Genomic DNA, 56,018 nt, shown 5'->3' with positions numbered 1-56,018 from the left:
TCGCGGATCGGCGCAGTAAGGTAACTCTAGTCAATCGGCAGCGCAGCAGGGAGTAACAAGATCGTCGTGAATCCCACCAGCGGCGGCGCCAGCCAGCGACGTGCCCGGGCCCGCCCGATAGCACGCACGCGCCCTTCTGCTTCCAGCTCGGCGAGCGCGCGCTGCACGGTGCGCTGACTGGCACCCAGGGCCAGCGCCAGGGCCGAGGTCGACCAGGCCGCGCCGTCGCAGAGCAGCGCCACCAGCGCGGCCTGGTCGCCGGCGATGGGCGGCGCCAGCACGACCACATCGCGCGCGCCGCAGGGCTTGAGGACGAAGCCGCGCGTGGTGGCCTCGATCTGCGCCAGCGTCTTGACGAGCGCGCGCAGACGGCCGATCTCAACCCGCAGGCGCGCCCGATGCGTCTCGTCAGGGCGGCGGGTGCGGAACGCCAGCGCGATCAGGGCGTCCCGATCAACATCGCCAGGCCAGCCTTGCGCAAGCGCGAGCGCCAACGTGAACAACACCGGCCGGCGCGCCAGCGGCCGCCATGCGGCGCCGGCGCCCAAGCCCCGGCGGCAGGCGTCGACCACCAGCGCGTCCGAGGCGAGCAGCGCTGCGACCTCGTCGAGGCGCAGCGCCTGCTCGCCGTCGGTGTTGAGGCGCCGGGCGGCGGGACGATCGAGCGTGGCCCGCGCCTGCTCCACCTCGGCGAGGAGCGCCGGCACACGTGCTCGATCGGCGGCCTCTTGCGCACGGGCGAGCGCCGCCCGCGCCGGGACTATGCGCAGCGAACGCAGCGCCAGCTCGGCCGCCGTCAGTTCGGCCACCGCCGTCAGCAGGGGGGGCAGACCACGCGCATCAAGCAATGCCAGCGCGGCCTCGGCTTCGCCCAGGCGGCCAAGCAGCAAGAGCCGGCGCGCCGCGATGAGCCGCGCCTGCAGCGCATTGGCGTGATCGGCGTGCGCCTCGAGCGTGGCCGTCGCCGCCGCCAGCGAGCGCGGCGAGCTATCGAGGTCGCGCATGGCCAGCGCCACCTCGGCCTCAGCGACGATGCAGCGGGCGCGCGCCAGTTCTTCGTGGGCGCCAAAGCCACGGGCGGCGCGGCGTAGCAGCTCACGGGCGCGTGGGTGCTCGCCGAGCTGAGCCATGGCGATGCCGCGCAAGGCCAGCGCCGGCGGATCGTCGCGCAAGGCGACCCGCTTGAGAGCGCCTAGCGCGTCGCCGGCGGCGAGCGCACGCGCGGAGGCGGCGATCAAAGAGTCCATGACGACAGGCTACACCAGGCCGATGTCGCGCCGCGCTTGTGAGAGGTCCCGGGCGCTGGCGTGCGCGGCCACAGGTCGGGTCAAAGTTGCATATGCAGCCCCGACTTCGACCGCGACCGCGACCGCGACATTGAACGTCTGCTTTTGGCGGTCAAATCCGATGCGCTCGCTGGCAGCTTCGGGTCGGGCGTCCCCGTTCGCAGCCGGAAGAAGCTGACTCTGGCCGGTAGCCCGCAGCACGGTGGGCAGAAAGAATCATCGGCCCGACGGCGATTCATTGACTGGTTCCGGGATACAGCGGCCGGACGGCTGCACAGATGACGAACGGCAGGATCCTGCGGCAGCTGTCGTTCAACTGCCGGACCTGAGCGACAGCACCCAGTCTGCAGCGGTCGGCACCGCGGGATCAAGCGATGCTGCTCTTAATTTCATAGCTATTTCCCTAGACTGCATAAGGGCTACAGCCACTTTTCATATAAATTTTCGGAAACCTGTAGCCACAGCGGACTCGCACCGGGAACGTGCCGCCGCGCGAATGCGTTTGCTTTCCGCAGTGGCGGGAAAGTCCCCTTCGGGAGGTGAGGGACTGAAGCCGGCCAGCCATGGACCGGCTCCGGTCCATAAAATGACCAGCGCGGGCACATCCCTTGCGCCTGCCTGTTTCCTCTTATTGGTACCTCCATGGATGCATCCCCCACCAATGCCCGCCCTGTGCCGGGCAGCAAGTTCACCAGCCCGCAGGGCACCCGCGCGATCAAGGACGGCATCCGCCCGAGTGCGCTCAGCCGCGTGCCCGACGCCGCCCCCAAGCCGCCCTGGCTGCGCGTGAGAGTGCCGGCCGGCGCGAAGTACGAGGAAATCCGCGACATCGTGCACACCCACAAGTTGTCAACGGTGTGCGCCGAGTCGAAGTGCCCGAATATCGCCGAGTGCTGGGGACGCGGCACCGCGACCTTGATGCTGATGGGATCGGTCTGCACGCGCGCCTGCAAGTTCTGCGCGGTGAGCACCGGCAACCCGCACGGCTGGCTCGATCCGCTGGAGCCCGCGAGCGTCGCCGACGCGGTGGCGCTGATGAATCTGAAATACGTGGTGTTGACCTCGGTCGATCGCGACGACCTGCCCGACGGCGGCGCCGCTCACTACGCCGCCTGCATCCGCGCGATCCACGCGCGCATGCCGCAGACATCGGTCGAGGCGTTGACGCCGGATTTCGCCGGCCACCACGAGCAGGTTGCCACGGTGATCGATGCGGGATTGGCCACTTATGCGCAAAACATCGAAACGGTCGAGCGGCTGACCCATCCGGTGCGCGATGCGCGCGCAGGCTACCGGCAGACCCTGGGCATTCTCAAGTTTGCCAAGCGCCATGCGCCGCACACCATCGTCAAGACCAGCCTGATGCTGGGCCTGGGCGAGACCGACGCCGAGATCGACCGCACGCTGGACGACATCCGCGCGGCCGACGTGGACGTGGTGACGATGGGCCAGTACATGCGGCCCACGCACAACCACCTGCCGGTCGAGCGCTTTGTGACGCCCGGGCAATTTCAGCAGTACCGTGAGATGGCGCTCGCCAAGGGTTTCCTTGAGGTCGTTGCGGGGCCGCTGGTGCGATCGAGCTACCGGGCCGAGCAGGTGTTGCAACACAACAATGTGGGCCTGGCCGAAGGGATCGCCGACGGTATTCGCCAGACGGCCTCGATGCGCTGCTGACCCCGGTCAGCTCCAGGGAACAGCCCCGGCCAGCGTGGCCCTGACGCTGGCCTCGTCCATGGCGGCAAGCAACTGTTCCGCCTCGATAAGGCTGGTCGCATTGAGTTCATTTTTCAGCACCTCGTCGCCGCCAGTGCGGCTGAAAACGACCAGATAGCTGCCGTAGGATGCCTCCAGCAACGCGGCCTGCCACTGGTTGCCCTGTGCATCGTCGAAACTGCGCATGATGTATTTTCCAAAATCGGGATTCACAGGATAGCGTGCGGGCGCACGCCTTGCTGCCTTGGCCGGGGCCTTTACAAGCGAATCCTTATTCGGCTAAAATTTTTCCATGAAGCTCAAGGATGACGAAAAGCAGAGGGCGATCGCCGAGGCGACGTTCCGGCTTGTCGGCGAATCGGGTCTGGCCGCGCTGAAGATGTCGGACATCGCGCGCGCCGCGGGCATTGCCACGGCCACGCTCTACGTCTACCACCCGTCCAAGGACGAACTGCTGACGCAGCTCTACGAGCAGGCCAAGACCGCCACCGCCGCCCGCCTGCTGCGGGCCTACGACCCGAAGCAGCCGCTGCGTGCCAGGGCCAGAGCCGTCTGGCTCGCGATGCTGCACAACCGGCTCGCGCACTTTGCCGAAGCTTCCTTTCAGGAGCAGTTCGCCGCGTCGCCCTGGTTTCGCGAGCGCAGCCAGCGCATGGTCGCCTCCACCATGGGGGTGTTCTCCGAAGCGCTCGACGAGGGGCGCCGCCACGAGGTGCTCAAGAACGTGCCGGTCGCGCTGCTGGCGGCGAATTTCATCGCGTCCGTGCGCGAGGCGGCGCGCCTGATCCGCGCCGGCGAGCTGCCCGACGACGAGGCGAGCCGGGTGTCGGCTTTTTCCATGTGCTGGGATGCTCTCAAGGCCTGATTCCGGCATTTTTTGTCCTTTAACCAAACGGAGATTTGCCAATGAGTGCCACTGTTCTGATCACAGGTTGTTCCTCGGGCATCGGCGCGGCCACCGTGCGCCGGTTTGCCGACCAAGGCTGGAACGTTGCCGCGACGCTGCGAAACCCCTCGGCGGCCCGCTTCGAGCCAGGCGCGGGCCGTGTCGAGGCGTTCGCGCTCGACGTGACCGACCAGCGCTCGGTCGACGCGGCGGTCGCCCGCACGCTCGAGCGCTTCGGGCAGATCGACGTGCTGATCAACAACGCCGGCTACGGCCTGTTCGGCCCGTTCGAGAGCGCCACGCCGCAAGCGATCAGCCGCCAGTTCGAGACCAACGTCTTTGGCGTATTCGCCGTGACGCGCGCCGTGCTGCCGCACATGCGCGAGCGCGCCAGCGGGGTGATCATCAACGTGGCCTCGTTGACCGGGCTGGTGGCGATGCCGCTGTACTCGCTGTATGCGGCCTCGAAGTACGCGGTGGTCGGGTTCTCCGAATCGCTGAGCCACGAACTCGCGCCGCTCGGCATCCGGGTCAAGGTGATCGCGCCCGGCGCGGTGGCGACGGATTTCTCGGGCCGCTCGATGGCGCGCACCTTCGAGGGCGACGGCGGCCCCTACGCAGAGTCGATCCGCAAAGTCGTGGGCACCTTCGAGGCGAATCGCACCGCCGGCGGCGCCACACCCGAACGGCTGGCCCAGGCCCTGTACGACGCAGCGACCGACGGCAGCGCCCAGGTGCGCTACGTGGTGGGCGACGACGCGCTCGCCGTGATGCACTCGCGCAAGGAACTCGGCGAGGAGGCCCTGCTGGGGGCGCTCCGCCAGCGCTTTGGGTTGGCGCCCTGAAGCCGGCGCTGCTTCTGATTTAATAGCTTCCAGTCAAGGTCCCACAAGGGTTACGGCCACTTTTCATACAGATTCCTGGTCGCGACGCAAAGCGTCCACGACCAGCGCCAGGGCTGGTGAGGCACTGCGGCTGGCGTAGTACAGGTGGTACCCGGGGAACGTCGCGGCCCAGTCGTCCAGCACGGACACGAGGCGGCCCGCCACGATGTGGCCGTCGACGGTATCAACGGGAGCCCAGGCCAGGCCATGGCCGGCCAGCGCCGCGGCGATGACCAGGTCGCTGGCGTTGAACGCGAGCCGCCCCGACACATGGGCGTTGAGGCTGCGTCCGCGCCGCGCGAACTCCCATTTCAGCAGGCCGCCGTGGGACGGCAGGCGCAGCCCGATGCAATCGTGTTCGGTGAGGTCCTGCGGTGCATGGGGCCGCGGGTGGCGCGCGAAATAGTCCGGGCTGCCGATCACGGCCATGCGCATGTCCGGCGCCATGCGCATCGCGATCATGTCCTTGGCCACGTCGGCGCCCAGGCGCACGCCAATGTCGAAGCGCTCTGCCACGATGTCGGTGAAGCGGTTGTCGCTGCTGATCTCGACCTTGATATCGGGGTATCGGGGCAGCCACGGCAACAGTCTGGGCCAGACCAGCGTGCGCACGGCATGTTCGGTTGCCGTGATGCGCACGGTGCCGGCCGGCTTGCCGCGCAGCTCGCCCAGCACGGCCAGTTCGGCTTCGATGTCCGCCAGGCGCGGGCCCACCGTCTGGTACAGCCGCTCCCCCGCTTCGGTGGGCGAGACGCTGCGCGTGGTGCGGTTGAGCAGCTTCAGGTCGAGCCGGCGCTCCAGCGCGCGCACCGTCTGGCTGAGCGCGGGCTGCGACACGCCCAGTTGCGCGGCGGCGCGCGTGAAGCTGCCTTCGCGTACGACGCTTGCGAAGGCCGCGAGATCGTCAAATCGCGTCATTGATAAGTACTGCTTATAAGGTCATGTTGATCCAGTAGTCTAGTCATTCAATGGTTGCGTGACTACAGTTACCTCCATCGATTCATTTCAAGGACGTATCACGATGAAAACACGTCAACTGGGCCGCAGCGGCCTCAGCGTTTCTGAACTGGGCCTGGGCTGCATGGGCCTGAGCTACGGCTACGGGCCTGCCACCAGCACGGCTGATGCCGTCAGGCTGATCCGCGCCGCCTTCGAGCACGGAATCACATTCTTCGATACGGCCGAAGCCTATGGGCTCTTTATCAACGAAAGCGTGGTTGGCGAAGCGCTGAAGCCCATGCGCGACCAGGTCGTGATCGCCACCAAGTTCGGCTTTCGCGAGGGCGACACCGGCAAGGGCCTGGACAGTCGGCCCGAACGCATCCGGCAGGTGGCCGACGAGGCGCTTCAGCGCCTGCGCACGGATCGCATCGACCTGCTCTACCAGCACCGCGTCGATCCGCAGGTTCCGATGGAAGACGTGGCGGGCACGGTCAAAGAGTTGATCCGCGAGGGCAAGGTGAAGCATTTCGGCCTGTCCGAGGCCGGCATCGACAGCATCCGCCGTGCGCACGCGGTGCAACCGGTCGCGGCCTTGCAAAGCGAATATTCCCTGTGGTGGCGCGAGCCGGAGAAGGAAATCCTGCCGCTGCTGGAGGAACTGGGCATCGGCTTCGTGCCGTTCAGCCCGCTGGGCAAGGGCTTCCTGACCGGAGCCATCAACGAGCGCACTTCCTTTGGTGCCACCGACTTCCGCAACACAGTGCCTCGCTTCGCGCCCGAAGCCCGGCAGGCGAACCGCGCGCTGGTCGACGTGCTGGCCGGGATTGCGGCGCGCAAGCAGGTGACGTCTGCCCAATTGGCGCTCGCCTGGCTGCTCGCGCAAAAGCCGTGGATCGTGCCGATCCCCGGCACCACCAAGCTGCACCGTCTTGAAGAAAACGCCGGCGCTGCGGCGGTCGTGCTATCGCCCAAAGACCTGAAGGACATCGAGGCGGCCGTCTCGAGTGTTCCAGTGCAGGGTGCGCGCTACTCGGCGGATCGGCAAAAGCTCGTCGGCAGGTAAACGCGCCGCACGAAAAGATCACCGAGATGACAACCTGAAAGGAACCAACATGCAGCACATCACTTTAAACAATGGTCTTCAAATGCCGATCGTCGGCTTCGGCGTCTTCCAGATCCCGGACCCCGCGGAATGTGCGCGCTGTGTCGTCAACGCCATCGGAGCAGGCTACCGGCTGATCGACACAGCAGCCTCCTATATGAACGAGGAGGCCGTCGGCAAGGGGCTGAAGAACAGCGGTGTTTCACGAGACCAGCTTTTCGTTACTTCCAAGCTTTGGGTTGAGGACACAGGCTACGAGCGCACGCTCAAGGCGATCGACAAGTCACTGCGACGCCTGCAGCTTGATTACCTTGATCTCTACCTGATCCATCAGCCGTACAGCGATGTTCATGGCTCGTGGAGAGCGATGGAACAGGCCTATAAAGCAGGAAAGCTGCGCGCCATTGGCCTCAGCAATTTCCAGCCCGACCGCCTGATGGACATCATGGCCTTCAATCAAGTGAAGCCGGCGGTCAACCAGATCGAGATCAATCCCTTCCATCAGCAGGAAGAGAGCGTGACCTTCATGCGCGAGAACGGCGTGCAGGCTGAGGCCTGGGCACCATTCGCCGAGGGGCGCAACAACCTGTTCCAGAACGAAGACCTGGTGGCCGTGGCCGAAAAGCACGGCAAATCGGTCGCTCAGGTCGTCCTGCGCTGGCTTGTACAGCGCGGCGTTGTGTCTCTCGCCAAGTCGGTCCGAAAGGAGCGGATGGAAGAGAACCTGAACGTCTTCGATTTCACCATCGACGAAACCGACATGGCGCGTATCGCCAAGCTGGAGACGGGCACGAGCAGTTTCTTCTCGCACCGCGATCCCGCAATGGTTAAATGGATGAGCGAGCGGCGGCTCGATGTCTGAGAAATCGAGGCGGGATCGCAGCCAGAACGGAGTATCACCATGACCATGGTCTATCGGTATCTGGGCCGCAGCGCCCTCAAGGTTTCACCCCTGTGTCTGGGCGCGATGATGTTCGGCGGCGAGACCGACGAGGCAACGTCCAGGCGCATCATCGGCAAGGCGCACGACCAGGGCGTCAATTTCATCGACACGGCCGACGTCTATCACGCCGGGCGTTCCGAAGAAATCGTGGGGCGCGCCATTGCGGATCGGCGCGACCACTGGGTTGTCGCGACAAAGTTCGGCTTCCCGACTGCTCAGGGACCGAACGAGCAGGGTCAGTCGCGCAAGTGGATCATCCAGTCCGTCGAAGCGAGCCTGAAGCGTCTGGGCACGGACTACATCGACATCCTGTACTTCCATCGGGCGCTCGCCGACGCGCCTTTGGCAGAAGGCGTGCGCGCGATTGGCGACCTGATCCGTCAGGGCAAGGTCCGTTACTTCGGTGTGTCCAACTTCCGTGGCTGGCGCATTGCCGAAATCGCGCGCCTGGCCGATCAGCTGGGCATCGACCGGCCGGTCGCCAGCGAGCCGCTGTACAACCTCGTCGATCGCACCGCCGAGGTCGAGCAACTGCCGGCGGCGGCCCACTACGGCCTGGGCGTCGTCTCGTACAGTCCGCTGGCGCGTGGCGTGCTCAGCGGCAAATATGCGGTCGATGCGCCGCCGCCGGCCGACTCGCATGCCGGCCGCGGCGACAGGCGCATCCAGCAGACCGAGTGGCGAGCGGAGTCGCTCAAGGTGGCGCAAACCATCGCCGCCCACGCCGCGAAGCGCGGCACGACGTCGATTGCTTTTGCGCTTGCGTGGGTGCTCCAGAACCGGTTGGTGAGCGCCACCATCGCGGGCCCGCGCACTGAAGCGCAGTGGGACAGCTACGTCGAGGCCTTGACGCTGCAGCTCGGGCCGGACGACGAGAAGCTCGTGGACAGCCTCGTCGCACCGGGCCACGCTTCAACGCCGGGCTACACCGACCCGGGCTACCCGGTCGAAGGGCGGCGCACCGTCTGAAGACGCGAGCCACCCACGGATGCAAAACTCCCAGAAAAGCGGGCGCACCAAGCTGCGCCCGGCTTCAGCTCGCCAGAGCGGTCGGGATATGCAGCACCATGTGGTCGATCAGCGCGCGCACCGCGGGCAGCATGCCGCGCCGGCTGACGAAGACCAGGTGAATGACCTGTTCCGGGGTGCCCCATTCCTTGGCCACGCGCAGCAACGAGCCGTCCTCGAGTCCGCGCCACGCAATGCGCAGCGGCAGCAGCGCGATGCCGACGCCGCCGGCCACTGCGGCGAGTTGCACCGCGTAGTCGGAGCACAGCAGGCGCGGGCGGTGCACGATGCGCGTGCTGCGGCCCTCTGAGGCGGTCAGCGCCCAGCTCTGCTCGGCGCCTTCGCGCAGGCCGCCGATGGTGTCGAGCCCGGCGATCTGCGCCGGCTCCGCGATCAGCGCCTTGCCGTCGAGGTAGGACGGGCTGGCCAGCAGCACCATGCGCCCGGATGCGATGCGCCGCGTGACCAGGGCTGGATCCTCCAGCCCGCTTTCGCGAACCCGCAGCGCGATGTCGATGCGTTCTTCAATCAGATTGACACTACGGTCGGTCGACTCGATCTCGACGCGCACCTTCGGATATTCGCGCATGAAGCTGGCCACGATGCGCGCCAGGTAGAACTGCGCAATCGCCACCGGGCAGCTCAGGCGCACAGTGCCGGCGGGCGCCGAGCGCAACTGCTCGACCGCCTGCCGGGCCGCTTCGGCCTCGACCATCATGGCCGCGCAGTGCTCGTAGAAAATCCGCCCGGCCTCGGTGAGCGACATGCCCCGGGTACTGCGCTGCACCAGCCGCACGCCCATGCGTTCCTCCAGCAAAGAGACGCGCCGGCTGAGTTTGGACTTGGTGATGTGGGTGACCCGCTCGGCAGCGCTGAAGCCACCGTGCTCGACGATCAGCGAGAAGTAACGCAGGTCGTTCAGATCCATGTTGATCGTCTCAAAAATAGAACACTCTTATGCAATTTTGCCACCTTACCAAGGATTGTCGTCATCTATATCGTAGAGCCCATCCCAACCCGCTCCGGTTTCGGAGCATTACCTCAACGAAGGAATCACCCCATGGAACCCCGTCTGAACTTCTACAAAACCAATCCCGAAGCCATGAAGGCGCTGGGCGCGCTCGAGCAGCGCATCGCCAGGTGCGGTCTTGAAAAGCCGCTGGTCGAACTCGTGCGGCTGCGGGCCTCGCAGATCAACGGCTGCGCCTACTGCATGGACCTGCACAGCAGCGACGCGCTGAAGGCGGGCGAGGATGCGCGCCGCCTGGCCACGCTGTCGACCTGGCATGAGACGCCCTTTTTCAGCGACCGCGAGCGTGCCGCGCTGGCCTGGACCGAGGCGCTCACACGGGTCGCCGAAACCCACGTGCCCGACGCGGTGTGGGAAGGCGTGCGCCCGCACTTCACGCCCGAAGAGGTGGTCGACCTGACGCTGCTGGTGAGCACCATCAACACCTGGAACCGGTTCGCGATCGCATTCCGCAAGCTGCCCGCCTGAAGACGGCGAACACTTCGATCCACCGCATCGCCAGGAACCCTGCCATGAACAAGCCACCGCCGAAGCGTCTGCTCTACGCCGTGATCTTCGTGCTGACGATCACGGAGTTCCTGCAATCGGGCATGACTGCCTTCGCGGCCGCGCCGATCATGGGCGAAGTCGGCATGGGTCCGGAAGAGTTCAGCCTGGTCGCGGCCGTCTATGCCAGCCTGGCGATCCTGGCGATCTCGATGCAGCGCTGGTGGGTGGAGCGCATTGGCGGGCGCGCGTTCATCCAGCTTTCGGCCCTCGTGTCGATCACCGGCTCCTTGCTGTGTGCCACGAGCCACACCTACACCCAATTTCTGCTCGGGCGCGCCGTGATGGCGCTGGGCGGCGGCGCCTTCTTCACGGCCGGGCGCATGCTGATCCAGCACCGGCTCGCGGGGCCGCAGCGCTTCGTTGGCATCCGCAGCCTCGCGACAGGCGTGGCGTTTTCGATCGCTGCGGCGCCCTGGCTCGCCTCGGTGGCTGTGTCCGAAGACACCTGGTCGGCGATGTATGTCCTGGTTGCCGGGCTCGGGGTTTGCATTTTCGTGCTGGCAGGGCTGGTGCTGGACGGCGGGCCGCGCGATATTCCACAGCAACGCTCCCAGGTCTCGCCGTGGCAGCAGTTGCTTCTGCTCGGCGCCAGTTTCGCGCTCTTGTATGCGCTGCAAAGTCTCTACTACGACTTCTACGGCAACATCCCGGCGATCGCGCTCACGTTGACCGCCGCACTGGCCGGTTTGGGCCTGTACCTGCATCAGCAGCAGCACCATCCGCAGCCGCTGCTGCGCGTGCGCGAGATGTGGAGCGCGCGCTACCTGGGCGGGATGGCGGCCTTCGGGTTTGCCTATCTGATGCTCGGCGCCAACAACTACGTCGTCCCGATCATGCTGGAGCGCGCGCTCGGCTTCGCGTGGCAGACCGTGGGCGACGTCGAGGCGGTGGGCCTGGCGGCGGCGCTGCTGACCTGGTTCGTGGTGTCGCGGGTGCTGCCGCGCCACCCGTCGCCGCGCAAGTTCTTTGTGACCGGGTTCCTGGCGCTGGCGCTGTCGGGTGCGCTGCTCGCGCGGGTGGCCCCGGGCACCGATCTGTGGCTGCATGTACTGCCGGCGCTCGCCTTGAACAGTGTGTTTCTGCTCACCGTGTTGCCGGTGTCGGCGATGCAGACCTTCCGCGCGGTCGAGCATGACGAGTCGGTGTTCTCGCACGCGCAGCAACTCAAGAACATGATGGCGCAGGCCGGTATCGCGCTGGGCATTGCGCTGGCCGCCGTCGGCCAGCAATGGCGCGGCGCCATCCACTACGATGGACTCTCGGCCCACGTCAGCGTCCACAATCCGAACTTTGTCGCCACGCTCAAGCACCTGGAACAGATGCTCGGCGCAACGATGGCCCCCCCGCAGGCCGCACAGGTTGCGCTGGCAGAGGTAGCGCAGAGGGTGGCGCAACAGTCGACCCTGCTGGCCAGCATCGACCACTTTGGCATGATCGCGGCGCTCGGCGTGCTGGGCGTGCTCGTGACCCTGGTCCAGCGGGTCTTTCGCTGAGGGACTGCGGCGCCCGGCGACCCCTACCGCAGCAGTTCCGCCAGCTCTCCCATCGCCACGAACACATGCTGCGCTCCCGCGCCCCTGAGCGCCGCCGGCGCATCGTGGCCGGCCTGCGGCGGGCTGTAGCCGAACACGGTCGCGCCGGCCGCCACCCCGGCCGCGACGCCGGTCACCGTGTCCTCCACCACGGCGCAGCGCGCGGGCGCCACGCCCAGCGCGGCGGCGGCGGCCAGGTAGACGTCGGGCGCGGGCTTGGAACGGGGCAGCTCGTGCCCGCTGAAGATACGGCCTTCAAAGTACGGCATCAGGCCGCACTTCTCCAACTGAAGTTCGACCTTGAAGCGGTCGGCGCCGGAGGCGCAGGCGATGCGGCCCTTAAAGCGCTCGTGCAGCAGCGCCACGGCCGCCGCGGAACCCTCGATGGGCTGGAGGCGGCGCATCAGGCCGTCGTTGCGGCGCTCGCGAAAGCGCGCCATCCAGTCCTCGGACAGCGGCTGGCCGGTGCGCGCCTCGATCAGCGCGCGCTCGTCCTTGACCGCCTTGCCGACGAACAGGCGCATGCATTCTTCGGCGCTCAGACTCCAGCCCATCTCGCCCAGCATGTCGCGCAGCACGCCGTTGGTGATGGCTTCGGAGTCGACGAGCACGCCGTCGCAGTCAAACAGGATTGCTTCAAATTTCATAGCTATACGCGAAGAACCTGTATGGGCTACAGGCACTTTTTTCATATAAATTGTTTACAGGGCCACGCCGTCCAGATAGTACCAACGCCAGGCTTCGCGAACGAACCGGCTGCGCTCGTGCAGGCGCACCGCGCGGCCGGCGACGCGATGGCGCGCGACGAATTCGACCTCGGCGTCGTCGGCGTCCAGCAGGCGGCGCGAACGCACCTCCAACCCGAGCCACTGCGCGCCGGGTTCAAAGTCCAGCGTTGGCGGGCGGGTGCGGACGTGCCAGGTGGCGAGCAGGTAATCGGCGCGCTGCAACACAAAGGCGCTGTAGCGCGAGCGCATGAGCGACTCGGCGTCGGGCGCCGCAAGCCCCGCGTCCAGGAACCGGCCGCAGCAGGCCTCATGCGCGAGCGGGCGGCCGCGCGGGTCCAGCCGCCCGCACGGGCAAGCCGCGCCGGGCGCTGCGCGGCTCACGCCTTTTTGGCCTTGCGCTGCTCCAGCGTTTCGGTCGGCGCGCCCTGCTTCACCCACTCGGCGTAGCCGCCGTCGATGTGCGCCACGTTGGTCATGCCCATGTCCTGCAGCGCCTTGGTGGCCAGCGCGCTGCGCCAGCCGGCGCCGCAGAACAGGATGAATTCCTTCGACTCGTCGGCAAACAGCGGCTTGTGGTACGGCGAGGCCGGATCGACCCAGAACTCGAGCATGCCGCGCGGCGCGTGGTAGGCGCCGGCCACGGTGCCCGCGTTCAGTTCGCGCACGTCGCGGATATCGACGATTTGCACATGAGGGTCGCCGAGCCGGGCGCGCACCTCGGCCACCGAGTAGGTTTTGACCTGGGCCATGGCCTCGTCGACGAGTTGTTGGTAGCCTTTGGTGATGGGCATCGATGTTCTCCTGAAAATGATTCGAGGGGTATACCCCGAAACTGAAGAATAGCGGCAACGCAGGGCAAAAGGCCCCCCTGTCATTCCATAAATGGAATCAGATCAGGCCGATGTTGTAGCGATCGCTCATCAGCCGCGCGATGCGGTGCGCCTCGCCGCCGAAGCCCTTGGCCGTCATGGCGTCGCGGCTCGCAGCGTCCATCTGGGCCGTCATCTCGCGTGTCACCTCGCCCTGCACCGAGAAGCCTTCATCGACACGCGACGCCAGCGCCGCTGTGACCACAGGGGCACCGGCCACACCCGGCGTGGTGCAGCCGCCTAACATCCCGCCGGCGGGCAATGCCGCCAGAGTAGTGGCGGGCAGGAGGCGGCGTTTCCTGGCCCCCACGCTTGTCGCGGGGCGCGTACTGCGCGGCGCGGATGGGCCTTCTGCCACGGCGTGTCGGCGGCGAATGCGTTGCTGGTCAGGACGCCGGCGGCCGTGGTCAGGGCGAGCAGGCCAGAGTGGTTCGGACGGAGGGTTTCATGCGGTCTTCCTTGTGGTTTTGGCAGACCCCGCGGGGTGCCCGCGTACTCCAACGGCAGCCCCGATGCCGCGGACGACCGGCTTTACACACCCGATACATCAGGACCATCGCGATGCATCCGTCCTGGGGAACACCCCTGGCTAGGCGGTTGGCTCTGGCCGGATATTCTGGTTCAAGCGGAAGAAGTTGGCCGGGTCATACTTGCCCTTGAGCTCCCTCAGGCGAAGGTAGTTCTCGCCATAGGCCGCCCGGACGCGGTCCTCACCTTCGTCGCCGAGGTTGTTCGCATAGACACCTCCCGTCGCAAAAGGCTTGACGGCATTCCATGCGTCGCGCGCCCATTGGATAGCCGCATGCTCTTCAGATCGATCGTCCCAGATCGAAACGGGAAAGCAGTCATAGCGCGCATCGCGATTTGCATAGGGCGTTGCCAGCGCGGGAACTCGGGCAATGGCGCCTCCGACATGCTGGAACACGAGGAGTGAGCCAGCCGAGGGCGCACGCGCGTAGGCCTGCAAAAGGACATCGATCGCTGCGTCCGTGAGTTTGTCGAGAAATTGCGCCTTCCAGTAGTAGCGGCGTCCTCGCGGAAAGAGGCTGTCGCCACCGGACTGAATCTGAAGGTAGGGAACGAGAGTCAGCTTGCTTTCGACAGGGGCGCCGTATTCCAGCAGGGGCCGGACAACGCGCTCGCCGACCTCGTTCGCGCCGCAGTAGCAGGCCGTGATGTTGAAGAAGCGCTCGCCCGACGGTGCCGTCACGAGGGCGGCGTCCACACTGAGCTCCTCCGGAGACCGGGCGCAAAAATCATCGTAGAACCGCATCGCAGCGCGCGCACCGGTGTAGGGGTGGAGCACCGAGCCCACCAGCAGCGCAGGCCCGACCGGGTGGAGCTGGTATTCGAAGGCCGTGACGATACCGAAGTTGCCCCCGCCTCCGCGCAATCCCCAGAACAGATCCTCGTTCTCGCTGGCGCTCGCCCGCACCCTCCGGCCATCCGCCAGCACCACGTCGGCGGCCAGCAGGTTGTCACAGGCCAGGCCGTGTTTGCGCCCGAGCTTGCCGAAGCCGCCGCCCAGGGTCAGCCCGGCAATGCCGGTGTCGCTGTTGACGCCCATCGTCGTTGCCAGGCCATGGGCCTGCGTGGCGGCATCGAACTCGCCCAGGCTCAGACCGGCTTCGGCACGGACCCTGCGGCGCTGCGGGTCGACCGCAATGCGTTTCATGCGCGACAGATCGATCACGATGCCCCCGTCGCAAACCGACAGGCCGGCCACATTGTGTCCGCCACTGCGGACGGCCACGAGATGGTTGCGCGACCTGGCGAACGTCACGGCTTCGATGACGTCGGCAGTGTTGGCGCAGTACACGACCGCGGCCGGCCGCTTGTCGACCGCGCCATTCCAGACCTTGCGCGCCTCCTCGTAGCCGGGATCCTCCGGGAGGACCACGTCACCGAGCACTTTGCGTCGCAACAGGTCGACCTCTGCTGCCGGCCGATCGGATTTCTCCTTGAGGCTGTTGCCAGAATGACAGATGTCCATTGCCTTACCCTCCATTTTTCCGGGTTGGGCGGGGCCAGTCCCATCCAATGAGAACATCCTGTCACGCGCGCTCCCGCATGGCAAAATCAAAGAACTCAGCTGCAAGATGAGGAAAGCTCATCTACGTCAATGAGAAAACTGCCTCCTTTGCGATCTCTTCAGGCCTTCGAGGCTGCTGCCAGGCTTGGCAGTTTCAAGGCGGCCGCCGCTGAACTCCACGTGACGCCCACGGCCGTCAGCCACCAGATCCGGCTTCTGGAGGAGACCTGCGGCCAGCGCCTGTTTCAGAGGCATCCGCTGCCTCTGGTACTCACGGGCGCGGGGGTGCGGCTGTATCCGGCGCTGCGCAATGGGTTCGATGCACTCGTGGGCGCAGTCGCCTCGGTGGCCGGGTCAGGCGCACCAGCGCCGCTGCGCGTGACGAGCCCGAATGCGTTTGCGAGCCGCTGGCTGGTCCCGCGCTTGCCAGCGTGGCGCGAAAGATACCCCGACATCCCTCTGGAGATCATCGGAACGGATGCGATCCTGGACCTGAGATCCGGCGACGCCGACGTGGCGATCCGCTACGCCCGGACCATGCCGGCCGGGTTTGTCGTGCAGGAGATCTGCCGGGATACCTTTTTTCCGGTCTGCAGCCCGGCGCTGCTTGCCAGGGATGGACGCGCCATCGAGCGCGCCTCGGATTTGCTGCGCTTTCCCCTGATCCACTTCGACTGGACGAGTCGCGATGCGCAGGCACCGACCTGGCGGCAATGGCTGGCGATCGCGGGCATGGTCGATCCGAGCTTGACGGCGATCGACATGGCGTGGGCGCTCAGTTTTCGGGAGGAATTGCATGCCATCGACGCCGTGGTCGCGGGGCAGGGAATCGCGATCTGCAGCGATGTGGTGGTGAGCCACGAACTGAAATGCGGGACGCTCATCAAGGCACTGCCTCTGTCGCTGCCTGGATATGGCTTTTACCTTGTCTCGATGGCCCATCACGTGCGGCAAGCGGACATCGAGGCTTTTGCCGCCTGGATGGGTGCAGCGGACTGAGCAGAATCCGCATTACTCTCGTCAAGGATTGGCGCGAATCACAACGCGCGCTGGATGATGATTTTCTGCACGTCGGACGTGCCTTCGTAAATCTGGCACACGCGCACGTCGCGGTAGATGCGCTCGAGCGGAAAGTCGCTCACGTAGCCGTAGCCGCCCAAGGTCTGGATCGCGGCGCTGCAGACCTGCTCGGCCATTTCGCTGGCGAACAGCTTGGCCATGGAGGCCTCCTTGAGGCACGGGCGGCCCGCATCCCGCAGGCTCGCCGCGTGCCAGATCAACTGCCGTGCCGCTTCTATTTTCATAGCGCACTCCGCAAGCCGGAAGCCGACGGCCTGGTGATTGATGATGGAAGTGCCAAAACTCTCGCGCTCCTTCGCATAGGCCACGGCACAGTCGAAGGCGCTGCGCGCCATGCCCACGCTCTGCGCGGCGATGCCGATGCGCCCGCCCTCGAGCCCACCCAGCGCGATCTTGTAGCCCTCGCCCTCCAGTCCGATCAGGTTCTCGGCCGGAATGCGGCAATTGTCGAAGTTGATCTGCGCCGTGTCGCTGCTGTGCTGGCCCAGCTTGTCCTCGATGCGCGCGACCACATAGCCGGGCGCGTCGGTCGGCACCAGGAAGGCGCTCATGCCTTTTTTGCCCGCGCCCTTGTCGGTGACGGCGATGACGATGGCCACTTGGCCGTTCTTGCCGCTGGTGATGAACTGCTTGACGCCGTTGATGACATATTCATCGCCGTGCCGGGTCGCGGTGGTGCGCAGCCCCGACGCATCGCTGCCCACATGCGGCTCGGTCAGGCAGAACGCGCCCAGCATCCGGCCCTGCGCCAGCGGCGTCAGCCACTGCTTTTTTTGCGCCGCATTGCCGTAGCGCATCAGGATCGCGTTGACCGGGCAATTCGTGACGGAAATCGCCGTGCTGGTGCCGCCGTCGCCGGCCGCAATTTCCTCCAGCACGAGCGCCAGCGCCACGTAATCCAGATGGGCGCCGCCGAACTCCTCGGGCACGCAGATGCCGTAGACGCCGAGCTCGGCCAGACCCTGGTGCGCTGCCTTCGGGAAGTGATGCGCCTTGTCCCACGCCGGCGCGTTGGGCCACAACTGTTCCTGGGCAAACGCGCGCACGGCGTCGCGAATCATTTCCTGGTCGGAGGTCAATAGCATGGTGCGGGGCGTTGGTGTTGACGTATGTTTCAATTATGCTGCCGCATCCCCACGCAGTGCCCGCACGCCCGCGGTCGCGGTTTTGTTCGTCTCAGGCCTGCCTTCAGCCATACAGCAAAAAAACATGAATCTGGCATTCCGGAAATTCTTCGCAGCCGCAAGCTTGCTCGCCCTGCCCTACGGTGCAATGGCGGCCAGCGCAAGCCCGCCGGACACGACGGCGGAGTCGTGGAGCATCCACGGGCAGCTGACCAACACCACGCAGTGGCACCCTGCGTTTCAAGCGCCTTACAGCGGAGCCAACAGCCTGTCGCCGCACAGCGACAGTGCAGAAAGCACCGACATGACCCTGTTCGTCGGGGCGCGCTTGTGGCAGGGCGGTGCCCTTTACCTGAACCCCGAGATCAACCAGGGTTTCGGCCTGAGCGACACGACGGGTGTTGCCGGATTTCCCAGTGGCGAAGCCAGCCGGGTGGGCGCAAATACACCTTACGCTCGCTTGCCCCGCGCGTTCATCCGCCAGGTCATCGATCTCGGCGGTGCCGCGGTGTCGATGCAGGCCGGGGCGAATCAGCTCGGCGGCAGCCAGACGGCAGACAACCTCACCGTGACGGTTGGGAAGTTTTCGGTTGTCGATATCTTTGACACCAACAGCTACGCGCACGACGCACGTGCGGACTTCCTGAACTGGTCCGTCGTGGATGGCGGCGCCTTCGACTACGCGGCCGACGCCTGGGGCTACACCGTGGGCGCGGCCGTGGAATGGACCCAGTCATGGTGGACCCTGCGCACCGGCCTGTTCGATCTCTCGACCGTGCCCAACGGGGAGCAGCTGGATCCCCATTTCAAGCAATATGAATGGGTGGGCGAGCTGGAAGCACGGCATCAGATCTTCGGGCGCCCGGGCAAGGTGAAGCTGCTGGGCTTTGTGAACCGTGGCGAGATGGGCAGCTACGCGAACGCGCTGAGTCTGGCGCAGCAAACAGGCGCCCGGCCCGACACGTCCCTGGTGCGGCGGTTTGCCTCCCGCGCCGGCGCGGTGCTCAATATCGAGCAGGAGGTGGCGCCTGACCTGGGCGTTTTTGCCCGTGCCAGCGTGAACAACGGCAGCCGGGAAGCCTACGAGTTCACCGACATCAACCGATCGCTGTCCGGCGGCTTTTCCCTGAACGGCGATCGGTGGGGACGGCACGACGACACGGTGGGCGTGGCGGCGGTGGTGAACGGTCTGTCGGGTGCGGCGCGTGCCTATTTCGCCGCCGGTGGTCTGGGTCTGCTCATCGGTGACGGGCAGCTCCATTACGGCACGGAGCGGATCACCGAGATGTACTACAGCTGGCAAGTACAAAAACATCTCGCCGTCACCCTGGACGTCCAGCATGTGGTCAATCCCGCCTACAACCGGGATCGCGGCCCCGTGTCCCTGGTCGCGCTGCGGGTGCACGCCGAATTCTGAAGCATGAGCCGCCGGTGGCGGCCCGACGGTGGCGCGCTACAGCAGCTCCAGCGCCACAGCGGTCGCTTCGCCGCCACCGATGCACAGCGTCGCCAGTCCTCTCCTGAGGCCTCGTGCCTTGAGCGCATACATCAAGGTCACCATGATGCGCGCGCCGGTGCAACCGAGCGGGTGACCGAGCGCGCAGGCGCCGCCGTTCACGTTGACCTTGTCATGTGGCACCTTCAGGTCGTGCATCAGCGCCATCGGCACCACGGCAAACGCTTCGTTGATCTCCCACAGATCGACGTCACCGACCTTCCAGCCGGCCTTGCCAAGCACCTTCTCGGTTGCACCGATCGGCGCCGTGGTGAACCATCCGGGCTCCTGCGCGTGGGTCGCGTGGGCGACCAGGCGCGCCAGCGGCTTGCAGCCGGCCTCCTTCGCCGTGGATTCGCGCATCAGCACCATCGCGGCGGCACCGTCATTGATGCTGGAGCTCGACGCGGCCGTGATCGTGCCGTCCTTCTTGAAAGCAGACTTCAGGCCCGGGATCTTCTCGACATTGATCCGGCCCGGGCCTTCGTCCGTGTCGACCACGTGCTCGCCCTTGCGGTCCTTCACCGTCACCGGCGTGATTTCGGCCTGGAATGCTCCTGATTCGATAGCAGCCCTGGCCCGTTGCACGCTGGCTACGGCGAATCCGTCCTGCTGTTCGCGCGTGAAATGGTATTTGGCCGCGCAGTCCTCGCCGAACGTCCCCATGCTGCGGCCGGCTTCGTAGGCATCCTCCAGCCCGTCGAGCATCATGTGATCAAAGATCCGGTCGTGCCCCATGCGGTAGCCGCCGCGCCCCTTGAGCAGCAGGTACGGCGCGTTGGTCATGCTCTCCATGCCGCCAGCCACGATCACATCGTGGCTGCGCGCGAGCAGCATGTCATGCGCGAACATGGCTGCGCGCATGCCCGAGCCGCACACCTTGTTCAGAGTCACGGCGCCGCAGCTGCGCGGCAGCCCTGCCTTGTGCGCGGCCTGGCGCGCCGGCGCCTGCCCCTGGCCGGCCGGCAGGACGTTGCCGAACAGCACCTCGCCCACCCGCTCCGGCGCCACGCCGGCGCGCTCCATCGCCGCCCTGATGGCCGCGCCACCCAGGTCGTGCGCCGCGAGGCTGGAAAAATCGCCCTGGAAGGCGCCCATGGGGGTGCGGGCCGCACCGACAATAACGATGGAATCAGACATGATTTTTTCCTTGCAAAAAAAGAGCGATCCGAATCAACCATAGTTGACGTTTACGTAAACGTCAATTTTGACAGAATCAGGGCACGATGCAAGCCGGCACGCCTTTCACGCCTTGCTGATCGGAATGTAAATCTCCGCGCCCTTGCGCTTGAACTCCTCCGACATGCTCTGCATGCCCTCGCTCAGGGCCTGCTCGTCCGTCACACCCAGGGTTTTGGCGTATTCGCGCACTTCCTGGGTGATCTTCATGGAGCAGAACTTCGGTCCGCACATGGAGCAGAAGTGCGCCACCTTGGACGAATCCTTCGGCAAGGTCTCGTCATGGAAATTGCGCGCCGTGTCGGGGTCCAGCGACAGGTTGAACTGGTCCATCCAGCGAAACTCGAAGCGCGCGCGCGACAGCGCATCGTCGCGCGCGCGCGCCCCAGGGTGGCCCTTGGCCACGTCCGCCGCGTGCGCCGCGATCTTGTAGGTGATGATGCCGGTCTTGACGTCTTCGCGGTCCGGCAGGCCCAAGTGTTCCTTGGGCGTAACGTAGCACAGCATCGCCGTGCCGTACCAGCCGATCATGGCGGCGCCGATGCCGCTGGTGATGTGGTCGTAGCCGGGGGCGATGTCGGTGGTCAGCGGGCCCAGCGTGTAGAACGGCGCCTCGTGGCAGTGTTTGAGCTGCTCGGTCATGTTCTCCTGGATCATGTGCATGGGTACATGGCCGGGCCCCTCGATCATGACCTGCACGTCGTGGCGCCAGGCCACCTGCGTGAGCTCGCCCAGGGTGCGCAGCTCGGCAAACTGCGCCTCGTCGTTGGCGTCCGCGCCCGAGCCCGGGCGCAGGCCGTCGCCGAGCGAATAGCTCACATCGTAAGCCTTCATGATCTCGCACATTTCCTCGAAGTGCGTGTAGATGAAATTTTCCTTGTGGTGCGCAATGCACCACTTCGCCAGGATCGATCCGCCGCGCGAGACGATGCCGGTGACGCGATTCGCCGTGAGGTGGATGAACGGCAGGCGCACGCCCGCATGTACCGTGAAGTAGTCCACGCCCTGCTCGGCCTGCTCGATCAAGGTGTCGCGGAAAATCTCCCACGTCAAATCCTCGGCCACGCCGCCGACTTTCTCTAACGCCTGGTAGATCGGCACCGTGCCGATCGGCACCGGGGAGTTGCGCACGATCCAGTCGCGCGTGGTGTGGATGTTCTTGCCGGTCGACAGGTCCATCACCGTGTCGGCGCCCCAGCGGATCGCCCAGACCAGCTTCTCCACCTCTTCCTCGATGCTCGAGGTGACGGCCGAGTTGCCGATGTTGGCGTTGATCTTCACCAGGAAGTTGCGTCCGATGGCCATCGGCTCCAGCTCGGTGTGGTTGATGTTGGCCGGAATGATGGCGCGTCCACGTGCCACCTCATCGCGCACGAATTCCGGCGTCATCACCTTCGGGATCGCCGCGCCGAAGCTGTTGCCGGCCAGCCGCTTTTCGCGCGCGGCGTCCTGCTGGTACTGCTGCATCCACTCCAACTTCTGGTTCTCGCGGATCGCCACGTATTCCATCTCCGCCGTGACGATGCCTTGGCGCGCATAGTGCATCTGCGACACGTTGGCGCCAATCCGGGCGCGCCGCGGCGCGCGCTGCAGGCCCGCGGCCTGGGCACGCAAAGCGGCCAGCGTGTCGGTTTCGCCATGTTTGGCGCCGTCGTCGAGCGCGAACGGGACGCGGCCCACGTAGGCCTCCGTATCGCCCCGGTCGTCGATCCAGCGCTGGCGTGGCGTCGGCAGGCCCTGGCGCACGTCGATCACGGCATCGGGGTCGGTATAGGGCCCCGAGGTGTCGTACACCGTGACGGCTTCGCCGTTGCTCTGCAGGATTTCGCGCAGCGGCACCTTGATGCCCAGCGCGCCCGTGACGTAGCGCTTGCGCGACGCGGGCAGCGGCTCCCGGGTCAGGTTGATGAATTGGGCTAATTTGTCGGGCGCATTCATGGCAAAGTCTCCTGGTCAATGGCACATTGCTCCGAAGGACGGCGACAACCATGCGAACTGAAAGGAGACGGCACGATGCCCCCAAGGGGACGTACAGACCATCGTCTGGCTCTTCTTACGCCGGTACAAGCCGGATCAAGTTCGCGGGTTTGGAAACCATCTCAGCGCAGATCCTGCGCACCCCGGGCGGCGCCAGTATAGGCGATTCTTCCCCGCCGCGCGACTACGACAAATCGGTTTCCCCGTCCGTCGGGTTGAAGCGCTTCTTCTGGTCATAGGGGAACACGTCGTACACGTGCCCCTGCGCGATGCGCTCCTTGTGCGCCTGCCAGAACGAGGCGTCGAGCAGGTCGGCGTGGTGCTCGAGGAAGACCGCGCGCACCTGCGGATTGCCGAGCAGGAAGGGGCCAAAGGTTTCGGGAAAGACGTCGTGCGGGCCGACCGTGTACCAGACCTCCCCGCTCATCTCTTCCTCTTCGTTGCGCGGCTCGGGCACGCGGCGGAAGTTGCAGTCGGTGATGTACTCGATCTCGTCGTAGTCGTAGAACACCACCTTGCCATTGCGCGTGACGCCGAAATTCTTCCACAGCATGTCGCCCGGGAAAATGTTGGCGGCCACCAGGTCCTTGATGGCATTGCCGTACTCAATCACGACGCGTTCGATCTGGGCCCTGGCGTGCGGATCGCCCGGCCCCGCGTCGAAGGCTTCCTGCAGGTAGATGTTCAGCGGAATCATGCGCCGCTCGATATACAGGTGCTTGATGATGACCTCGAGATGGCCATCGCCGTCGCGGTCGCTGATCTCGAGCTGGCTCGGTGCGAATTTGCGGATTTCCTCGATCAGATCGTCCTCGAAGCGCTCGCGCGGAAACGCCACTTCGCGGTATTCCAGCGTGTCGGCCATGCGGCCTACGCGGTCGTGCTGCTTGACCAGCAAGTACTTGGCCTTGATCTGCTCGCGCGTGGTTTCCTTTTGCGGCGGGAAGTAATCCTTGATGAGCTTGAAGACGAACGGGAACGAGGGCAAGTCGAATACCAGCATCACCATGCCCTTGATGCCGGGCGCGATGCGAAAGCGGTCGGTGGAATAGCGCAGGTGCTGCAAAAAATCGCGGTAGAACAGCGTCTTGCCCTGCTTGGCCAGGCCCAGCGCGTTGTAGATTTCGGTGCGCTGCTTGCGCGGCATCAGGCTGCGCAGGAATTGCACCCAGGCCGAAGGAATCTCCATATCCACCATGAAGTAGGCGCGCGCAAAGCTGAACAGCATCAGCAAATCGTCTTCGCCGAACAACGCCGCATCGATCACCAGCTTGCCATGCCGGTTGTGCAGGATCGGCAGGGCAAACGGGATCTCGGTGAAACCGTTGATGATCTTGCCGACCACGTAGGCGCCCTTGTTGCGAAAGAACAGGCCGGACAGCACCTGGAACTGGAAGTTGGTGCGCAGCTTGGCGTCGCCGAGCCGTCTTTTCATGGCCTGCAAGACATACCCGGTATCGCGGTCCAGGTCTTCAAACGGGCGGCGCAGGTCGAAGTCGTTCACCAGCTGCTTGAACACCTCGCGCATGTTCTCGCGCGTGGGATAGTAGGCATGGTAGGTGGGGCGTGCGGTGCGTTCGGGGTTCTCGATGTACTCGGTGCTGACCGCCGGCCGCACGAAAATGAAATCGTTGTGAAAGTGCGTACGGTGCAGGATTCTGGTGGTGACCGAATTGAAAAAGGTTTCGGCCAGCTCGGGCTGGTAGTGGTCCACCAGCAGGCCAATGTAGTGCAGCTTGATCTGCTGCCACACGTCCATGGGCAGCGCGCCGGCCTTGAATTCGCGCTCGAGCCGGGTGAAGCACTCGCGCACACGCAAGTCATAAAACTCGATGCGCTCACGCTGCGCACGCTGCTGCCCGTGCCAGTCAGCCGTCTCGAAGCGGTGCTTGGCGCGGGCCGACTCGGTGCGAAACAGCCGGTAGTGGCGGTTGAAGCCGTCCACCATGGCCTTGGCGATGTCGTAGGCCAGCGGCGAGTCCAGGCGCTGCGGGAACATTCAGTGCCTGCCCGGCCGCCCGAAAGGCACTGAGCACCCCCTCGGGGGACAGCGAACGCAGTGAGCGTGGGGGTGCACTCTAACTCCGCTGGCTCCGCTCGGCGACCACGGCATCGACGGCGACGCGATATAGGGGCGCCAGGGTGTCGGCGCTGGAGACGGTCATCTTCAGGTCGTGCAGCAGCCCGTCGTGCACGCCATAGGCCCAGCCGTGAATGCTAGCCTTCTGGCCGCGCGCCCAGGCGTCGGTGAGCACGGTGCTGACGCAGACGTTGACCACCTGCTCGATCACGTTCAGCTCCACCAGCGCGTCGCCGCGCTGCTGTGGCGACAGGCTCTCAAGCAACGCCTGATGGCGCTCGCGCACGTTCTGGATATGCCGAATCCAGTTGTCGGCCAGACCGACCCGGGCGTTGCGCAGCGCGGCCGTCACGCCGCCGCAGCCGTAGTGCCCGACCACCATGATGTGCTCGACCTTCAGCACATCCACCGCAAACTGGATCGCCGACAGCGCGTTCAGATCCGAATGCACCACCAGGTTGGCGACATTGCGGTGCACGAACACCTCGCCTGGATCGAGCCCGGTGATCTGGTTCGCCGGCACCCGGCTGTCGGAACAGCCGATCCACATGTATTTGGGCGTTTGCTGCTTCACCAGGCTGCTGAAGAAGCCGGGGCGCTCGCGCTCCATCTGCGCGGCCCAGTTGCGGTTGTGGACGAACAGGTCGTCAATATTGGCAGTAGTCATGGGGTAATTTTAATTTAGGGAACATCTGCAACGCGTCACATCGTCTCGCTGAACAATTCTCGCCCGATCAGCATGCGGCGGATTTCGCTGGTGCCCGCGCCGATTTCATACAGCTTGGCGTCGCGCCACAGGCGCCCCAGCGGGTACTCGTTGATGTAGCCGTTGCCGCCGAAAATCTGGATGCCGTCGCCCGCCATGCGGGTGGCCTGTTCGGCACACCACAGGATCAGGCTGGCGCAATCCTTGCGCACCTGGCGCACGTGCTCGCTGCCCAGCGCATCGAGGTTCTTGCCCACGGTGTAGCAGTAGGCGCGGCCGGCCTGCAGCACGGTGTACATGTCGGCGACCTTGCCCTGGATCAGCTGGAACTCGCCGATGCTCTGGCCGAACTGCTTGCGGTCGTGGATGTAGGGCACCACGTTGTCCATCACCGCCTGCATGATGCCGATCGGGCCGGCCGACAGCACCGCGCGCTCATAGTCGAGCCCGCTCATCAGCACCCTGGCGCCGCTGTTCAGCCCGCCCAGAATCTGGCCGGCCGGCACCTCGACGTTGTGGAACACCAGCTCGCCCGTGTGGCTGCCGCGCATGCCCAGCTTGTCGAGCTTTTGCGCGATGGAAAATCCCTTCATGCCCTTTTCGATGATGAAGGCGGTGACACCGCGCGCACCCAGCTCGGGCTCGGTCTTGGCGTACACCACCAGGGTGTCGGCATCGGGCCCGTTGGTGATCCACATCTTGTTCCCGTTGAGCAGGTAGTAGCCGCCCTTGTCCTCGGCCTTGAGCTTCATGCTGATCACGTCCGAGCCCGCGCCCGGCTCGCTCATGGCCAGCGCGCCGACGTGCTCGCCGGAGATCAGCTTGGGCAGGTATTTCTTGCGCTGGGCCTCGCTGCCGTTGCGCTTGAGCTGGTTCACGCACAGATTGCTGTGCGCGCCGTAGGACAGGCCCACCGAGGCGCTGGCGCGCGAAATTTCTTCCATCGCGATCATGTGCGCGAGGTAGCCCATGTTGGCGCCGCCATACTCTTCGCTCACGGTGATGCCGAGCACGCCCAGATCGCCCATCTTGCGCCACAGATCCATCGGAAACTGGTCGCTGCGGTCGATCTCGGCCGCGCGCGGCGCAATCTCGGTCTGTGCAAAATCATGCACGGCGTCGCGCAGGGCGTCGATGTCTTCGCCGAGCTGGAAGTTGAGTCCTGGCATGTTCATGGGGATCTCCGTTGCAAGGGGTTGAAATACGTTAATAGGTTTTGGGCACGGGCACCAGCGTTTGCTGCATCACCGCGCAGTCACTTTGCCTGCCGTGCGCGTCCAGATGCACTACCTGCGCCGTGGTCACGACAATGCGCTTGCCGGCCTTGACCACCTGTCCGGTGGCCCGCAGTTCGCCGCCCTGATAGGCCGCCAGGAAGTTGATCTTGTACTCGACCGTGGTCACCTCCATGCCCTCGGGCACGAGGGTCAGCGCGGCATAGCCGCCGGCAATGTCGGCCAGCGCGCCCATCGCGCCGCCATGAAAACCGCCCTGCTGCTGCGTGACCTTGTCCGAATGGGGCAGGGCAATCTCGCACAGGCCGGGCTCCACGCGCAGCAGCCGCGCGCCCAGATGCCGCATCATGCCCTGCCGGCTGAAGCTGGCCTCGATGCGCCGAAACAGATCGGTGGCGAGCCCTGTCGGGGCGGAAGTCGGGGAAGTGGGTGCGGTCATGGGGTAAAGAAGGTTGAGGGGGGTTCATCAACGCCCGTGATGAAGGAATTATTTCGACTTGTCGACCCTGGCCAGCAGGATTCTGGCCTCTCTTTCGTGCGTTTTGACCTCTTCCAGATTCGCCTGCAATTCGGCCAGCTGCTGCTCCAGCTGCTGGCGGTGATTCGACAGCACGGCCAGGAATTTCTTCAGCTGCGGCGCGGTGTCGCGCGGGCTGTCGTAGCTGTCGATGATCTCCCTGGCCTCCGTCAGGCTCAGCCCCAGCCGCTTGGCGCGCAGTGTCAGCTTGAGCCGGGTGCGGTCGCGCGCGCTGTACACGCGGTTGCGCCCGCCCGGACCTTCGCGTTCGGGCTGCAGCAGCTGCATGTCCTCGTAGAAGCGGATGGCGCGCGTGGTCAGGTCGAATTCTTTCGCAAGGTCGCTGATCGTGTAGGTGATGGCCATGGCGGGAAATGTGCGAAACGGGAAGGCTTTACCGAAGTGACACTGCAAAGGCTGCAGAGTCCATACAATGCACGATTACACCTTACGTTTACGTAAACGTCAACATCCACCGGCCTCCTCCATGAACCTGCTCGAACAACAACTCCACTACCCTTTGGGCGATGTTTTGCCCGAACCCGGCACCACCCTCGAGGTCGCACCGGGCGTGCGCTGGATCCGCATGAGCCTGCCGTTTGCGCTGAACCATATCAACCTGTGGCTGCTGCGCGACGAGATGGACGGCCCGAATGGCCCGGTCCAGGGCTGGACCATCGTGGACTGCTGCATCAGCCGGGACGAATCGAAGGCCCAGTGGGAAGCCATCTTTGCGACCCAGCTCCAGGGCCTGCCGATCCTGCGCGTGATCGTGACGCACATGCACCCGGACCATATCGGCCTGGCGCACTGGCTGTGCGAGCGCTGGCAGGCGCCGCTGTGGATCAGCGCCACCGACTACAACGTGGCGCGCCTGAGCACCCGGGGCACCACCGGCTTCGGCGGCGAGAGCGCGGCCCGGTTCTTTGCCTCACACGGCCTGACCGACCCCGACTCGATCGAGAAAATCCGCGCCCGCACCAACTACTACCCCAGCCTGGTGCCCGACGTGCCGCGCAGCTTCCACCGCCTGATGGACGGCTACACGGTGCGCATCGGCGGGCGCGACTGGACCTGCATCAGCGGCTACGGCCATGCGCCCGAGCACATCGCGCTGCACTGCGCCGAGCTGAACCTCCTGATCGGCGGCGACATGATGCTGCCGCGCATCTCGACGAATGTGAGCGTGTACGACGTCGAGCCCGAGAGCAACGCGCTGACGCAATTCCTCGACTCGATCGACAAATTCAGCGCGCTGGATACCGACACCCTGACCCTGCCCTCGCACGGCAAACCGTTCAAGGGCCTGCACAAGCGCATCGAGCAGTTGCACGACCACCACCGCGACCGGCTGGCGGAAGTCATGGAGGCATGCCAGAGCAAGCCCTGCCACGCCGCCGACATCCTGCCCATCATGTTCAAGCGCCCGCTCGACCTGCATCAGACGACGTTTGCCATGGGCGAGGCGGTCGCGCATCTGCACGCGCTGTGGTACGGCGGCCAGCTGCGCCGCACGCTGGATGGCGACGGCATTTATCGCTTCAGCGCCGTCTGAGCGGCCCGCCAGGCCTCAATCCCAGCGCGGCAGCGCTTCTTCCTTGAGCTGGCCACGCAATTCGGTGTAGTCGGGCACCACCGTGCGCACCGTGTCCCAGAAACGCGGGCTGTGGTTCATCACGCGCAGATGGCTCAGCTCGTGCGCCACCACGTAGTCGATGATGGGCTGGCGGAAATGGATCAGGCGCCAGTTCAGGCGGATCGATCCGTCCGCGCTGGCGCTGCCCCAGCGCGTGCCGGCATTGCTCAGGGCGAGGCGGCGCCACTGCACGCCCAGGCGCGGCGCGAAATGGTTCAGCCGCTCCAGAAATATGCGCCGCGCCTGGCGCATCAGCCAGGCCTGCACGGCATCGCGGATCTGCGCCGGCGTGGCGCTGAGCGGCAGCCCGAGGCGCAGGCTCAGCCGCGGCGCACCGGGCAGCGCCCCGCCGTGCGCACCGGCATCGGCATCGGTCTGGAGCACGGCCCCGACCTCGCTGAACGCATGGCGCGGATCGAGCACGATGACGACGCGCTCGCCCAGAAACGGCAGCGTGGCGCCGTTCTTCCACTCGACCCGGTTCGATTCGAGCCGGCCCTGGCGCTCGCGCGCTTCGCCCAGTTTTTTCACGACCCAGGTGGACTTTTCGCGCAGCGCGGCATCCACCTCGTGCAGCGGCACCCACTTGGGCGCGCTCACCACCAGGCCGTCCGGCCCCACGGCAAAGCCGATGGTGCGGCGCTTGCCGCGCCGGAACTCATAGGCCACGACGGCGCCCGACAACTGCGCCTCGCGGTTCGCGCGCGGATGGCGGAAAGCGGCGGGCGCCAGCATCTGCTCGAGCGGACGGGCAGCCTCGTTCGCTGCAGCTGTTACTACAAATTCGATAGCTGGTTGCGAAGGCCCCATGGGGGCTACAGCCTTATTTCTCTTAAGAACCGGCGGTGCGGGCGGCTCCGGCCCAAACAGGTCCAGCGTGAACTGAAGCAGCCCGCGCATCATTGCGATTCAGCGCCGGCGATCGGCGTCGGCTCCGGCTGGCAAGGCGGCGGACGCGGGCCCCGGGCCGTAGGCCTCGGGGTCAAGCCGGCGCATCTCGGCCTCGATCCAGGTTTGCACCTCGCGCATCAGCTCATCGGGCTTGCGCCCGACGCTGGCGATCGGCTTGCCGATTGAGATGTCCACGACGCCCGGCGTCTTGATGAAGGCCTTGCGCGGCCAGCATTTGGCCGACGTGACCGCAATCGGAATCACCGGCACGCCGCACTGGATCGCCAGCCGGGTGCCACCCGACTTGTAGGTGCCAGCCTGGCCGCGCGCAATGCGCGTGCCCTCGGGGAACATGATGACCCAGGTGCCCTGCTTCATGAGCCGCTTGCCCTGAGCCACCACCTTGCTAAAGGCCCGCGCGCCCTGGCTGCGGTCGATGTGGATCATGTCCATGCGCGCCATGCTCCAGCCGAAGAACGGCACATACAGCAACTCGCGCTTGAACACATAGGCCAGCGGGTGCGGCATGATGGCCGGCATCACCAGCGTCTCCCAGGTCGACTGGTGCTTGACCAGCAGCACCGCCGCCTCCAGCTCGCCCTGCGGCAGGTTCTCCCAGCCGGTGATGCGGTTCTGGATGCCCAGGATCACGGTGCCGCTGTTCACCGCGAGCCGGAGCCAGCCAGCGCAGATCCAGTACATGCGCGTGCTGCTCACGAACAGCGAGGCGATGATGGCGAAGGTGGCCCACGGAATCACGGTGATGGCCATCCACAGCAGATGCAAAAGCGAGCGGATCAGACGCATGTCAAGCCATCTCGGCCGCGCGTGCAGGCTGCGGGGCGGCCTCGCGCGCGAGGATGAACGAGGCAAATGCCGCCAGATCTTCATGCACCATCGTCCCCGCGGGAAAGGCCTCGGGCAGCGGCTCGCCGCACGCCAGCCGGTCGCGGAACTGCGCGCCCTGGCCCGTCAGCAGCAAATGGACCTCGCACCCGGCCGCGACCCCGGCCTGGATGTCGCGCAGGCTGTCGCCCGCCGCCGGCACGTTCCTGAGTTCGACGCCGTAGCGCTCGCTAATCTGCTCGAACAGGCCGGCTCCAGGCTTGCGGCAGCTGCAGCCTTCGCCGGGCGCATGCGGACAGAAAAACACGGCGTCGATGCGCCCGCCCTGGGCTGCCAGCAGCTTGTGCATCTTGGCGTGGATCTGGTTCAGCGAGGCCATCTCGAACAGCCCGCGCCCCAGCCCCGGCTGGTTCGCCACCACCACCACGCGCCAGCCCGCATGGTTGAGCCGGGCAATCGCCTCCAGCGCACCGGGCATGGGAATCCATTCGTCGGGCGTCTTGACGAAATCTTCGCTGTCCCAGTTGATGGTGCCGTCGCGGTCGAGGATGACGAGCTTCATGGCGCCGCCACCAGTCTGGACAGATCGGCCACGCGGTTCATGGCATCGTGCAGGCGCTTGAGCAGGCCGAGCCGGTTCAGGCGCAGGTCCAGCTCCTCGGCGTTCACCATCACGCCGTCGAAAAACGCATCGACCGGCTCGCGCAGTGCCGCCAGCGTCTGCAGCGAGGCCGTGTAGTCGCCGGCCTCGAACTGCGCATTGGCCTGCGGCACGATCTGGTTCATGGCCGCGAACAGGGCTGCTTCGGCCGGCGCCTTCAGCAGCAGCTCGCTGACATGCGGGTCCACCTCGGGCGCCTTTTTCAGGATGTTGCTGATGCGCTTGTTGGCGGCGGCCAGCGCGGGCGCCTCGGACAGCGCGGCGAAGGCGCGCACGGCGTCGAGGCGCTTGGGCACGTCGGCCAGGCGCTGCGGCCGTTGCGACACCACAGCATCGACTTCCTGCGCGCCGTAGCCCTGTTCGCGCAGGGTGCCGGTCAGGCGGTCGTAGATGAAGGTCGAAATTGCGTCTGCACCCGGAGCGTCCAAATGCCAGCCAAAGTCAAACTCGGCTTTGTCGCCCGCCTGTTTTGCCTCGCCTTGTGCTGATTGATCAAACGCGGCAGACGCGATATCCACCAATTGCATCAGCCCCAAATCCAGACTCTTCTCGATCAGCATCCGGATCACGCCGAGCGCATGCCGCCGCAGCGCGAACGGATCGCGGTCGCCGGTGGGCAGGTTGCCGACGCCGAACATGCCGACCAGGGTTTCGAGCTTGTCGGCCAGCGCTACCACCGTGCCGACCGCGTTGCGCGGCAGCGCGTCGCCGGCGAAGCGCGGCTTGTAGTGATCCTCGATCGCATCGGCCACGGCCGGATCGAGCCCGTCGTGCAGCGCGTAGTAGCGCCCCATGGTGCCCTGCAGTTCGGGGAACTCGCCCACCATGTCGGTCACGAGGTCGGCCTTGGCCAGCTGCGCGGCCTGCGTGGCCTGCGCCGCGAGCCCGGCGCCGCCCAGCCGCTCGGCGATCGCGCGCGCGATGTGCATCACCCGCAGCACACGCTCGCCCTGCGTGCCGAGCTTGTTGTGATAGACCACCTTGCCGAGCTGCTCGACCCGCGAGGCCAGCGTCTTCTTGCGGTCCTGGTCGAAGAAGAACTTGGCATCGGCCAGGCGCGGGCGCACCACGCGCTCGTTGCCCTGGATCACCGCGCTGGCATCCAGGGGCGTGATGTTGCTGACGACCAGGAACTGGTGGGTGAGCTTGCCCTTTGCATCGAGCAGCGGGAAGTATTTCTGGTTCGCCTTCATCGTGAGGATCAGGCATTCCTGCGGCACCTCGAGAAACTGCGGCTCGAACGCGCACACCAGCACGTTCGGACGCTCGACCAGCGCGGTCACCTCGTCGAGCAGCGCGTCGTCATGGATCGGCTGGAGCGCTGCGTGCGACTTCCCGCCCTCACTGCCACCCGCCTTGAGCGCGGCGGCCGCCAGCTGGCGCACGATCTCGGCGCGGCGCGCCTCGAAGCTGGCGATCACCGCGCCGTCGTCGGCCAGCTGCTGCGCGTAGCTGTCGGCGCTGCGCAACACGACCGGGTCGACGCGCGCCTCGAAGCGATGGCCGTGCGTGTCGCGCCCGGCCTGCAGGCCCAGCGCCTGCACCGGCACCACGTCGGCGCCATGCAGCGCGACCAGGCCGTGCGCTGGCCGCACAAAGCTCACGCTGCTCCAGCCCGGCAGCTCGCAGCCGCTCTCGAGTTGGTAGCTCATGACCTTGGGGATGGGCAGTTTGGCGATGGCGTCCAGCAGCGCCGCCTGCAAGCCCTCGGCCAGCGTCGCCCCCTGCTCCGTGCGTTCAAGGAACAGCGCCTCGGCCTTGCCGTCCACGGCACGCCTGAGGCCCGCGACTGCTTGCGCGCCGACGCCGAGCGCCTGCAGTTTTTTCAGCAGCGCGGGCGTAGCCTGGCCCGCGGCATCGAGCCCGACCGCGACCGGCATGAGTTTTTGCGACACGGCCTTATCAAAGGCCTGTGCGCGAACATCGGTGACATGCGCGGCGAGCCGGCGCGGCGAGGCAAAGGCGGTGAGCTGGGCGTCGTTGCCCGTCAGGCCCTGCGCCTGCAGCTTTTCAAACAGCACGCCGGCAAACGCCTCGCCCAGCGTGCGCAGCGCCTTGGGCGGCAGCTCTTCCACAAACAGTTCAACAAGCAGGTTCTTGGTAGTCATCGGGTCTCTAATCAGTTGAGGACAGAGCAACGCGCCGCTTCGCTCCGGTCTGTCCCGCAAGGTATCACGCGGCCTTCTTCATCATCTGCGCCACCCACTCGCGCGGCGCCATCGGGAAGCCCAGACGCTCACGGCTCTCGAAATAACTTTGCGCCACGGCGCGCGCCAGGTTGCGGATACGGCCGATGTAGGCGGCGCGCTCGGTCACGCTGATGGCGCCGCGCGCGTCCAGCAGGTTGAAGCTGTGCGCGGCCTTGAGCACCTGCTCGTAGGCCGGCAGCGCGAGCTGCACCTCGATCAGGTGCTTCGCCTGATTCTCGTGCGCATTGAAGGCGGTGAATAGAAAGTCGGCATCGCTGTGCTCGAAGTTGTATTTGGATTGCTCGACCTCGTTCTGGTGGTACACATCGCCGTAGCTAACGCCAGGCGCCCATTCGAGGTCGAAGATGCTTTCCTTGCCCTGGAGGTACATCGCCAGGCGCTCCAGCCCATAGGTGATCTCGCCCGTGATCGGCCGGCAGTCGATGCCGCCGACCTGCTGGAAGTAGGTGAACTGCGTGACCTCCATGCCGTTCAGCCAGACCTCCCAGCCCAGACCCCAGGCGCCCAGCGTGGGATTTTCCCAGTCGTCCTCGACAAAGCGGATGTCGTTCTTCTTCAGATCAAAGCCCAGCGCCGTGAGGCTGCCCAGGTACAGCTCCAGGATGTTGGACGGTGCGGGTTTGAGCACCACCTGGTACTGGTAGTAGTGCTGCAGCCGGTTCGGATTCTCGCCGTAGCGCCCGTCCTTCGGGCGGCGGCTCGGCTGCACATACGCGGCCTTCCACGGTTCCGGCCCGATTGCTCTTAAAAATGTAGCGGTATGCGAAGTACCGGCGCCAACTTCCATGTCATAAGGCTGCAATAGCGCGCAGCCCTGGGCGTCCCAGTAGGACTGCAGGGTCAGAATGATTTGCTGAAAGGTCAACATAGGTGATGGCGCGCCGAGCGGCTCGGCGCAAACGGTAAGGGAGCAGGCTCAAGCCCGCCTGAGCCCTGATTTTACGGGCCTTCCGGCGCCCCACCGCTGCCACAGTGCCAGCGCCACGCTCAGAAACCCCAGCGCCCACAGCGGCCACAGCCCCAAGCGCGACACCCACCAGGCATAGGGCGTGATGCCGTTGCGCCCCTGCACCTCGCCCACCAGCAGGCCGCGCGTGTAGCGCGGCAGCGCGCGCGTCACGTGGCCGCGGTAGTCGATGATCACGGTGGCGCCGGTGTTGGTGGCGCGGATCATGGGCCGCTCGAACTCCAGCGCGCGCATGCGCGAGATCTGCAGGTGCTGGTCGATGGCCACGCTGTCGCCGAACCAGCCGATGTTGCTCATGTTGACGAAGATGGTGGGGGCTGAAGCCGCTTCGCCAAAACGCGCGCCCAGTTCCTCGCCGAACAAGTCTTCGTAGCAGATGTTGGGCGCCAGGCGCTGTCCGTGCACCGTGAACGAGGGCTGCCCGACCGCGCCGCGGTTGAAGTCGCCCAGCGGGATGTTCATCATCTCGGTGAACCAGCGAAACAGCGGCGGAATGAACTCGCCGAACGGCACCAGGTGGTGCTTGTCGTAGCGGTAGGGCGCGGTCTGGCCCGGCGCGAGCCCAAGCGCCGAGTTGGTATAGCCCTGCTCGTAACTGCCCAGCGGAATGCCGATCAGCGCGGCCTGCGGCCCCCTCAAACCAGGCTGCGCAAAGCGCTGCTGCAGCGCGGCCCAGTAGCCCTCGGGCAGTTGCTGCGGCAACAGCGGAATGGCGGTCTCGGGCGCCACCACCAGCGGCGTGCGCGCCGCCTGCAAGCGCTCGCCATACCACTGCAGCGCCACCGGGATGCCGCTGCCGCCCTGGAATTTTTCGTCCTGCGGGATGTTGCCCTGCAGCAGCGTCACGCCCAGCGTGCCGCCGTCGGTGCTCCAGGGGTGGCGCGCCAGACCCACCAGAATGGCCACGGGAAGGAGGGCCGCCAGCAGCCCCCAGGGGCGCAGCCCCAGCGCCGCCCCCGGTTGGCGCAGCCACGCTGCCATCAGATACGCCACCAAGGTGGCGATCCAGCCCACACCAAAAACACCCACGCTGCTGGCAAAAACGCCCAGCGCATCGACCTGCGCATAGCCGCCCGCGCCCCACGGAAAGCCGGTGAACCACTGGTCGCGCGCGAGTTCGGCGAGCAGCCACAACGCTGCAAAAAGAATAGCGGACAGTGCATTGCTGGCGGGGGCTAGCGCCACAAAAGCCGCACAAGCCGCGGCGTAGTACAGCGCCAGCAGTGCCGCCAGAGCGGCGACCGCCAGCACCGCCAGGACGGCCGGCAGGCCGCCGTAGGTATGCATGGAAATGAACAGCCACCAGAACGTGCCGCTGAGCCAGCACAGCGCAAACAGCCAGCCCAGCCCCGCCGCGCGGCGCCAGTTGCCGCCAGCACGGCAGCGGTCCACCTGCCAGGCCAGCGCGCCCAGGGACAGCAGTTGCAGCCACCAGACTGGTGCGCCCGGCGCCAGCCCGAAGGCGAAGGGCCAAGCCAGGCTGGCGGCCTGCGCGGCGCCGGCCAGCGCGACCAGCAGCAGGGAGCGTGGGAGGGAAGCTCGCACTAGCCCGTGAGGTCTTCGGTGGCGGCGGGCGAGACCTTGAACCAGCGCACGGCGCCGCCCTTGGTGTGCAGCACCACGAAGTCGAGCCCGGCCATCCGGTGCTGCTCGCCGCGCTTGGGCACATGGCCCATTTCGTGCGCGATCAGGCCGCCAATGGTGTCGAACTCGTCCTCGGGATCGGTGCTCGCCAGCGTGACCGCAAAGGTCTCGTTCACGCGCTCGATCGGCGTGTCGCCGCTGACGCGGTAGGTGTGGTCGGCCAGGCCGAAGATGTCGCCTTCGTCCTCGGGGATGTCGAACTCGTCCTCGATCTCGCCGACGATCTGCTCCAGCACGTCCTCGATGGTGATGAGCCCGGCGACGCGGCCGAACTCGTCGATCACGATCGCCAGGTGGTTGCGGTTGCCGCGGAAGTCGCGCAGCAAATCGTTCAGCGCCTTGGTCTCGGGCACGAACACGGCGGGGCGCAGGAGCGCGCGGATATTCAGCTGGGGCGCGCGCTGCAGTTTCAGCAAGTCCTTGGCCAGCAGGATGCCGATGATGTTTTCCTTTTCACCCTCGAACACCGGAAAGCGCGAGTGCGCGGTCTGGATCACGTCGTGCAGCAGCTCGTCGAAGGGCGCGTCGATGTCGATCAGGTCCATGCGCGTGGCGGCGACCATGACGTCGCCAGCCGTCATGTCGGCCATGCGGATCACGCCCTCGAGCATGACGCGGCTCTCGGCGCCGATCACCTGGTTGTCCTCGGCCTCGGCCAGGGTCTGGATCAAGCCGGTTCTGGAATCGGGCCCGGGGGAAATAAATTCGGCAACTTTTTGCAGGAAAGTGCGCTTGTCTTCCTTCTCATGAAAGCGCGAAGGGTGGGGGTCGGACACAGTGGATGTGCGGTAGTGATGGAGCCTCTAGGATAGCGGATTGGTGCGGCGCACGACTCACTGGTCCTCGCGCACGCCGCGCCGCGTGGCCTGCAGGCCCGCCAGAAAGTCCCGGAACTGCTTGGCCTGGGTCTTGAGCTTGTAGTCCATTTCGGCGAACTGCGCCTCCACCAGCTCACTCACCCGGCTGTCCAGCGTGGCGGGCGGCAGGCGCAGGTGCGCCTCGGACTCGGAGCCGTCGCGCTCCACCGTGGCACCCGCGTTGTGGGCGATCTTGAGCATCGCCTTGTTCTCGGACAGCGCGTGGATGAACATCAGCTCCACGCCCTCGTTGCGCGCATGCATGACGGCACGGTCGAACAGGCGCGCGCCGTAGCCGCGCCCGCGCGCGTGCTTGAGCACCGATACGCCGAACTCCGCACACGAGCGGCACTCGGGACTCACCGAGAACGCCAGGTGCGCCATCGCGATCAGTTCCAGCTTGCGGTTGTAGATGCCAAAGATCTCGTCGCGCTCGAAGTTCAGCCCATCGGCGTAGCGCGTGATCTGCTCGTCGTTGGCCATGTAGCCGAAGCGCAGGTAGCGGTCGTGCTCGTCCAGCGCCAGCAGGTGGGCGGTGATGCGCTCGCGATGGCCAGGGCCGAGCGAGCGGATCGGCACCATCACCGGGTTTCTTGTGTCAGTCATGGTTTCAATATACGGGTTTTCGCTAGTGAAGTTAGCTTAGAAAAAACGACAAGTTGTTACACCGGCAGCGCCGGGGTCGCCTTTACCCGCCGATGACTCATCGGGGCCTTGCTTGGTCGTTCAGTATAATTCATCGGATGATTTTATGAATTAGCGAGATATCACGTCCATGCTCGCCCAAGCCCCGAGAACCTCGCTGGCCGATACCGCCGCCGCCGGCATCCGCACCGAGATCGCCAGCGGCCGCTGGGCCGTGGGCACACGCATCCCGATCGAGCCGGAGCTGGCACACAGGCTGGGCGTGAGCCGCGGCACGGTGCGCGAGGCCATCAGGACGCTGGTCCACGGCGGGCTGCTCGAGGTACGCCAGGGCTCGGGCACCTACGTGCTCTCAAACGTCGACCCGTCGGACAGCCTGCACAAGCTGCGCCGCGCCAGCCTGCGCGACCAGTTCGAGCTGCGCTGCGCGCTCGAGGTCGAGGCGGCGCGCCTGGCCGCGCTGCGCCACACGGCGGACGATTTGCGCCGGCTGCGGACCCTGCTCGACCAGCGCGGCAGCCGCGAGGACGCGCAGGGCGCCGCCGGCTTCATCGATCGCGACATGGCGTTCCACCTCGCGATCGTCGACATCTCCGGCAACCTGGCGCTGGTGGAAACCTGCCGCTTCGTGTCCGGCTACATCAGGGAAACCATCGCCAGCACGACGGGCGACGGCCCGCCCGAGCCCGGCGAAGACGCCCACCGCGCCATCGTCGACGCCATCGCGAGCCGCGACCCCGAGCGTGCCGCCGCCGCCGTGCGTGCCTTCATGGCGCCCATGATCGCGGCACTCACCCCCACCACTGCCACCACGACGACCACGACTACTTCATGAACGCCCCCGCCGCCACACACCCCGTTCTCGACGACCTGCTGATCGACACCGAGGCCGACAACCGGCCGCCGCCGCACCCGACGCCCGCCGCGAGCCGGGGCCGCCAGCTGCTGCTGGGCTTGAGCGTGGTGCTGATCGCGTTCAACCTGCGGCCGGTGTTTTCCAGCCTGTCGGTGACGCTGCCCGAAATCATGGCGACGAGCGGCCTCACGCCCACCGCCGCGAGCTTCCTCACGACGCTGCCGGTGCTGTGCCTGGGCCTGTTCGCGCCGCTGGCGCCGTGGCTGGGGCGCCGCTTCGGCACCGAACGCACGCTCCTGGGCTGCATGCTGCTGATCGTCGTCGGCACGCTGGCGCGCGGCAGCGGCAGCCTGGCCCTGCTGTTTGTCGCGTCGGCCATCGCCGGCATCGGCATCGCGGTCAACAACGTGCTGCTGCCCGCCCTCTTCAAGCGCGACTTCGCGCACCGGGCCGCACTCATGATGGGGCTGTACACGATGGCGGTCTGCGGCGGCGCCGCCAGCGCGGCCGGCCTGACCGTTCCGCTGGAGCATGCGCTGGGCGGCGGCTGGCCCCGCGCGCTGGCGCTGTGGGCCGTGCCGGCCGCGCTCGTCACGCTCTTGTGGGCGCCGCTGGCGCTACCTTTGAAACCCCGCGCCAGCGAATCGGGCGTCACGGTGCGCGGCCTGTGGCGCGACCGCCTGGCCTGGCAGGTGACCCTGTTCATGGGCCTGCAGTCCGCCCTCGCCTACATCGTGATGGGCTGGCTCGCGCCGATCCTGCGCGAGCGCGGCCTGGACGCCGCCACGGCCGGCTATGTGGTCTCGGTGTCGGTCATGACCCAGGTGGTCACCTGCCTCGTGGTGCCGTCGATCGCGGCCCGCTGCCGCAACCAGGTCGGCATCGCGGTTGCCGTGGCCGTGCTCACGGTCGCGGCCATGCTCGCCTGCCTGTTCGCGCCGCTGGCCGGCGTGTGGGTGTGGGCGGTGCTGCTCGGCATCGCCCAGGGCGGCTCGTTCGCGCTCGCGCTCACGCTCATCGTGTTGCGCTCGCCCGACTCGCACGTGGCCGCGCAGCTCTCCGGCATGGCCCAGGGCGTGGGCTACCTGGTGGCCGCCTTCGGGCCGCTGCTGGTCGGGCTGCTGCGCGGCTGGACCGGCAGCTTCGCGTCTTCGGCTGTCCTGTTCGTGCTGATCGGCGCGGCGCTCGTGGCCAGCGGCCTGGGCGCCGGCCGCACGCAGTATGTGCGCGCCGTGGCGACCGCCAAGGGCGCCTGAGATTCATCGCACTTCACACCGGCAGCGCCGTCGTGGCCTTGACCCGGTCCATCACGAAGCTGGTCTTGCAGTCCTGCACGCTCGGGTGCTTGAGCAGCGTATCCATGATGAAGCGGCTGTAGTGCGCCATGTCGGCTATCACCACGCGCAGCAAATAGTCCATCTCGCCGGTCAGCGCGGCACATTCCACCACCTCGGGCCAGGTCTGCACGCTCGCGCGGAACACGTCCATCGGGTTGCGCTTGTGGCTCTCGGTGTGCTTTTCCAGCCGCACGTTGATGTACGCCGTGAGCCCCAGGCCGACCGCCTCCGGCTTGACCAGCGCCACGTAGCGGTCGATCACGCCCGTCGCCTCCAGCCGCTTCACGCGGCGCAGCACGGCGCTGGGCGACAGGCTCACGGCCTCGGCAATCTGGTCATAGGTGGCGCGTCCATCCGCCTGCAGGCTGCGAAGAATCTGCTTATCAAGCTTGTCGAGTGCTTCCATCACGAGTATTTTGCAGTTTTCCTGCATCCGGTACAAATCGGGCGTCTCAATACGCAGAAAAAATGATGTGCAACGCCTATATATTTGGGAGTTACACCCTGGAGACCTCCCCATGACCGCAACCTCGCCGGTAACCACGCCGCAGCCCGTCGCCACTGCCTGGGACAACCCCATGGGCACCGACGGCTTCGAATTCATCGAATACGCCGCGCCCGACCCGGCCGCCATGGGCGCGCTGTTCGAGCGCATGGGCTTCACGCCGGTGGCCAGGCACCGGCACAAGAACGTCACGCTGTACCGCCAGGGCTCCATCAACTTCATCATCAACGCCGAGCCCGACTCGTTCGCGCAGCGCTTCGCGCGCCTGCATGGCCCGAGCATCTGCGCCATCGCCTTTCGCGTGCAGGACACGCGGCGCGCCTATGCGCGCGCGCTCGACCTGGGCGCCTTCGGCTACGCGGGCAAGGCCGGCCCGGGCGAGCTCAACATCCCGGCCATCAAGGGCATTGGCGACAGCCTGATCTACCTGGTGGACCGCTGGCGCGGCAAGAACGGCGCCAGGGACGGCGACATCGGCAACATCAGTTTCTTCGACGTGGACTTCGAAGCCCTGCCCGGCCTGGACGCCAAAGAAGCTTTGAATCCGCCCGGCAACGGCCTGACCTACATCGACCACCTCACGCACAACGTGCACCGCGGCCGCATGAACGAGTGGGCCAGCTTCTACGAGCGCCTGTTCAACTTCCGCGAGATCCGCTACTTCGACATCGAAGGCCAGGTCACCGGCGTCAAGAGCAAGGCCATGACCAGCCCCTGCGGCAAGATCCGCATCCCGATCAACGAGGAAGGCAACGAGACCGCCGGCCAGATCCAGGAGTACCTGGACATGTACCACGGCGAAGGCATCCAGCACATCGCGCTCGGCTCGAACGATTTGTTCGCCACCGTGGACGCCCTGCGCGAGCGGGGCGTCAAGCTGCTCGACACCATCGACACCTACTACGAGCTGATCGACAAGCGCATCCCCGGCCACGGCGAGAACGTGGCCGAGCTGCACAAGCGCAAGATCCTGCTGGACGGCAAGAAGGGCGCGCTGCTGCTGCAGATCTTCAGCGAAAACCAGCTCGGACCGATCTTCTTCGAGTTCATCCAGCGCAAGGGCGACGACGGCTTTGGCGAAGGCAACTTCAAGGCGCTGTTCGAGTCCATCGAACTCGACCAGATGCGCCGCGGCGTGCTGGAGAGCAAGTGAGCCCCTGTCATTCCCGCGGGCTCCTGTCATTCCCGCGCAGGCGGGAATCCACGGCAGCAGCGCCACGGACGCTTTTTGCTGTGCGGGCATGGATTCCCGCCTGCGCGGGAATGACAAGGCAATAACAAACTTGGGAGCATGACCAACATGGCAGTCGAACCCACCATCTATGGCGCGAGCGAGCGAGCGCCGCGCGGCGACTACGCCCGCGCGGGGCAGGTGCGCCCCGATTACACCTGCCCGCAGAACTACGCCGCCTACACCGCGCAGGACCACGACACCTACCGGCGCCTGTACGAGCGCCAGGCCGCGCTAATTCCCGGCCTGGCCTGCGACGAATTCATCGCCGCCCTGCCCGCGCTGGGCGCGAAGGAGCGCATCCCGCGCTTCGAGGACATCAACGCGCGGCTGTACAAGGCCACGCGCTGGGAGATCGTCGCCGTGCCCGGACTTATCCCCGAGGTGCCGTTCTTCACGCTGCTGGCGAACCGCAAGTTCCCCGTGACCGACTGGCTGCGCACGCCCGAAGAGTTCGACTACATCGTCGAGCCCGACGTGTTTCACGACCTGTTCGGCCACGTGCCGCTGCTGTTCAACCCGGTGTATGCCGACCACATCCAGGACTACGGCCGCGGCGCCCTGAAAGCGCACCGGCTGGGCGCCTGCGAGCAGCTGAGCCGGCTGTACTGGTACACCATCGAATTCGGGTTGATGCGCCAGACCAATGGCCTGCGCGCCGGATCAGGAACGCACGGCAATCTCCGCGCGTATGGCGCCGGCATCCTGAGCTCCAGCGGCGAACTCCAGCACGCGGTGCGCAGCGAGATACCCAATCGAATCGCCCTCAGCCCAGAGCGCACCATGCGTACGCGCTACAAGATCGATAGCTACCAGCAAACCTATTTTGTGATCGACAGCTTCCAGCAGCTATTCGACCTGACCGCGCCCGACTTCACGCCGCTGTACGAGCGTGTGAAGGCCCAGCCCGAACTGGCAGCTGATGCGCGGCTGCCTGAAGACGTCATCGTTGCAGTCTGACGGGGCACCCGTGCAGGGGCGACGCCCTGACGCGTGATGCCACAGGCGGCCAAGCTCACTTGTCCGCCAGGTAGAGCCGATCCGACCAGGTGGCCAGCCACTGCGGCTTGAAGGCCACGAAGATGGCCGCCGCCATGCCGGTGACAAAGCCGTCCGCCCAGGCCATGAGCCAGTGCCCGATCAGCGAAACGTCGCCGCCCACGAACGCCAGCCGATGCCCGCTCCATTGCGCCAGCGCGCCCGCCGCGAACACGCACGCCACGGTGCCGAGGAAGGCGCGGCCCAGGATGTAAACGAACGGGTGCGTGCCCAGCCAGCGCCGCAGCGCCGCGCCCAGCAGCACCGAGAGCGTGGCCGGCACCACGCCCAGCCACGCGGCCGCGTCCACCAGCGCGTACCACGGCGCGGGCGCGATCAGGCCCGAGAGCGCCGCCACCATGCAGAACACCGGCATCGCCAGCGGCCAGCCCAGCACCAGCGCCACCAGGCAGGCGCCCGACCACGGCAGCTGCAGCGGCATCGCGTGCAGGCGCGGCAGCGCCCACAGCCAGGGCAGCACGAGCAGCACCGCCAGCAGCGCCGTCAGCAGCGGGCCATGGGCCAGCATGCGCCAGGGCCGCAGACCCAAGGCCAGCGCGAGCGCGAGCAGCAGCACCGACAGCGACCACCATTCCATGACAGCACGGGAAGAGCAACGAGGCACCCAGCTTACTCCGCCATCTGGCAGCGGGGCGCCGCACAGGCACAACGCTCAATCAGCTCTTTCTCCCGCACGTACCTTCCCTCACAATGACGCGGTTTGTTCTAGCCTGCGCGGCTATGGCGGACTAATGCATCACTTCAATCAACAGGAGAGAACTTCATGGGCGTACGCTTGAAAGATCACGACATTTACGTCGGCAGTTTGCAGCAACAACTCAACCTGCGGTTTGCGCCGCCCATGGGCACCAAGGAGACCTTTGGCGGCCTGGAGGAAATGGTGGCCTTGCAAAAGGAGTTCGAGATTTTCAAGGAAGGCCGGCGCTTTCACACCAGCATCGCGGTGCTCAACCTGGTGGGTGCGGCCAACCACGAAACCAAGAACCGTTTTTATGACTATTTGGCCAGCCTGCGCGGCATGAAGTCCAACATCGCAGGCCAAAGCGGCGACGTGGCGATCGTCAAGGCACTGGTGCGCAACCTGTCGGCCAAAAAACCGCTGCCCGTGCACTTCGCCCTGCATGACATGAACGAATCGAAAGAAGCCAACCGGGTCATCGTCACGGACAAGGCGCGCCCGCTGTTTTACATGGACCAGGACTATTTGGTCATCTCGTTGCCGCTGGGAGTTGCCCCGGTGAAGAAGGCCAAGTAGTCGGCGCCGACCCGTTGCCCGCAGCGGCGATGCAAGCAGTACACGAAGCCGGGCCGGGGTTGGCGGCTGTTCACGCCGCCATTGCGCGCTACTACACCGACATGGTGCAGACGCACGGCGCGACACCCCATGGGGTGGACTGGACCTGCGTACCCACCCAGGAGCTGCGTTTTGTGCAGCTTCTCAAACTGTGCGACTTCACGGTGCCGTTCTCGCTCAACGACCTGGGCTGCGGCTACGGCGCCCTGCTCGCCTTTCTGGCGAAACGCCACCGGGGCAGCAAGGTCGACTACCTCGGGGTGGATCTCTCCAGCGCGATGGTTGCGCAAGCGCGCGAACTCTGGGCCAAGCGCCGCCGCACCGAGTTTGTGGTGGGCCACGCCAGCCCGCGCAGCGCCGACTATTCGCTGGCCAGTGGCATCTTCAATGTCAGGCTCGACCAAAGTGCCGCACGGTGGACCCGATTCATCGCGTCCACGCTGGAGCGTCTGCATGCCACCAGCCGCCGCGGCTTTGCAGTCAACTTCATGGCACCGTTGCCTCGCGGCGTCACGGGCACCTCAGAGCTCTATCGCGCGCCACTGGGCCTGTGGCGCCGCTACTGCGAACAGACCTTGGGCGCCAAGGTGGAAGTCATCACGGGCTACGGTATGCGCGAATACACCCTGCTGGTGCGACCGATCTGATGCTCGTCGTCACGGGCTCGCAGGCGGGTCAAGCAACGCGCGTGCGCGCGTCAAAGCGGCTTCGCAAATTTTGGCGCCGGTGACCGCGATGAGTTGCTCAGCCCGCGCGAACAAGGCCCGGGCTTCGCGCGCGCCGTCGCTGCTCCCGTCTTGCGCCAGCACGCTGCCCCAAACGATCAACGAGCGGCACTCCGTGATGCGATTGCTGCGCTGGTGGGAGATGGCGACAGATTCTTTGGCAGCCGCCAGGGCCTGCTCCGCGTTACCCGAAAAATGTTGACTCTCGGCCATGCACGCGAGAACTTCGGTTTCAATGTCGGCCGCAATTTGTGCCGCCCTGATCACCGCGAGGGCGTCGGAAAAGCCAGTGATCGCGTGCTCGAAGTCTTGCGCCGCCATTGCGGCCAGGCCCGCACTCCACAGCGCCAGTGCGCTTGAATAAGGGTTAGGGTAGTTTTGCGCAATCCGGGCGCTCAATTGCGCCTGCTCTTGCGCCACTGTCGCGCCGCCAAGGCACGCTGCAAGCTCCACATGGTAGAGGCAGACACACTGGCGGATGATCGGATCCTCAGTGGCCAGATCATGCTCCAGCATCTGCTGCAGACAAGCACGCGCCTCGTCCAGGCGCAGCATGCGAATCAACATGCGCACACGCATGTTCAGCATCCACTGCTCAGGGTCGAACCCGATATAGTCCCGGTCAAACTGGTCGATGTGCGCAACGCCCCGCAAGGCCACGTCACTCGCAGCCAGGCCTTCTCGCAGCAAACCGGACCAGGCGCAGGCATGAGACAACGCCAAATGCAGGGTCGCGAAGCGGCCCTGATCGGCTCCGTCAGGCGTCAACGCGATCGCCCTGCGGATAGCCTCCACATAAGCGTCGGCCGAGCCACCGTTGCCGTGCAGGACACGTCCTTCGGTCAGCAGCAGCAATTGCACAAAGCGGTTGTCCACCTCGGTGGCCAGACCGACGGCTTCTTCGACGATCGCCTTGACCTCCTGCGGGCTAAGCCCTTCCCGCCATCCCAGCAGCGCCAACTGGCCGCCGACCTTGACCCGCAGGCTGTCGGTTTCCGGCGCGCGCGGCTGGGCCTGCAGCAGTTCGCGCGCGTGGCGCCAATGCTTCATGGCCTGCGTCGAATGGGTGGCGCCCAACCATTGCGCCGAGCGCGCCAAGTGCTGGGCCGCCTTGACGGGCTGCCCGGCAGCCTCGTGGTGAAAGGCGATCAGCGCGGCGAACTCGTCGGGCTGGGTGCTGTAGTGCGCCTCCATGGCCGCGGCCACGGCTGCGTGCAGGCTGGCGCGGCGCGCCCTGAGCTGGGAGTTATAGGCCACCTCCTGAACCAGCGGGTGGTGAAACCCGAAGCGGCGCTCCCCAACGATCTCGCGCAGCAGCTCCAGCAGCTCGGCCTCGCACAGGCCGTCGAGCTCGTGCTCGATCTGGCTGGCCAGGAAGCGCGCCACCTGCTGCAGCACCGGCAGCGGGATTTCCTTGCCGATCACGGCGCAGATGTGCAGCAGGGCCTTTTGCGTCGCGCCCAGGCGGTCGATGCGCGCGCCGATCACGGCCTGCACGGTGGCGGGCAGGGCGCGCACCATGGATTCGAGGCTGTGCGCGTCGCTCGCGCCCGAGAGCGCACCGCTCTCCAAGAGCGAGCGCACCAGTTCTTCGGCAAAAAACGGGTTGCCGGCGCTGCGCTCGACAATCAGCGCAAACACGTCCTGCCACGCGTGGTGCGGACCGACCAGCTCGCGCACCAACGCTTCGGTGTCGGCCTGGCCAAGCTCGGCCAGGTGGATTTCCTGGAAGTGCGCCAGCGCCGGCCACGGCGCCTTGTAGAGCGGGCGGTAGTTGAACAGCAGCAGCGTGCGCGTGCCCACCACCGAGCGCACCAGCACATCGAGAAATTCCGCGCTGGCCTCGTCGAGCCAGTGCAGGTCTTCCAACACGATCACCGAGCTGGTCGCGCCGGTATAGCGCACCATGCCGCCAAACAGCGCCAGCAGCCGGGCGCGGCGCGCCTTGGGGCCAAGCGAGCACCGCGCGGCGGCCGGGTCGGCCACGCCGAGAAATTCGTTGAACAGCGCCAGGTCGTCGCCAGCCGTGACGCCGAGCCGGGCCAGCCGCGCGGCGATGCGGGCCCGCGCCGCGGCGGCGTCATCTGCGGCAACCATGCGGAAGAACCAGCCGCGCAGCAGCGTCAGCACGGGGGCCAGCGGCGTGGCGTAGCCGTAGAGCTGGGTGCGCACCTCGGTGACGGGCACGAGCCGGGTGCGGCACCAGCGCACAAACTCGAAGCACAGCCGGCTCTTGCCGGTGCCGGCCACGCCCGACAGGCCGATGACGGCGCTTTGGCCCTTTTCGGTGCGGTAGAGCGCGTCCTGCAGGGCTGCCAGCTCGCGCTCGCGCCCGCGAAACTGCGACAGCGCCGCCTGGTGGAAGTGGCGGTCGGGTGCGTCGCTTTTCATGCGCAGCAGGGCATAAATTTCGGTCGGCTCGGCAATGCCCTTGAGCGTGTGCGGACCCATGGCGCGCACCTCGCAGGCGCCGCCCGCCAGCGCCAGGCACTCGGCGGTCAGGCACACGCCGCCGGGCGCGGCCACGCCCACGACGCGGCTGGCGAGGTGGATGGCGCTGCCGTGCACGCCGCCGCCGATGGCGGCATCGACGGCCTGCGGGTCGGACGCGACTTGGCCCGAGTGCAGGCCCATGCGCACCTGCAGGCCCTGCTGGTTGCCATCGAAGGCCCGTTGCAGGGTGAGCGCAGCCTCGCAGGCCAGGCGGGCGTGGCCTTCGAGGGCGTGCGGCACGCCGAACAGGGCCAGGATGCCGTCGCCCAAGGTGCGCACGACGGTGCCGCCAAACACTTCGACCGCCTCGCACATGCGCTGCACGGCGGGCTGCAGCTGTTCCATCGCCTGCTCGGGGTCGAGGCCGGCGATGTGCGCGGTGGAGCCGACGATGTCGGCGAAGAAGATGGTGGCGACCTTGAGCTCGCCCCATTTGGGCGGCGGCGTATCGACGGGGCGGATGTGCTCGCCGAGCACGGGCGTGTCAGGCGTGAGCGGGGCGCCGCAGTGGCCACAGAACCGGTTGCTGTCGGGGTTGAGGGTCAGGCAGGAGGCGCAGCGCATGGCCTGCAAGCTTACCAGCGCGGGGGCAGCTCCTTGAGCAGCGTGATGCGCTTGACGCCGAGCTCGATGTAGCCGCCCTTTTCCATCTCCTTGAGCAGGCGGCTGACCATCTCGCGCGAGGAGCCGACGCGGTTGGCGATGTCCTGGTGCGTGATGGGGTGCAGCGTCACGCCTGCGGCGCCGGTGGCGGGGCCGTGCAGACCTTCGAGCAGGGCCACGACGCGCCCATGCACGCTGAGCAGGGCCATGTTGCGCGCGATGGCGGTGGCGTCGCGGGCGCGCCGGATGATCTGCTCGATCAGACCGAGAGCGAAATTGGGGTGCTGCGCCAGATGGGCGCGCACGTCGTCGCTGCTTAGCACCGAGCAGGTGCAGGGCTCCAGCGTCATGACGGAGGCCGAACGGGGCCCGCCGTCGAGCGACATTTCGCCAAAGTAGTCGCCGGCGTTGATGGTGCCAAAGGTGATTTCGCGGCCGTATCCATCCATCGAATAGACCTTGACGCTGCCCGCGAGCAGCACGAACAGCGTGTCGCCGGCGCCGCCTTCGGTGATCAGTACCTTGTTTTTGGGGTAGCGGCGCACCACGCCACGCTGGGCCAGCAGGCGGTTGGCAGTGCACAGGGCGGCAAGAAGGGTTTCGTCGACCGGGTCGGCCCGGGGGGCGGCAGTCATAGGATTCCAATCTAGCACGTCATGCTTCGCCGCGTCTTACGCTGCCCCAATTCTTGACAGGGCATCGCGCATGACGCCGGCGTGCAGCGCCAGGCGCACGTGCGCCACGCCGCGCAGCAGCCGGTTCTCGGCTCCGGGCAGGGTAGCGGTGGAGGCCGGGAACACGATGTTGTCGCAGTTGGAGTACCAGCAGGTGAACAGCGCCCGCTGCTGTGGCGGCAGGTCGCGCTCGAGCTGGCGCTGCCAATCGCAGCCGATGCGCATCTGGCGCCCGTTGGCGACCCGGCTGAAGCGCGCCAGCCAGGTGCCGTGGTGCGGCGTGCCGATGGTGACGACGTGGTGCACGCGCGCATAGCCGCTTGAGGCGCGCAGCCAGGCGCGCGCCGCCAGCCCGCCCATGCTGTGGCACACCAGCAGCGGCGGCAAGCCGGTGGCCTGCGTGACGCGCTGTACCGCATCTTCGATGATGGGCACGTAGCCGTCGATGGGGCCGAACACGGGCTCCAGATTCACGGCGAGAAACGCGTGCCCGCGCGCCTTCAGGTGCCGCAGCCAGAGCGTCCACAGCCCGCGGTTGCAGACAAAGCCGTGGATAAAGACGACGCCGCGCCGGCCCGGCAGCGCCGCGCCGGGCGCCAGCTGGTCGGGCACGGCACGGGAGCGGAACGGCTGCCACCAGCAGAACACGCGCGCCGCCGCAAGCGTCTCGCCGGCCCAGGCACGCACCAGCTCGCCGGGGCTGGCCTGCGGCGCGGGATCGTTTTGACCGGCCACGCGCAGCGCGGCAAATTCCAGCGCGAGGAACACCGAGTAGCCGAGCACGATGATGGCGCATCCAACCACCGCCAACACCGGCGCGCCGCGCCAGAACGCGAGCAGCCACGCGCAGGCCACCGCGAGCAGCGACAGCGTGATGGTTTTTTGCAGGCGGGCCAGCATGGTGTTGCGCGGGTCGATTCGGATATTTGAATGAAAAGTGGTTGTAGCCCTTATACAGCATGCGCAATCAGCTATTGATTTAATAGTGAATCACCCCTTCCCATGCGCCGCGCTACCGTGCGCCACGGCGTCTGCATGAATGCCGACAGATAAACTCTTGGCTCATATGGAACCCGCACAACAGATTCGCGACGCGGTGGCCCAGGTTTCGCAGCTGCGCCAGGACGCATCGGGCGACCCGGCGCTGGGTGCGGCAGTAGCGCAGGTCAAGCGCCTGCAGTCGCGCCGCTTTACCGGCACCTATGCGGACCTGCTGGGCGGCGGGCCGTACCAGGCGGCGGCGCAATTCTTCCTGTACGAGCTGTACGGCGAGGCCGACTACAGCGAGCGCGATGCGCAGTTTGCGCGCATCGCGGGGGCGCTGCAGCGGCTGTTTCCGCAGCAGGTGATGGCCACCGCCGTCTCGCTGGCGCAGCTGCATGCGCTGACCGAGCGGCTCGACCATGCCATGGGCCGAGCCTGGCCGCACGCCGCGGTGGCGGCGGGCGACACCCTGGGCGAGTCGCCCGCCGCCCGCTACATCCGCGCGTGGCGCACGGTGGCGCAGCGCGGCGATCGCGAGGCGCAACTGACGGTGGTGCTGGAGATCGGCCACGAGCTGCAGCGGCTCACGCGCATGCCCGGCCTGCGCCTGATGCTGAAGATGATGCGCGGGCCCGCGGCGGCGGCAGGCATGGGCGCGCTGCAGCGCTTTCTGGAGGCGGGGTTCGACACCTTTGCCGCGATGGCGCGCCAGCCGGGCGGCGCCGATGGCTTCATGGCCACCATCCGCGAGCGCGAGGCAGCGCTGATCGCGCTGCTGTTCGACGCCGATTTTGTCGCCTGCGAGACGCAGCTTGCGCACACCTTGGGGCAAGCCCGGTAGCCTGTTGCTCGTGCGCCTTGCACAATGGGACGACAAGGAGGAGTTTTCATGGACAAGTTTTGGCTGCAGAGTTACCCCGCGGGGGTTCCGCACGAGATTGATCCGGAGCAGTTCGGGTCGCTGACGCAGCTGCTGGAGGAATCATTCAGGAAGAACGCGGCCAAGCCTTTTTCGGTGTGCATGGAACGCTGGATGTCGTACGGGCAGCTCGACCAGTTGTCGGCGGCATTCGGGGCCTGGCTGCAAAGCCGTGGACTGGAGCCCGGCGCACGCGTGGCCATCATGCTGCCGAACGTGCCGCAGTTCGCCGTGACCATGGCGGGCATTCTGCGCGCCGGCTATACCTGCGTGAACGTGAATCCGCTGTACACGGCGCGCGAGCTCGAGCACCAGCTCAAGGATTCGGGCGCCACGGCGATCGTGATCCTGGAAAACTTTGCCCACGTGCTGCAGGAGGTGATCGAGAAGACGCCGGTGAAGCACGTGGTGATGGCCTCGATGGGCGATTTGCTCGGCGCCGTGTACGGCCGCTGGATCACGTTTGCGGTGCGCAACCTGGCCCGGATGGTGCCGCCGTTCACGCTGCCATTGTCCGATGGGCGCAGCGTCACGCCGTTCAACGATGCCATTGCGCAAGGCTCGGGCAAGAAGCTGGGCGACAGCCACGCCACGCTTGATTCGATCGCGTTTTTGCAATACACGGGCGGCACCACGGGACTGTCCAAGGGCGCGGTGCTGACGCATCGCAACATCGTGGCCGCGATCTTGCAGTCCGAGGCCTGGTTTACGCCGGCGCTCACGCGCGTTGGCGATGTGAGCAGGATCAACAGCATTACGGCGCTGCCGCTGTACCACATCTTCGCGCTGACGGTGTGTTTGCTGTCGATCCGCTGGGGCGCGCACCTGACGCTGATTCCCAACCCGCGCGACTTTGGCAAGTTCGTGCAGGTGCTCAAAAAGCGGCCGTTCCACATCCTGCCGGCCGTGAACACGCTGTTCAACGCACTGCTGCAGCAACCCGAATTCAAGAGCGTGGATTTTTCCAGCCTGTGCGTGTCGCAGGCGGGCGGCATGGCGGCCTCGAAAGGTACGGCCAAGGCATGGCTGGAGACCACGGGCTGTCCGATGAACGAGGGCTGGGGCATGAGCGAGACCTGCGCCATCGGCACCAACAACCCGGTCACGAGCAAGGAGTTCAGCGGCACCATTGGCCTGCCGCTGCCCAGCGTCGAGATTGTCATCAAGGACGACGACGGAAATTCGCTGCCCCTGGGCGAAGCGGGCGAGATCTGCATCAAGGGCCCGCAGGTGATGCCGGGCTACTACCACCAGCCGGCCGAGAACGAGAAGGCGTTCACGGCGGACGGATTTTTGCGCACGGGCGACATCGGCATCATGGATGCGCGCGGCTATTGCCGTATCGTCGACCGCAAGAAGGACATGATCCTGGTGAGCGGCTTCAATGTGTTCCCAAACGAGCTGGAAGACATTATTTCGCTGTGCCCGGGCGTGCTGGAGTGCGCGGCCATCGGCGTGCCCGACGAGAAGCAGGGCGAGGCCATCAAACTGTTCGTCGTCAGAAAGAACCCGACGCTGACCGAGCAGGAGGTGGCGCAGTACTGTCACGACAACCTGACCGGCTACAAGCGCCCGAAGTTCATCGAATTCCGCGACGACCTGCCCAAGACCAATGTGGGCAAGATTCTGCGGCGCGAATTGCGCACGGGAAAATAAATGCGGCCACTACGCTTTTGATAGCTGCTTATGATTGACCCGCCTGCGCTACCGCCCGGAATCACGGTCTTCGAGCGCGGCTGGCTATCGTCCAACAACATCCTGCTGACCGGCCGGGACTCAACCGCGCTGGTGGACAGCGGCTACTGCACGCATGCGGCGCAGACCGTGGCCCTGACCAGTCAGGCACTGCAGGGTCGCGCGCTCGACCGCCTGCTCAACACGCATCTGCACAGCGACCATTGCGGCGGGAATGCGGCGCTGCAGCAGCGCCACCCCGCTCTGCAAACGCTGATCCCGCCGGGCCAGGCCGCCTTCGTCGCCGACTGGGATCCACAGGCGCTCACTTACACGCCCACCGGCCAGCAGTGCCCGCGCTTCAGGTTTGATGCGCTCTTGCGGCCCGGCACCGGGGTCGAGCTGGGCGACCGGCTGTGGCAAATTCACGCCGCGCCGGGCCACGATCCGAATGCCGTGGTGCTGTTCGAGCCCGAATCAGGGGTGCTGATTTCGGCCGATGCGCTGTGGGAAAACGGCTTTGGTGTGGTTTTTCCCGAACTGGAGGGTGTGGGTGCCTTTGACGAGGTGGCCGCGACCCTCGATTTGATCGAGTCGCTCGACCCCCTGGTGGTGATTCCGGGGCACGGCAGGGTTTTTTCGCACGTGGCCGAGTCGCTGGGTCTGGCGCGCCGGCGGCTGCAGAGTTTTGTGCGCGATCCGCGCAAGCATGCGAATCATGCGGCCAGGGTACTGCTCAAATTCAAACTGCTTGAATTGCAGCGCATCCGCTACGCGGATTTCTCGCAATGGGCCGGCAGCACGCGCTATTTTGAAATGGTGCATGCGCGCTACTTCCCTGAGGTAGAACCGCAGGCATGGCTCGCGCAGCTGATGCAGGATCTGGTCCGTGCGGGCGCGGCTGCGCGTGACGGAGAGTTTGTGCTGAATGCTTGAGCACAAAAGAAAACGCCCAGTCAAATGACTGGGCGTTCCTGGCTGTAAGAGCCTGACGATGACCTACTTTCACACGGGAATCCGCACTATCATCGGCGCAGAAGCGTTTCACTGTCCTGTTCGGGATGGGAAGGAGTGGTACCACTTCGCTATGGTCATCAGGCATAACTGGTTGTCATACTGATCCAGGTCTTTCGACCCAAGTCAATACAACGAATTCATAGAGTTCAAATCAGATTTTATTTTTGAATGCGTCACTTGGCATAACACCTTGATCAACGATCAAAGTTATAGGGTCAAGCCGCACGAGCAATTAGTATCAGTTAGCTTAACGCATTACTGCGCTTCCACACCTGACCTATCAACGTCCTGGTCTTGAACGACTCTTTAGGGGGCTCAAGGCCCCGGCAGATCTCATCTTGAAACGAGTTTCACGCTTAGATGCTTTCAGCGTTTATCTCTTCCACACATAGCTACTCGGCAATGCCACTGGCGTGACAACCGATACACCAGAGGTGTGTCCACTCCGGTCCTCTCGTACTAGGAGCAGGCTTCCTCAAATCTGCAGCGCCCACGGAAGATAGGGACCAAACTGTCTCACGACGTTTTAAACCCAGCTCACGTACCTCTTTAAATGGCGAACAGCCATACCCTTGGGACCGGCTACAGCCCCAGGATGAGATGAGCCGACATCGAGGTGCCAAACACCGCCGTCGATATGAACTCTTGGGCGGTATCAGCCTGTTATCCCCAGAGTACCTTTTATCCGTTGAGCGATGGCCCTTCCATACAGAACCACCGGATCACTATGTCCTGCTTTCGCATCTGCTCGACTTGTCAGTCTCGCAGTTAAGCACGCTTATGCCATTGCACTATCGTCACGATGTCCGACCGTAACTAGCGTACCTTCGAACTCCTCCGTTACGCTTTGGGAGGAGACCGCCCCAGTCAAACTGCCTACCATGCACTGTCCCCGATCCAGATAATGGACCTAGGTTAGAACCTCAAACACACCAGGGTGGTATTTCAACGTTGGCTCCACGATACCTAGCGGCACCGCTTCAAAGCCTCCCACCTATCCTACACAGATCTGTTCAAAGTCCAATACAAAGCTACAGTAAAGGTTCATGGGGTCTTTCCGTCTTTCCGCGGGGAGATTGCATCATCACAAACATTTCAACTTCGCTGAGTCTCTGGAGGAGACAGTGTGGCCATCGTTACGCCATTCGTGCAGGTCGGAACTTACCCGACAAGGAATTTCGCTACCTTAGGACCGTTATAGTTACGGCCGCCGTTTACTGGGACTTCAATCAAGAGCTTGCACCCCATCATTTAATCTTCCAGCACCGGGCAGGCGTCACACCCTATACGTCCACTTTCGTGTTTGCAGAGTGCTGTGTTTTTAATAAACAGTCGCAGCCACCGATTTTTTGCAACCTCATTGGGCTCCATCCGCAGGGACTTCACCTACTAAAGGCACACCTTCTTCCGAAGTTACGGTGTCAATTTGCCGAGTTCCTTCTCCAGAGTTCTCTCAAGCGCCTTAGAATACTCATCTCGCGCACCAGTGTCGGTTTGCGGTACGGTCGTGTGTAGCTGAAGCTTAGTGGCTTTTCCTGGAAGCAGGGTATTACTCACTTCGGCTGCAAGCAGCCTCGTTATCACCCCTCATCTAAGCCCGGCGGATTTACCTACCAGGCACGACTACAGGCTTGAACCAACATATCCAACAGTTGGCTGAGCTAACCTTCTCCGTCCCCACATCGCACTACACATCGGTACAGGAATATTGACCTGTTTCCCATCAACTACGCATCTCTGCCTCGCCTTAGGGGCCGACTCACTCTACGCCGATGAACGTTGCGTAGAAAACCTTGCGCTTACGGCGAGGGGGCTTTTCACCCCCTTTAACGCTACTCATGTCAGCATTCGCACTTCTGATACCTCCAGCAGGGTTTACACCACCACCTTCACAGGCTTACAGAACGCTCTCCTACCACTTGCAATAAATTGCAAATCCGCAGCTTCGGTAACTGGCTTAGCCCCGTTACATCTTCCGCGCAGGACGACTCGATCAGTGAGCTATTACGCTTTCTTTAAATGATGGCTGCTTCTAAGCCAACATCCTGACTGTTATAGCCTTCCCACTTCGTTTCCCACTTAGCCAATTTTAGGGACCTTAGCTGGCGGTCTGGGTTGTTTCCCTCTTGAGTCCGGACGTTAGCACCCGGTGCTCTGTCTCCCAAGCTGTACTCGTCGGTATTCGGAGTTTGCATAGGTTTGGTAAGTCGCCATGACCCCCTAGCCTAAACAGTGCTCTACCCCCAACGGTAATACTTGAGGCACTACCTAAATAGTTTTCGGAGAGAACCAGCTATTTCCAAGTTTGTTTAGCCTTTCACCCCTATCCACAGCTCATCCGCTAGTTTTGCAACACTAGTCGGTTCGGACCTCCAGTGCGTGTTACCGCACCTTCATCCTGGCCATGGATAGATCACTTGGTTTCGGGTCTACACCCAGCGACTGAATCGCCCTATTCGGACTCGGTTTCCCTACGCCTTCCCTACTCGGTTAAGCTTGCCACTGAATGTAAGTCGCTGACCCATTATACAAAAGGTACGCCGTCACCCCTTACGAGGCTCCGACTTTTTGTAAGCATACGGTTTCAGGATCTATTTCACTCCCCTCCCGGGGTTCTTTTCGCCTTTCCCTCACGGTACTAGTTCACTATCGGTCGATGATGAGTATTTAGCCTTGGAGGATGGTCCCCCCATATTCAGACAGGATTTCTCGTGTCCCGCCCTACTTTTCGTTAGCTTAGTATCACACGTCTGTTTTCACGTACGGGGCTATCACCCACTATGGCCAACCTTTCCAGGTCATTCCGTTAACAGCCGCGCTATCACTAACAGGCTTCTCCGATTTCGCTCGCCACTACTTTCGGAATCTCGGTTGATGTCTTTTCCTCGAGCTACTGAGATGTTTCAGTTCACCCGGTTCGCCTCACATGACTATGTATTCATCATGCGATACCTTTGCAGGTGGGTTTCCCCATTCGGAAATCTCCGGATCAAAGCTAATTTGCCAGCTCCCCGAAGCTTATCGCAGGCTATCACGTCCTTCGTCGCCTATCATCGCCAAGGCATCCACCATATGCTCTTATTCACTTGACCCTATAACTTTGACGTTTCTTGCGAAACCAAAATTGTTTCAAGGAATGATTGTCAGGTCTTTCACCTGACGCGTTATGCCGTATCTTCAATTTCTCACTTGAAGTATTCGAATTTCAAACGTGAAGTTTGATATTCATTTTGACGCAATCAAAAAACTATGTTGCTAGCGGCACGGTGTGCACTAAACCTTTACGAATGTGCACTTTCCGCTAGCAACTCTGATTTGACTCTATGAATTGTTAAAGAACAGCCGATTGATCAAGAGATCTTGATCAACAACAAAACAGCCTCGTTAAAA

The 56,018-nt window shown here is 65.1% G+C and carries 50 protein-coding genes, 2 rRNA genes and 1 riboswitch; of the genes, 20 read left to right on the top strand and 32 right to left on the bottom strand.

Annotation, left to right across the window (positions count from 1 at the left end; all coding sequences use genetic code 11):
* Positions 1-26 precede the first annotated feature (26 nt).
* Positions 27-1,247: a helix-turn-helix domain-containing protein gene (locus EUB48_RS02110; RefSeq protein ID WP_142817403.1), complete on the bottom strand. Its 1,221-nt coding sequence runs from the start codon at positions 1,245-1,247 to the stop codon at positions 27-29.
* Between the two features lie 681 nt (positions 1,248-1,928).
* On the opposite strand from EUB48_RS02110, the gene lipA reads away from it, so the two are divergent.
* A complete protein-coding gene (lipA, locus tag EUB48_RS02105) occupies positions 1,929-2,963 on the top strand; it encodes a lipoyl synthase (protein WP_142817402.1) in 1,035 nt (344 codons plus the stop codon).
* Positions 2,964-2,969: 6 nt separating this feature from the next.
* On the opposite strand, the gene EUB48_RS02100 is transcribed toward lipA, so the two are convergent.
* The gene (locus tag EUB48_RS02100; protein ID WP_142817401.1) at positions 2,970-3,188 is read right to left on the bottom strand and encodes a hypothetical protein; all 219 of its coding nucleotides are present in this window, start codon (positions 3,186-3,188) and stop codon (positions 2,970-2,972) included.
* A 106-nt stretch (positions 3,189-3,294) separates the two neighbouring features.
* On the opposite strand from EUB48_RS02100, the gene EUB48_RS02095 reads away from it, so the two are divergent.
* Both EUB48_RS02095 and EUB48_RS02090 read left to right on the top strand, forming a co-directional pair.
* Entirely contained in the window at positions 3,295-3,867 is a 573-nt protein-coding gene (locus tag EUB48_RS02095) for a TetR/AcrR family transcriptional regulator (protein ID WP_142817400.1), read from the top strand.
* Between the two features lie 41 nt (positions 3,868-3,908).
* On the top strand, positions 3,909-4,733 hold the full coding sequence (locus EUB48_RS02090) for an SDR family oxidoreductase (RefSeq protein WP_142817399.1): 825 nt from the start codon (positions 3,909-3,911) through the stop codon (positions 4,731-4,733).
* A 63-nt stretch (positions 4,734-4,796) separates the two neighbouring features.
* On the opposite strand, the gene EUB48_RS02085 is transcribed toward EUB48_RS02090, so the two are convergent.
* Positions 4,797-5,690: a LysR family transcriptional regulator gene (locus tag EUB48_RS02085; RefSeq protein WP_142817398.1), complete on the bottom strand. Its 894-nt coding sequence runs from the start codon at positions 5,688-5,690 to the stop codon at positions 4,797-4,799.
* A gap of 103 nt (positions 5,691-5,793) precedes the next feature.
* On the opposite strand from EUB48_RS02085, the gene EUB48_RS02080 reads away from it, so the two are divergent.
* From EUB48_RS02080 to EUB48_RS02070, 3 genes are read left to right on the top strand one after another with little or no spacing between them, the layout of a single operon-like run.
* Positions 5,794-6,777 (top strand): aldo/keto reductase, encoded by a 984-nt coding sequence (locus EUB48_RS02080; RefSeq protein WP_142817397.1) that lies wholly within the window; start codon positions 5,794-5,796, stop codon positions 6,775-6,777.
* 49 nt (positions 6,778-6,826) lie between these two features.
* The gene (locus tag EUB48_RS02075) at positions 6,827-7,678 is read left to right on the top strand and encodes an aldo/keto reductase (protein WP_142817396.1); all 852 of its coding nucleotides are present in this window, start codon (positions 6,827-6,829) and stop codon (positions 7,676-7,678) included.
* Positions 7,679-7,723: 45 nt separating this feature from the next.
* Entirely contained in the window at positions 7,724-8,728 is a 1,005-nt protein-coding gene (locus EUB48_RS02070) for an aldo/keto reductase (RefSeq protein WP_142821049.1), read from the top strand.
* Positions 8,729-8,792: 64 nt separating this feature from the next.
* Here EUB48_RS02070 and EUB48_RS02065 read toward each other — a convergent pair whose 3' ends face one another.
* Positions 8,793-9,695: a LysR family transcriptional regulator gene (locus EUB48_RS02065; protein ID WP_142817395.1), complete on the bottom strand. Its 903-nt coding sequence runs from the start codon at positions 9,693-9,695 to the stop codon at positions 8,793-8,795.
* Between the two features lie 132 nt (positions 9,696-9,827).
* Between EUB48_RS02065 and EUB48_RS02060 the strand changes: the two genes are divergently transcribed.
* Complete coding sequence (locus EUB48_RS02060; RefSeq protein WP_142817394.1) at positions 9,828-10,265, top strand: carboxymuconolactone decarboxylase family protein; 438 nt, start codon at positions 9,828-9,830, stop codon at positions 10,263-10,265.
* Positions 10,266-10,309: 44 nt separating this feature from the next.
* Positions 10,310-11,839, top strand: a complete 1,530-nt coding sequence (locus tag EUB48_RS02055; protein WP_142817393.1) for an MFS transporter — start codon at positions 10,310-10,312, stop codon at positions 11,837-11,839.
* A gap of 23 nt (positions 11,840-11,862) precedes the next feature.
* Here EUB48_RS02055 and EUB48_RS02050 read toward each other — a convergent pair whose 3' ends face one another.
* The 5 genes from EUB48_RS02050 to EUB48_RS02030 form a co-directional block, all read right to left on the bottom strand.
* Positions 11,863-12,525, bottom strand: coding sequence for an HAD family hydrolase (locus tag EUB48_RS02050; protein WP_142817392.1), 663 nt, complete (start codon positions 12,523-12,525; stop codon positions 11,863-11,865).
* A gap of 54 nt (positions 12,526-12,579) precedes the next feature.
* Positions 12,580-12,987 (bottom strand): YchJ family protein, encoded by a 408-nt coding sequence (locus tag EUB48_RS02045; protein WP_142817391.1) that lies wholly within the window; start codon positions 12,985-12,987, stop codon positions 12,580-12,582.
* Positions 12,984-13,397 carry a rhodanese-like domain-containing protein gene (locus EUB48_RS02040; protein WP_077564405.1) on the bottom strand — a complete coding sequence of 138 codons (414 nt, stop codon included), beginning with the start codon at positions 13,395-13,397 and terminating at the stop codon, positions 12,984-12,986. The genes EUB48_RS02045 and EUB48_RS02040 overlap by 4 nt, the downstream gene beginning before the upstream one ends.
* Positions 13,398-13,494: 97 nt before the next feature.
* Positions 13,495-13,722 (bottom strand): hypothetical protein, encoded by a 228-nt coding sequence (locus EUB48_RS02035; RefSeq protein WP_142817390.1) that lies wholly within the window; start codon positions 13,720-13,722, stop codon positions 13,495-13,497.
* A gap of 342 nt (positions 13,723-14,064) precedes the next feature.
* Positions 14,065-15,468, bottom strand: coding sequence for an FAD-binding oxidoreductase (locus tag EUB48_RS02030; protein ID WP_142817389.1), 1,404 nt, complete (start codon positions 15,466-15,468; stop codon positions 14,065-14,067).
* A 147-nt stretch (positions 15,469-15,615) separates the two neighbouring features.
* Here EUB48_RS02030 and EUB48_RS02025 point away from each other — a divergent pair, with 147 nt between their 5' ends.
* Complete coding sequence (locus EUB48_RS02025) at positions 15,616-16,506, top strand: LysR substrate-binding domain-containing protein (protein ID WP_244618300.1); 891 nt, start codon at positions 15,616-15,618, stop codon at positions 16,504-16,506.
* 38 nt (positions 16,507-16,544) lie between these two features.
* Here EUB48_RS02025 and EUB48_RS02020 read toward each other — a convergent pair whose 3' ends face one another.
* Positions 16,545-17,672 carry an acyl-CoA dehydrogenase family protein gene (locus tag EUB48_RS02020; protein ID WP_142817387.1) on the bottom strand — a complete coding sequence of 376 codons (1,128 nt, stop codon included), beginning with the start codon at positions 17,670-17,672 and terminating at the stop codon, positions 16,545-16,547.
* Between the two features lie 124 nt (positions 17,673-17,796).
* Between EUB48_RS02020 and EUB48_RS02015 the strand changes: the two genes are divergently transcribed.
* Entirely contained in the window at positions 17,797-19,128 is a 1,332-nt protein-coding gene (locus EUB48_RS02015) for a carbohydrate porin (protein WP_142817386.1), read from the top strand.
* Positions 19,129-19,164: 36 nt separating this feature from the next.
* Here the strand turns inward: EUB48_RS02015 and EUB48_RS02010 are convergent, their stop codons facing one another.
* From EUB48_RS02010 to EUB48_RS01980, 7 genes are all read right to left on the bottom strand, one after another.
* Complete coding sequence (locus tag EUB48_RS02010; protein ID WP_142817385.1) at positions 19,165-20,346, bottom strand: acetyl-CoA C-acyltransferase; 1,182 nt, start codon at positions 20,344-20,346, stop codon at positions 19,165-19,167.
* Between the two features lie 105 nt (positions 20,347-20,451).
* Positions 20,452-22,323: a phosphomethylpyrimidine synthase ThiC gene (thiC, locus tag EUB48_RS02005; protein ID WP_142817384.1), complete on the bottom strand. Its 1,872-nt coding sequence runs from the start codon at positions 22,321-22,323 to the stop codon at positions 20,452-20,454.
* 94 nt (positions 22,324-22,417) lie between these two features.
* A riboswitch (TPP riboswitch) is annotated at positions 22,418-22,518 on the bottom strand.
* Between the two features lie 28 nt (positions 22,519-22,546).
* Positions 22,547-24,361 carry a bifunctional isocitrate dehydrogenase kinase/phosphatase gene (gene aceK, locus EUB48_RS02000; protein ID WP_142817383.1) on the bottom strand — a complete coding sequence of 605 codons (1,815 nt, stop codon included), beginning with the start codon at positions 24,359-24,361 and terminating at the stop codon, positions 22,547-22,549.
* A 79-nt stretch (positions 24,362-24,440) separates the two neighbouring features.
* Positions 24,441-25,109: a carbonate dehydratase gene (gene can / locus EUB48_RS01995; protein ID WP_142817382.1), complete on the bottom strand. Its 669-nt coding sequence runs from the start codon at positions 25,107-25,109 to the stop codon at positions 24,441-24,443.
* A gap of 35 nt (positions 25,110-25,144) precedes the next feature.
* Complete coding sequence (locus EUB48_RS01990; protein WP_142817381.1) at positions 25,145-26,323, bottom strand: isovaleryl-CoA dehydrogenase; 1,179 nt, start codon at positions 26,321-26,323, stop codon at positions 25,145-25,147.
* A 31-nt stretch (positions 26,324-26,354) separates the two neighbouring features.
* On the bottom strand, positions 26,355-26,822 hold the full coding sequence (locus tag EUB48_RS01985; RefSeq protein ID WP_142817380.1) for a PaaI family thioesterase: 468 nt from the start codon (positions 26,820-26,822) through the stop codon (positions 26,355-26,357).
* A gap of 48 nt (positions 26,823-26,870) precedes the next feature.
* Complete coding sequence (locus tag EUB48_RS01980) at positions 26,871-27,266, bottom strand: MerR family transcriptional regulator (RefSeq protein WP_142817379.1); 396 nt, start codon at positions 27,264-27,266, stop codon at positions 26,871-26,873.
* Between the two features lie 121 nt (positions 27,267-27,387).
* On the opposite strand from EUB48_RS01980, the gene EUB48_RS01975 reads away from it, so the two are divergent.
* Positions 27,388-28,455, top strand: a complete 1,068-nt coding sequence (locus tag EUB48_RS01975) for an MBL fold metallo-hydrolase (RefSeq protein WP_142817378.1) — start codon at positions 27,388-27,390, stop codon at positions 28,453-28,455.
* 15 nt (positions 28,456-28,470) lie between these two features.
* Here EUB48_RS01975 and EUB48_RS01970 read toward each other — a convergent pair whose 3' ends face one another.
* From EUB48_RS01970 to EUB48_RS01935, 8 genes are all read right to left on the bottom strand, one after another.
* Positions 28,471-29,436 (bottom strand): M48 family metallopeptidase, encoded by a 966-nt coding sequence (locus tag EUB48_RS01970; protein ID WP_168226683.1) that lies wholly within the window; start codon positions 29,434-29,436, stop codon positions 28,471-28,473.
* 9 nt (positions 29,437-29,445) lie between these two features.
* Complete coding sequence (locus tag EUB48_RS01965) at positions 29,446-30,234, bottom strand: lysophospholipid acyltransferase family protein (RefSeq protein ID WP_142817376.1); 789 nt, start codon at positions 30,232-30,234, stop codon at positions 29,446-29,448.
* Between the two features lies 1 nt (position 30,235).
* Entirely contained in the window at positions 30,236-30,835 is a 600-nt protein-coding gene (gene gmhB / locus EUB48_RS01960) for a D-glycero-beta-D-manno-heptose 1,7-bisphosphate 7-phosphatase (RefSeq protein ID WP_142817375.1), read from the bottom strand.
* Positions 30,832-33,042: a glycine--tRNA ligase subunit beta gene (gene glyS / locus EUB48_RS01955; protein WP_142817374.1), complete on the bottom strand. Its 2,211-nt coding sequence runs from the start codon at positions 33,040-33,042 to the stop codon at positions 30,832-30,834. The genes gmhB and glyS overlap by 4 nt, the downstream gene beginning before the upstream one ends.
* A gap of 64 nt (positions 33,043-33,106) precedes the next feature.
* On the bottom strand, positions 33,107-34,012 hold the full coding sequence (gene glyQ / locus EUB48_RS01950; protein ID WP_142817373.1) for a glycine--tRNA ligase subunit alpha: 906 nt from the start codon (positions 34,010-34,012) through the stop codon (positions 33,107-33,109).
* 48 nt (positions 34,013-34,060) lie between these two features.
* Positions 34,061-35,656, bottom strand: coding sequence for an apolipoprotein N-acyltransferase (lnt, locus tag EUB48_RS01945; protein ID WP_142817372.1), 1,596 nt, complete (start codon positions 35,654-35,656; stop codon positions 34,061-34,063).
* Positions 35,656-36,531: an HlyC/CorC family transporter gene (locus EUB48_RS01940; protein ID WP_142817371.1), complete on the bottom strand. Its 876-nt coding sequence runs from the start codon at positions 36,529-36,531 to the stop codon at positions 35,656-35,658. Before EUB48_RS01940 ends, lnt begins: the two co-directional genes overlap by 1 nt.
* Positions 36,532-36,588: 57 nt before the next feature.
* Positions 36,589-37,218, bottom strand: a complete 630-nt coding sequence (locus EUB48_RS01935) for a GNAT family N-acetyltransferase (protein ID WP_142817370.1) — start codon at positions 37,216-37,218, stop codon at positions 36,589-36,591.
* A 169-nt stretch (positions 37,219-37,387) separates the two neighbouring features.
* Here EUB48_RS01935 and EUB48_RS01930 point away from each other — a divergent pair, with 169 nt between their 5' ends.
* Positions 37,388-38,092, top strand: coding sequence for a FadR/GntR family transcriptional regulator (locus EUB48_RS01930; RefSeq protein WP_142817369.1), 705 nt, complete (start codon positions 37,388-37,390; stop codon positions 38,090-38,092).
* A complete protein-coding gene (locus EUB48_RS01925; protein WP_142817368.1) occupies positions 38,089-39,369 on the top strand; it encodes a CynX/NimT family MFS transporter in 1,281 nt (426 codons plus the stop codon). The genes EUB48_RS01930 and EUB48_RS01925 overlap by 4 nt, the downstream gene beginning before the upstream one ends.
* Before the next feature lie 13 nt (positions 39,370-39,382).
* Here EUB48_RS01925 and EUB48_RS01920 read toward each other — a convergent pair whose 3' ends face one another.
* Positions 39,383-39,856: an Lrp/AsnC family transcriptional regulator gene (locus EUB48_RS01920; protein WP_142817367.1), complete on the bottom strand. Its 474-nt coding sequence runs from the start codon at positions 39,854-39,856 to the stop codon at positions 39,383-39,385.
* A 112-nt stretch (positions 39,857-39,968) separates the two neighbouring features.
* On the opposite strand from EUB48_RS01920, the gene hppD reads away from it, so the two are divergent.
* Together hppD and phhA are read left to right on the top strand one after the other, a co-directional pair.
* The gene (hppD, locus tag EUB48_RS01915; protein ID WP_142817366.1) at positions 39,969-41,108 is read left to right on the top strand and encodes a 4-hydroxyphenylpyruvate dioxygenase; all 1,140 of its coding nucleotides are present in this window, start codon (positions 39,969-39,971) and stop codon (positions 41,106-41,108) included.
* Positions 41,109-41,255: 147 nt separating this feature from the next.
* Positions 41,256-42,146 carry a phenylalanine 4-monooxygenase gene (gene phhA, locus EUB48_RS01910; RefSeq protein ID WP_142817365.1) on the top strand — a complete coding sequence of 297 codons (891 nt, stop codon included), beginning with the start codon at positions 41,256-41,258 and terminating at the stop codon, positions 42,144-42,146.
* 55 nt (positions 42,147-42,201) lie between these two features.
* On the opposite strand, the gene EUB48_RS01905 is transcribed toward phhA, so the two are convergent.
* Complete coding sequence (locus EUB48_RS01905; protein WP_142817364.1) at positions 42,202-42,822, bottom strand: hypothetical protein; 621 nt, start codon at positions 42,820-42,822, stop codon at positions 42,202-42,204.
* 186 nt (positions 42,823-43,008) lie between these two features.
* On the opposite strand from EUB48_RS01905, the gene EUB48_RS01900 reads away from it, so the two are divergent.
* Together EUB48_RS01900 and EUB48_RS01895 are read left to right on the top strand one after the other, a co-directional pair.
* The gene (locus tag EUB48_RS01900; protein WP_142817363.1) at positions 43,009-43,500 is read left to right on the top strand and encodes a hypothetical protein; all 492 of its coding nucleotides are present in this window, start codon (positions 43,009-43,011) and stop codon (positions 43,498-43,500) included.
* A 29-nt stretch (positions 43,501-43,529) separates the two neighbouring features.
* Positions 43,530-44,186 (top strand): class I SAM-dependent methyltransferase, encoded by a 657-nt coding sequence (locus tag EUB48_RS01895; RefSeq protein WP_142817362.1) that lies wholly within the window; start codon positions 43,530-43,532, stop codon positions 44,184-44,186.
* Positions 44,187-44,195: 9 nt separating this feature from the next.
* Here the strand turns inward: EUB48_RS01895 and EUB48_RS01890 are convergent, their stop codons facing one another.
* Genes EUB48_RS01890 through EUB48_RS01880 form a run of 3 tightly spaced genes read right to left on the bottom strand, consistent with a single transcriptional unit; the run spans position 44,196 to position 48,934 of the window.
* Positions 44,196-47,321 (bottom strand): ATP-binding protein, encoded by a 3,126-nt coding sequence (locus EUB48_RS01890; RefSeq protein ID WP_142817361.1) that lies wholly within the window; start codon positions 47,319-47,321, stop codon positions 44,196-44,198.
* Between the two features lie 11 nt (positions 47,322-47,332).
* Entirely contained in the window at positions 47,333-47,995 is a 663-nt protein-coding gene (locus EUB48_RS01885; protein WP_142817360.1) for a Crp/Fnr family transcriptional regulator, read from the bottom strand.
* A gap of 36 nt (positions 47,996-48,031) precedes the next feature.
* Positions 48,032-48,934, bottom strand: coding sequence for an esterase/lipase family protein (locus EUB48_RS01880; RefSeq protein ID WP_142817359.1), 903 nt, complete (start codon positions 48,932-48,934; stop codon positions 48,032-48,034).
* Between the two features lie 166 nt (positions 48,935-49,100).
* Here EUB48_RS01880 and EUB48_RS01875 point away from each other — a divergent pair, with 166 nt between their 5' ends.
* The 3 genes from EUB48_RS01875 to EUB48_RS01865 are packed head-to-tail and all read left to right on the top strand — an operon-like array spanning position 49,101 to position 52,547.
* On the top strand, positions 49,101-49,859 hold the full coding sequence (locus EUB48_RS01875; protein WP_142817358.1) for an FFLEELY motif protein: 759 nt from the start codon (positions 49,101-49,103) through the stop codon (positions 49,857-49,859).
* A 48-nt stretch (positions 49,860-49,907) separates the two neighbouring features.
* Positions 49,908-51,593, top strand: coding sequence for an AMP-binding protein (locus tag EUB48_RS01870; protein WP_142817357.1), 1,686 nt, complete (start codon positions 49,908-49,910; stop codon positions 51,591-51,593).
* Between the two features lie 30 nt (positions 51,594-51,623).
* Positions 51,624-52,547: an MBL fold metallo-hydrolase gene (locus EUB48_RS01865; RefSeq protein WP_142817356.1), complete on the top strand. Its 924-nt coding sequence runs from the start codon at positions 51,624-51,626 to the stop codon at positions 52,545-52,547.
* Between the two features lie 50 nt (positions 52,548-52,597).
* Here the strand turns inward: EUB48_RS01865 and rrf are convergent.
* Both rrf and EUB48_RS01855 read right to left on the bottom strand, forming a co-directional pair.
* Positions 52,598-52,710: ribosomal RNA gene (rrf, locus tag EUB48_RS01860) — 5S ribosomal RNA — on the bottom strand.
* Between the two features lie 129 nt (positions 52,711-52,839).
* A 23S ribosomal RNA gene (locus tag EUB48_RS01855) occupies positions 52,840-55,720 on the bottom strand.
* Positions 55,721-56,018: the final 298 nt, after the last annotated feature.

Source organism: Rhodoferax sediminis (genome assembly GCF_006970865.1).
Lineage (GTDB): Bacteria > Pseudomonadota > Gammaproteobacteria > Burkholderiales > Burkholderiaceae_C > Rhodoferax_A > Rhodoferax_A sediminis.
The sequence above is the reverse complement of the archived record's forward strand: the minus strand, read 5'-3'. Positions and strand labels throughout refer to the sequence as shown.

What these genes read in the sequence shown, in the direction of transcription:
- EUB48_RS02110 (WP_142817403.1), bottom strand. Translation starts at nt 1,247, where the DNA reads ATGGACTCTTTGATCGCCGCCTCCGCGCGTGCGCTCGCCGCCGGCGAC.
- lipA (WP_142817402.1), top strand. Translation starts at nt 1,929, where the DNA reads ATGGATGCATCCCCCACCAATGCCCGCCCTGTGCCGGGCAGCAAGTTC.
- EUB48_RS02100 (WP_142817401.1), bottom strand. Translation starts at nt 3,188, where the DNA reads ATGCGCAGTTTCGACGATGCACAGGGCAACCAGTGGCAGGCCGCGTTG.
- EUB48_RS02095 (WP_142817400.1), top strand. Translation starts at nt 3,295, where the DNA reads ATGAAGCTCAAGGATGACGAAAAGCAGAGGGCGATCGCCGAGGCGACG.
- EUB48_RS02090 (WP_142817399.1), top strand. Translation starts at nt 3,909, where the DNA reads ATGAGTGCCACTGTTCTGATCACAGGTTGTTCCTCGGGCATCGGCGCG.
- EUB48_RS02085 (WP_142817398.1), bottom strand. Translation starts at nt 5,690, where the DNA reads ATGACGCGATTTGACGATCTCGCGGCCTTCGCAAGCGTCGTACGCGAA.
- EUB48_RS02080 (WP_142817397.1), top strand. Translation starts at nt 5,794, where the DNA reads ATGAAAACACGTCAACTGGGCCGCAGCGGCCTCAGCGTTTCTGAACTG.
- EUB48_RS02075 (WP_142817396.1), top strand. Translation starts at nt 6,827, where the DNA reads ATGCAGCACATCACTTTAAACAATGGTCTTCAAATGCCGATCGTCGGC.
- EUB48_RS02070 (WP_142821049.1), top strand. Translation starts at nt 7,724, where the DNA reads ATGGTCTATCGGTATCTGGGCCGCAGCGCCCTCAAGGTTTCACCCCTG.
- EUB48_RS02065 (WP_142817395.1), bottom strand. Translation starts at nt 9,695, where the DNA reads ATGGATCTGAACGACCTGCGTTACTTCTCGCTGATCGTCGAGCACGGT.
- EUB48_RS02060 (WP_142817394.1), top strand. Translation starts at nt 9,828, where the DNA reads ATGGAACCCCGTCTGAACTTCTACAAAACCAATCCCGAAGCCATGAAG.
- EUB48_RS02055 (WP_142817393.1), top strand. Translation starts at nt 10,310, where the DNA reads ATGAACAAGCCACCGCCGAAGCGTCTGCTCTACGCCGTGATCTTCGTG.
- EUB48_RS02050 (WP_142817392.1), bottom strand. Translation starts at nt 12,525, where the DNA reads ATGAAATTTGAAGCAATCCTGTTTGACTGCGACGGCGTGCTCGTCGAC.
- EUB48_RS02040 (WP_077564405.1), bottom strand. Translation starts at nt 13,397, where the DNA reads ATGCCCATCACCAAAGGCTACCAACAACTCGTCGACGAGGCCATGGCC.
- EUB48_RS02035 (WP_142817390.1), bottom strand. Translation starts at nt 13,722, where the DNA reads ATGTTAGGCGGCTGCACCACGCCGGGTGTGGCCGGTGCCCCTGTGGTC.
- EUB48_RS02030 (WP_142817389.1), bottom strand. Translation starts at nt 15,468, where the DNA reads ATGGACATCTGTCATTCTGGCAACAGCCTCAAGGAGAAATCCGATCGG.
- EUB48_RS02020 (WP_142817387.1), bottom strand. Translation starts at nt 17,672, where the DNA reads ATGCTATTGACCTCCGACCAGGAAATGATTCGCGACGCCGTGCGCGCG.
- EUB48_RS02015 (WP_142817386.1), top strand. Translation starts at nt 17,797, where the DNA reads ATGAATCTGGCATTCCGGAAATTCTTCGCAGCCGCAAGCTTGCTCGCC.
- EUB48_RS02010 (WP_142817385.1), bottom strand. Translation starts at nt 20,346, where the DNA reads ATGTCTGATTCCATCGTTATTGTCGGTGCGGCCCGCACCCCCATGGGC.
- thiC (WP_142817384.1), bottom strand. Translation starts at nt 22,323, where the DNA reads ATGAATGCGCCCGACAAATTAGCCCAATTCATCAACCTGACCCGGGAG.
- aceK (WP_142817383.1), bottom strand. Translation starts at nt 24,361, where the DNA reads ATGTTCCCGCAGCGCCTGGACTCGCCGCTGGCCTACGACATCGCCAAG.
- can (WP_142817382.1), bottom strand. Translation starts at nt 25,109, where the DNA reads ATGACTACTGCCAATATTGACGACCTGTTCGTCCACAACCGCAACTGG.
- EUB48_RS01990 (WP_142817381.1), bottom strand. Translation starts at nt 26,323, where the DNA reads ATGAACATGCCAGGACTCAACTTCCAGCTCGGCGAAGACATCGACGCC.
- EUB48_RS01985 (WP_142817380.1), bottom strand. Translation starts at nt 26,822, where the DNA reads ATGACCGCACCCACTTCCCCGACTTCCGCCCCGACAGGGCTCGCCACC.
- EUB48_RS01980 (WP_142817379.1), bottom strand. Translation starts at nt 27,266, where the DNA reads ATGGCCATCACCTACACGATCAGCGACCTTGCGAAAGAATTCGACCTG.
- EUB48_RS01975 (WP_142817378.1), top strand. Translation starts at nt 27,388, where the DNA reads ATGAACCTGCTCGAACAACAACTCCACTACCCTTTGGGCGATGTTTTG.
- EUB48_RS01970 (WP_168226683.1), bottom strand. Translation starts at nt 29,436, where the DNA reads ATGCGCGGGCTGCTTCAGTTCACGCTGGACCTGTTTGGGCCGGAGCCG.
- EUB48_RS01965 (WP_142817376.1), bottom strand. Translation starts at nt 30,234, where the DNA reads ATGCGTCTGATCCGCTCGCTTTTGCATCTGCTGTGGATGGCCATCACC.
- gmhB (WP_142817375.1), bottom strand. Translation starts at nt 30,835, where the DNA reads ATGAAGCTCGTCATCCTCGACCGCGACGGCACCATCAACTGGGACAGC.
- glyS (WP_142817374.1), bottom strand. Translation starts at nt 33,042, where the DNA reads ATGACTACCAAGAACCTGCTTGTTGAACTGTTTGTGGAAGAGCTGCCG.
- glyQ (WP_142817373.1), bottom strand. Translation starts at nt 34,012, where the DNA reads ATGTTGACCTTTCAGCAAATCATTCTGACCCTGCAGTCCTACTGGGAC.
- EUB48_RS01935 (WP_142817370.1), bottom strand. Translation starts at nt 37,218, where the DNA reads ATGACTGACACAAGAAACCCGGTGATGGTGCCGATCCGCTCGCTCGGC.
- EUB48_RS01930 (WP_142817369.1), top strand. Translation starts at nt 37,388, where the DNA reads ATGCTCGCCCAAGCCCCGAGAACCTCGCTGGCCGATACCGCCGCCGCC.
- EUB48_RS01925 (WP_142817368.1), top strand. Translation starts at nt 38,089, where the DNA reads ATGAACGCCCCCGCCGCCACACACCCCGTTCTCGACGACCTGCTGATC.
- EUB48_RS01920 (WP_142817367.1), bottom strand. Translation starts at nt 39,856, where the DNA reads ATGGAAGCACTCGACAAGCTTGATAAGCAGATTCTTCGCAGCCTGCAG.
- hppD (WP_142817366.1), top strand. Translation starts at nt 39,969, where the DNA reads ATGACCGCAACCTCGCCGGTAACCACGCCGCAGCCCGTCGCCACTGCC.
- phhA (WP_142817365.1), top strand. Translation starts at nt 41,256, where the DNA reads ATGGCAGTCGAACCCACCATCTATGGCGCGAGCGAGCGAGCGCCGCGC.
- EUB48_RS01905 (WP_142817364.1), bottom strand. Translation starts at nt 42,822, where the DNA reads ATGGAATGGTGGTCGCTGTCGGTGCTGCTGCTCGCGCTCGCGCTGGCC.
- EUB48_RS01900 (WP_142817363.1), top strand. Translation starts at nt 43,009, where the DNA reads ATGGGCGTACGCTTGAAAGATCACGACATTTACGTCGGCAGTTTGCAG.
- EUB48_RS01895 (WP_142817362.1), top strand. Translation starts at nt 43,530, where the DNA reads ATGCAAGCAGTACACGAAGCCGGGCCGGGGTTGGCGGCTGTTCACGCC.
- EUB48_RS01890 (WP_142817361.1), bottom strand. Translation starts at nt 47,321, where the DNA reads ATGCGCTGCGCCTCCTGCCTGACCCTCAACCCCGACAGCAACCGGTTC.
- EUB48_RS01885 (WP_142817360.1), bottom strand. Translation starts at nt 47,995, where the DNA reads ATGACTGCCGCCCCCCGGGCCGACCCGGTCGACGAAACCCTTCTTGCC.
- EUB48_RS01880 (WP_142817359.1), bottom strand. Translation starts at nt 48,934, where the DNA reads ATGCTGGCCCGCCTGCAAAAAACCATCACGCTGTCGCTGCTCGCGGTG.
- EUB48_RS01875 (WP_142817358.1), top strand. Translation starts at nt 49,101, where the DNA reads ATGGAACCCGCACAACAGATTCGCGACGCGGTGGCCCAGGTTTCGCAG.
- EUB48_RS01870 (WP_142817357.1), top strand. Translation starts at nt 49,908, where the DNA reads ATGGACAAGTTTTGGCTGCAGAGTTACCCCGCGGGGGTTCCGCACGAG.
- EUB48_RS01865 (WP_142817356.1), top strand. Translation starts at nt 51,624, where the DNA reads ATGATTGACCCGCCTGCGCTACCGCCCGGAATCACGGTCTTCGAGCGC.